This is a genomic window from Streptomyces sp. NPDC037054, from assembly GCF_055606745.1.
Genome location: NZ_JBVJSJ010000015.1, coordinates 56,856 through 111,258, shown reverse-complemented (window position 1 = coordinate 111,258; position 54,403 = coordinate 56,856). Strand labels below are relative to the sequence as shown.

Annotated in this window: 56 protein-coding genes and 1 pseudogene (2 of these 57 only partly in view); 23 read left to right on the top strand and 34 right to left on the bottom strand. The window is 73.3% G+C overall.

Going from position 1 to position 54,403, the window contains the following annotated elements; genetic code table 11:
• Both ACZ7D7_RS29880 and ACZ7D7_RS29875 read left to right on the top strand, forming a co-directional pair.
• Positions 1-610: the 3' portion of an RNA polymerase sigma-70 factor gene (locus tag ACZ7D7_RS29880; protein WP_470828345.1), read on the top strand. Its footprint begins 272 nt before the window's first position; 610 of the gene's 882 nt are visible here — the last part of the coding sequence; its start codon lies beyond the left edge, outside the window; it ends in the stop codon at positions 608-610.
• Between the two features lie 156 nt (positions 611-766).
• Positions 767-1,528 carry a GntR family transcriptional regulator gene (locus tag ACZ7D7_RS29875; RefSeq protein ID WP_470828344.1) on the top strand — a complete coding sequence of 254 codons (762 nt, stop codon included), beginning with the start codon at positions 767-769 and terminating at the stop codon, positions 1,526-1,528.
• 36 nt (positions 1,529-1,564) lie between these two features.
• Here the strand turns inward: ACZ7D7_RS29875 and ACZ7D7_RS29870 are convergent, their stop codons facing one another.
• The 3 genes from ACZ7D7_RS29870 to ACZ7D7_RS29860 all read right to left on the bottom strand — a co-directional run bounded on the left by ACZ7D7_RS29870 (position 1,565) and on the right by ACZ7D7_RS29860 (position 4,651).
• Entirely contained in the window at positions 1,565-2,719 is a 1,155-nt protein-coding gene (locus ACZ7D7_RS29870) for an ROK family transcriptional regulator (RefSeq protein WP_470828342.1), read from the bottom strand.
• Positions 2,720-2,819: 100 nt separating this feature from the next.
• Positions 2,820-3,482, bottom strand: coding sequence for a response regulator (locus ACZ7D7_RS29865; protein ID WP_470828340.1), 663 nt, complete (start codon positions 3,480-3,482; stop codon positions 2,820-2,822).
• Between the two features lie 14 nt (positions 3,483-3,496).
• The gene (locus ACZ7D7_RS29860; RefSeq protein ID WP_470828338.1) at positions 3,497-4,651 is read right to left on the bottom strand and encodes a sensor histidine kinase; all 1,155 of its coding nucleotides are present in this window, start codon (positions 4,649-4,651) and stop codon (positions 3,497-3,499) included.
• A gap of 108 nt (positions 4,652-4,759) precedes the next feature.
• Between ACZ7D7_RS29860 and ACZ7D7_RS29855 the strand changes: the two genes are divergently transcribed.
• The 3 genes from ACZ7D7_RS29855 (at position 4,760) to ACZ7D7_RS29845 (ending at position 6,883) form a co-directional block, all read left to right on the top strand.
• The gene (locus ACZ7D7_RS29855) at positions 4,760-5,680 is read left to right on the top strand and encodes an ABC transporter ATP-binding protein (protein WP_470828336.1); all 921 of its coding nucleotides are present in this window, start codon (positions 4,760-4,762) and stop codon (positions 5,678-5,680) included.
• Positions 5,677-6,396 (top strand): ABC transporter permease, encoded by a 720-nt coding sequence (locus ACZ7D7_RS29850; RefSeq protein ID WP_470828335.1) that lies wholly within the window; start codon positions 5,677-5,679, stop codon positions 6,394-6,396. Before ACZ7D7_RS29855 ends, ACZ7D7_RS29850 begins: the two co-directional genes overlap by 4 nt.
• Positions 6,397-6,475: 79 nt before the next feature.
• Complete coding sequence (locus ACZ7D7_RS29845; RefSeq protein ID WP_470828334.1) at positions 6,476-6,883, top strand: hypothetical protein; 408 nt, start codon at positions 6,476-6,478, stop codon at positions 6,881-6,883.
• A 15-nt stretch (positions 6,884-6,898) separates the two neighbouring features.
• Here ACZ7D7_RS29845 and mug read toward each other — a convergent pair whose 3' ends face one another.
• From mug to bioB, 12 genes and pseudogenes are all read right to left on the bottom strand, one after another.
• Entirely contained in the window at positions 6,899-7,444 is a 546-nt protein-coding gene (mug, locus tag ACZ7D7_RS29840; protein WP_470828333.1) for a G/U mismatch-specific DNA glycosylase, read from the bottom strand.
• 13 nt (positions 7,445-7,457) lie between these two features.
• A complete protein-coding gene (gene purB / locus ACZ7D7_RS29835) occupies positions 7,458-8,900 on the bottom strand; it encodes an adenylosuccinate lyase (protein ID WP_470828332.1) in 1,443 nt (480 codons plus the stop codon).
• Between the two features lie 132 nt (positions 8,901-9,032).
• Positions 9,033-9,839 (bottom strand): SGNH/GDSL hydrolase family protein, encoded by an 807-nt coding sequence (locus ACZ7D7_RS29830; protein WP_470828331.1) that lies wholly within the window; start codon positions 9,837-9,839, stop codon positions 9,033-9,035.
• 79 nt (positions 9,840-9,918) lie between these two features.
• Complete coding sequence (locus ACZ7D7_RS29825) at positions 9,919-10,932, bottom strand: hemolysin family protein (protein ID WP_470828330.1); 1,014 nt, start codon at positions 10,930-10,932, stop codon at positions 9,919-9,921.
• Positions 10,929-12,305: a hemolysin family protein gene (locus ACZ7D7_RS29820; protein WP_470828329.1), complete on the bottom strand. Its 1,377-nt coding sequence runs from the start codon at positions 12,303-12,305 to the stop codon at positions 10,929-10,931. Before ACZ7D7_RS29820 ends, ACZ7D7_RS29825 begins: the two co-directional genes overlap by 4 nt.
• Positions 12,306-12,476: 171 nt before the next feature.
• A complete protein-coding gene (locus tag ACZ7D7_RS29815) occupies positions 12,477-12,902 on the bottom strand; it encodes a GNAT family N-acetyltransferase (protein ID WP_470828327.1) in 426 nt (141 codons plus the stop codon).
• Positions 12,903-13,177: 275 nt separating this feature from the next.
• Positions 13,178-15,744, bottom strand: a pseudogene (locus ACZ7D7_RS29810) (ABC transporter permease).
• A 5-nt stretch (positions 15,745-15,749) separates the two neighbouring features.
• Positions 15,750-16,673 (bottom strand): ABC transporter ATP-binding protein, encoded by a 924-nt coding sequence (locus ACZ7D7_RS29805; RefSeq protein WP_470828326.1) that lies wholly within the window; start codon positions 16,671-16,673, stop codon positions 15,750-15,752.
• A gap of 139 nt (positions 16,674-16,812) precedes the next feature.
• Complete coding sequence (locus ACZ7D7_RS29800) at positions 16,813-17,499, bottom strand: class I SAM-dependent methyltransferase (RefSeq protein WP_470828324.1); 687 nt, start codon at positions 17,497-17,499, stop codon at positions 16,813-16,815.
• A 157-nt stretch (positions 17,500-17,656) separates the two neighbouring features.
• Positions 17,657-18,382, bottom strand: coding sequence for a dethiobiotin synthase (gene bioD, locus ACZ7D7_RS29795; protein ID WP_470828323.1), 726 nt, complete (start codon positions 18,380-18,382; stop codon positions 17,657-17,659).
• A 1-nt stretch (position 18,383) separates the two neighbouring features.
• Complete coding sequence (locus tag ACZ7D7_RS29790; protein WP_470828321.1) at positions 18,384-19,664, bottom strand: adenosylmethionine--8-amino-7-oxononanoate transaminase; 1,281 nt, start codon at positions 19,662-19,664, stop codon at positions 18,384-18,386.
• Entirely contained in the window at positions 19,657-20,853 is a 1,197-nt protein-coding gene (gene bioB / locus ACZ7D7_RS29785) for a biotin synthase BioB (RefSeq protein WP_470828320.1), read from the bottom strand. Before bioB ends, ACZ7D7_RS29790 begins: the two co-directional genes overlap by 8 nt.
• Positions 20,854-21,045: 192 nt before the next feature.
• On the opposite strand from bioB, the gene ACZ7D7_RS29780 reads away from it, so the two are divergent.
• On the top strand, positions 21,046-22,173 hold the full coding sequence (locus ACZ7D7_RS29780; RefSeq protein WP_470828318.1) for an 8-amino-7-oxononanoate synthase: 1,128 nt from the start codon (positions 21,046-21,048) through the stop codon (positions 22,171-22,173).
• A gap of 66 nt (positions 22,174-22,239) precedes the next feature.
• On the opposite strand, the gene ACZ7D7_RS29775 is transcribed toward ACZ7D7_RS29780, so the two are convergent.
• Positions 22,240-22,464, bottom strand: a complete 225-nt coding sequence (locus ACZ7D7_RS29775; RefSeq protein ID WP_470828316.1) for a DUF397 domain-containing protein — start codon at positions 22,462-22,464, stop codon at positions 22,240-22,242.
• A gap of 9 nt (positions 22,465-22,473) precedes the next feature.
• A complete protein-coding gene (locus ACZ7D7_RS29770) occupies positions 22,474-23,334 on the bottom strand; it encodes a helix-turn-helix domain-containing protein (protein WP_470828314.1) in 861 nt (286 codons plus the stop codon).
• Between the two features lie 211 nt (positions 23,335-23,545).
• Between ACZ7D7_RS29770 and ACZ7D7_RS29765 the strand changes: the two genes are divergently transcribed.
• Complete coding sequence (locus ACZ7D7_RS29765; protein WP_470828475.1) at positions 23,546-24,010, top strand: ATP-binding protein; 465 nt, start codon at positions 23,546-23,548, stop codon at positions 24,008-24,010.
• 50 nt (positions 24,011-24,060) lie between these two features.
• Here the strand turns inward: ACZ7D7_RS29765 and ACZ7D7_RS29760 are convergent, their stop codons facing one another.
• The 3 genes from ACZ7D7_RS29760 to ACZ7D7_RS29750 form a co-directional block, all read right to left on the bottom strand.
• Positions 24,061-24,534, bottom strand: a complete 474-nt coding sequence (locus ACZ7D7_RS29760; protein WP_470828313.1) for a C40 family peptidase — start codon at positions 24,532-24,534, stop codon at positions 24,061-24,063.
• Between the two features lie 550 nt (positions 24,535-25,084).
• On the bottom strand, positions 25,085-25,393 hold the full coding sequence (locus ACZ7D7_RS29755; protein ID WP_470828311.1) for a hypothetical protein: 309 nt from the start codon (positions 25,391-25,393) through the stop codon (positions 25,085-25,087).
• A 7-nt stretch (positions 25,394-25,400) separates the two neighbouring features.
• Complete coding sequence (locus ACZ7D7_RS29750) at positions 25,401-26,036, bottom strand: ATP-dependent Clp protease proteolytic subunit (protein ID WP_470828310.1); 636 nt, start codon at positions 26,034-26,036, stop codon at positions 25,401-25,403.
• A 97-nt stretch (positions 26,037-26,133) separates the two neighbouring features.
• Between ACZ7D7_RS29750 and ACZ7D7_RS29745 the strand changes: the two genes are divergently transcribed.
• Positions 26,134-26,412, top strand: coding sequence for a type II toxin-antitoxin system Phd/YefM family antitoxin (locus tag ACZ7D7_RS29745; RefSeq protein WP_470828308.1), 279 nt, complete (start codon positions 26,134-26,136; stop codon positions 26,410-26,412).
• On the opposite strand, the gene ACZ7D7_RS29740 is transcribed toward ACZ7D7_RS29745, so the two are convergent.
• Entirely contained in the window at positions 26,409-27,422 is a 1,014-nt protein-coding gene (locus ACZ7D7_RS29740) for an ABC transporter permease (RefSeq protein WP_470828307.1), read from the bottom strand. The two genes, ACZ7D7_RS29745 and ACZ7D7_RS29740, sit on opposite strands and share 4 nt — an antisense overlap.
• Positions 27,423-27,554: 132 nt before the next feature.
• Between ACZ7D7_RS29740 and ACZ7D7_RS29735 the strand changes: the two genes are divergently transcribed.
• The 8 genes from ACZ7D7_RS29735 to ACZ7D7_RS29700 all read left to right on the top strand — a co-directional run bounded on the left by ACZ7D7_RS29735 (position 27,555) and on the right by ACZ7D7_RS29700 (position 34,724).
• Positions 27,555-28,184: a TetR/AcrR family transcriptional regulator gene (locus ACZ7D7_RS29735; RefSeq protein WP_470828306.1), complete on the top strand. Its 630-nt coding sequence runs from the start codon at positions 27,555-27,557 to the stop codon at positions 28,182-28,184.
• 135 nt (positions 28,185-28,319) lie between these two features.
• The gene (locus tag ACZ7D7_RS29730) at positions 28,320-28,637 is read left to right on the top strand and encodes an urease subunit gamma (protein WP_470828305.1); all 318 of its coding nucleotides are present in this window, start codon (positions 28,320-28,322) and stop codon (positions 28,635-28,637) included.
• Positions 28,634-28,945 (top strand): urease subunit beta, encoded by a 312-nt coding sequence (locus tag ACZ7D7_RS29725; RefSeq protein WP_470828303.1) that lies wholly within the window; start codon positions 28,634-28,636, stop codon positions 28,943-28,945. Before ACZ7D7_RS29730 ends, ACZ7D7_RS29725 begins: the two co-directional genes overlap by 4 nt.
• On the top strand, positions 28,938-30,659 hold the full coding sequence (locus ACZ7D7_RS29720) for an urease subunit alpha (protein WP_470828302.1): 1,722 nt from the start codon (positions 28,938-28,940) through the stop codon (positions 30,657-30,659). The genes ACZ7D7_RS29725 and ACZ7D7_RS29720 overlap by 8 nt, the downstream gene beginning before the upstream one ends.
• A 66-nt stretch (positions 30,660-30,725) precedes the next feature.
• Positions 30,726-31,400, top strand: coding sequence for an urease accessory protein UreF (locus ACZ7D7_RS29715; protein WP_470828301.1), 675 nt, complete (start codon positions 30,726-30,728; stop codon positions 31,398-31,400).
• Positions 31,401-31,539: 139 nt separating this feature from the next.
• Complete coding sequence (gene ureG, locus ACZ7D7_RS29710; protein WP_470828300.1) at positions 31,540-32,217, top strand: urease accessory protein UreG; 678 nt, start codon at positions 31,540-31,542, stop codon at positions 32,215-32,217.
• Positions 32,214-32,972, top strand: a complete 759-nt coding sequence (locus ACZ7D7_RS29705; protein WP_470828298.1) for an urease accessory protein UreD — start codon at positions 32,214-32,216, stop codon at positions 32,970-32,972. Before ureG ends, ACZ7D7_RS29705 begins: the two co-directional genes overlap by 4 nt.
• A 129-nt stretch (positions 32,973-33,101) precedes the next feature.
• Positions 33,102-34,724 (top strand): alpha/beta hydrolase, encoded by a 1,623-nt coding sequence (locus ACZ7D7_RS29700; protein ID WP_470828297.1) that lies wholly within the window; start codon positions 33,102-33,104, stop codon positions 34,722-34,724.
• Positions 34,725-34,841: 117 nt separating this feature from the next.
• Here ACZ7D7_RS29700 and ACZ7D7_RS29695 read toward each other — a convergent pair whose 3' ends face one another.
• Positions 34,842-35,579 carry a lysophospholipid acyltransferase family protein gene (locus ACZ7D7_RS29695; protein ID WP_470828296.1) on the bottom strand — a complete coding sequence of 246 codons (738 nt, stop codon included), beginning with the start codon at positions 35,577-35,579 and terminating at the stop codon, positions 34,842-34,844.
• 167 nt (positions 35,580-35,746) lie between these two features.
• Here ACZ7D7_RS29695 and ACZ7D7_RS29690 point away from each other — a divergent pair, with 167 nt between their 5' ends.
• A complete protein-coding gene (locus tag ACZ7D7_RS29690) occupies positions 35,747-36,205 on the top strand; it encodes an RpiB/LacA/LacB family sugar-phosphate isomerase (RefSeq protein ID WP_470828295.1) in 459 nt (152 codons plus the stop codon).
• 6 nt (positions 36,206-36,211) lie between these two features.
• Here ACZ7D7_RS29690 and ACZ7D7_RS29685 read toward each other — a convergent pair whose 3' ends face one another.
• The 4 genes from ACZ7D7_RS29685 to ACZ7D7_RS29670 form a co-directional block, all read right to left on the bottom strand.
• Positions 36,212-38,671, bottom strand: coding sequence for a SpoIIE family protein phosphatase (locus tag ACZ7D7_RS29685; RefSeq protein WP_470828294.1), 2,460 nt, complete (start codon positions 38,669-38,671; stop codon positions 36,212-36,214).
• Positions 38,672-38,874: 203 nt separating this feature from the next.
• On the bottom strand, positions 38,875-40,098 hold the full coding sequence (gene rocD / locus ACZ7D7_RS29680; RefSeq protein ID WP_470828293.1) for an ornithine--oxo-acid transaminase: 1,224 nt from the start codon (positions 40,096-40,098) through the stop codon (positions 38,875-38,877).
• Positions 40,095-40,925, bottom strand: coding sequence for a dimethylargininase (ddaH, locus tag ACZ7D7_RS29675; protein ID WP_470828291.1), 831 nt, complete (start codon positions 40,923-40,925; stop codon positions 40,095-40,097). The genes rocD and ddaH overlap by 4 nt, the downstream gene beginning before the upstream one ends.
• A 123-nt stretch (positions 40,926-41,048) precedes the next feature.
• Positions 41,049-41,564 (bottom strand): Lrp/AsnC family transcriptional regulator, encoded by a 516-nt coding sequence (locus ACZ7D7_RS29670; protein ID WP_470828290.1) that lies wholly within the window; start codon positions 41,562-41,564, stop codon positions 41,049-41,051.
• Between the two features lie 100 nt (positions 41,565-41,664).
• On the opposite strand from ACZ7D7_RS29670, the gene ACZ7D7_RS29665 reads away from it, so the two are divergent.
• Genes ACZ7D7_RS29665 through ACZ7D7_RS29650 form a run of 4 tightly spaced genes read left to right on the top strand, consistent with a single transcriptional unit; the run spans position 41,665 to position 45,740 of the window.
• Entirely contained in the window at positions 41,665-42,420 is a 756-nt protein-coding gene (locus tag ACZ7D7_RS29665) for a LytR/AlgR family response regulator transcription factor (protein WP_470828288.1), read from the top strand.
• Positions 42,421-42,431: 11 nt separating this feature from the next.
• On the top strand, positions 42,432-42,791 hold the full coding sequence (locus tag ACZ7D7_RS29660) for a hypothetical protein (protein WP_470828286.1): 360 nt from the start codon (positions 42,432-42,434) through the stop codon (positions 42,789-42,791).
• 13 nt (positions 42,792-42,804) lie between these two features.
• Positions 42,805-44,532 (top strand): sodium/solute symporter, encoded by a 1,728-nt coding sequence (locus tag ACZ7D7_RS29655; RefSeq protein WP_470828284.1) that lies wholly within the window; start codon positions 42,805-42,807, stop codon positions 44,530-44,532.
• On the top strand, positions 44,529-45,740 hold the full coding sequence (locus tag ACZ7D7_RS29650; RefSeq protein WP_470828283.1) for a sensor histidine kinase: 1,212 nt from the start codon (positions 44,529-44,531) through the stop codon (positions 45,738-45,740). Before ACZ7D7_RS29655 ends, ACZ7D7_RS29650 begins: the two co-directional genes overlap by 4 nt.
• A gap of 3 nt (positions 45,741-45,743) precedes the next feature.
• Here the strand turns inward: ACZ7D7_RS29650 and ACZ7D7_RS29645 are convergent, their stop codons facing one another.
• The 5 genes from ACZ7D7_RS29645 to ACZ7D7_RS29625 form a co-directional block, all read right to left on the bottom strand.
• A complete protein-coding gene (locus tag ACZ7D7_RS29645; protein ID WP_470828282.1) occupies positions 45,744-45,917 on the bottom strand; it encodes a hypothetical protein in 174 nt (57 codons plus the stop codon).
• Between the two features lie 70 nt (positions 45,918-45,987).
• Positions 45,988-46,938: a cytochrome c oxidase assembly protein gene (locus tag ACZ7D7_RS29640; RefSeq protein WP_470828280.1), complete on the bottom strand. Its 951-nt coding sequence runs from the start codon at positions 46,936-46,938 to the stop codon at positions 45,988-45,990.
• Between the two features lie 90 nt (positions 46,939-47,028).
• Complete coding sequence (locus ACZ7D7_RS29635; RefSeq protein ID WP_470828279.1) at positions 47,029-48,054, bottom strand: 6-phosphofructokinase; 1,026 nt, start codon at positions 48,052-48,054, stop codon at positions 47,029-47,031.
• A gap of 190 nt (positions 48,055-48,244) precedes the next feature.
• Positions 48,245-48,973 carry a type 1 glutamine amidotransferase gene (locus ACZ7D7_RS29630; protein WP_470828277.1) on the bottom strand — a complete coding sequence of 243 codons (729 nt, stop codon included), beginning with the start codon at positions 48,971-48,973 and terminating at the stop codon, positions 48,245-48,247.
• Between the two features lie 60 nt (positions 48,974-49,033).
• Complete coding sequence (locus tag ACZ7D7_RS29625; protein ID WP_470828276.1) at positions 49,034-50,272, bottom strand: DUF1727 domain-containing protein; 1,239 nt, start codon at positions 50,270-50,272, stop codon at positions 49,034-49,036.
• 170 nt (positions 50,273-50,442) lie between these two features.
• On the opposite strand from ACZ7D7_RS29625, the gene def reads away from it, so the two are divergent.
• A complete protein-coding gene (gene def / locus ACZ7D7_RS29620) occupies positions 50,443-50,982 on the top strand; it encodes a peptide deformylase (RefSeq protein WP_470828275.1) in 540 nt (179 codons plus the stop codon).
• A 13-nt stretch (positions 50,983-50,995) separates the two neighbouring features.
• Here def and ACZ7D7_RS29615 read toward each other — a convergent pair whose 3' ends face one another.
• Positions 50,996-51,640, bottom strand: coding sequence for a TetR/AcrR family transcriptional regulator (locus ACZ7D7_RS29615; protein WP_470828273.1), 645 nt, complete (start codon positions 51,638-51,640; stop codon positions 50,996-50,998).
• A 170-nt stretch (positions 51,641-51,810) separates the two neighbouring features.
• On the opposite strand from ACZ7D7_RS29615, the gene ACZ7D7_RS29610 reads away from it, so the two are divergent.
• Positions 51,811-53,037 carry an acyl-CoA dehydrogenase family protein gene (locus ACZ7D7_RS29610; protein ID WP_470828272.1) on the top strand — a complete coding sequence of 409 codons (1,227 nt, stop codon included), beginning with the start codon at positions 51,811-51,813 and terminating at the stop codon, positions 53,035-53,037.
• 28 nt (positions 53,038-53,065) lie between these two features.
• Here the strand turns inward: ACZ7D7_RS29610 and ACZ7D7_RS29605 are convergent, their stop codons facing one another.
• The gene (locus ACZ7D7_RS29605; RefSeq protein ID WP_470828271.1) at positions 53,066-53,587 is read right to left on the bottom strand and encodes a cupin domain-containing protein; all 522 of its coding nucleotides are present in this window, start codon (positions 53,585-53,587) and stop codon (positions 53,066-53,068) included.
• Between the two features lie 7 nt (positions 53,588-53,594).
• On the bottom strand, positions 53,595-54,403 hold the 3' portion of the coding sequence (locus ACZ7D7_RS29600) for a cytochrome P450 (RefSeq protein ID WP_470828270.1). Its footprint extends 403 nt past the window's final position; only the last 809 of its 1,212 coding nucleotides appear in the window; its start codon lies beyond the right edge, outside the window — the gene reads right to left on this strand; its stop codon occupies positions 53,595-53,597.

Below are 54,403 nucleotides of genomic sequence, written 5' to 3'. Positions count from 1 at the left end.
CTTCGCCGACACCGTCGAGGACGTCGAGGAGCGGGCCGTGCTCGCCGACTCCGTGTCCCTCGCGCTGCTCGTCGTCCTGGAGTCGCTGTCGCCGCTGGAGCGCGCGGTGTTCGTCCTGCGGGAGGCGTTCGGATACCCGCACGCCGAGGTCGCCGCCATCCTCGACCGCCGCGAGGACGCCGTGCGCACGCTCGCCACGCGGGCCCGCAAGCACGTCGAGGCCCGCCGCCCGCGCTACGAGGTCGACGACGAACGGCGCCGCGAACTCACCGAGCGGTTCCTCGCCGCGGCCGCCGGCGACGACCTCCAGGGCCTCCTGGCGGTGCTCGCGCCCGACGTCCGCCTCGTCGGCGACAGCGGCGGCAAGGCCAAGGCGCCGCTGCGCGTCCTGGAGAGCGCGGACAAGGTCGGACGCTTCCTCGTCGGCGCGGCCCGCAAGGCCGACCCCGGCCTGACCTACCGCTTCCTGGAGGTCAACGGCGCCCCCGCCGCCGTGGTCATGTCCGGCGACAAGCCCGACAGCGTCTTCCAGGTGGAGATCGCCGACGGACGCATCCAGTCGGTCTACGTGATCCGCAACCCGGACAAGCTGCGCTCTCTGGTCGCCTAGCGGTCATCCCGCGCCCACCCCCCGGACGCCCGGTCGGATCGAGGATTGGTCTTGACCAAGGGTGCGGGCCGCCCTATGGTCGCAGATAAGTGAAACAACCTTTAATAAACAAGGGCGCTGAAACGCCGCCGCTACACGGCGATCGCGGAGGACAGGGTGGGGACCACGCAGCTCGAATCGGTGCCGGAGCCGAAGTACTGGCACCTCAAGACCGTGCTCAGTGAGGCGCTGGACACGGAGTTCACGGTGGGCGAGATCCTGCCGAACGAGCGCGACCTCGCCGCCCGCTTCGGCGTCGCCCGCGCCACACTCCGCCAGGCCCTCGAACAGCTCGAGCTGGAAGGCCGCCTCCAGCGCCGCCGCGGCGTCGGCACGACCGTGGCCCCGCCCCGCGTGGGCGTGTCCGTCGGCACCGAACAGCACGCCTGGCCCGGCGCGGCAGGCGACGCCTGGCAGCCCGTCGACGCCGACCTGAGCGCGCCGCCCGCCGCCGTCGCCCGCATCCTGGGCACCGGCCGGGACGAGCGCGTGCACACCGTGCGCCGCTCCCGCACCACCCACGGCCAGCCGGTCGCCGCCGAACTGCTCTACATCCCGGCCGCCTCCGTGCCCGACCTGACCGCCATCGACGCGCCGTCCGGCCCGGCACGCGTGCGTGCCGTCCTGCGCGAGCTTCAGAGGCTGGACCTGGAACGCCAGGAGAACGCCGTCGAACTCGGCTCGGCCCGCGCGGACGACGCCAAGGAACTCGACCGCCTTCCCGGTGCCCCGGTCCTCGTCGTCACCACGCGCTACGTCACGGCCGACGGCGTCGCCGCCGTCTCCGTCGCGACGTACCGCGCCGACACCTGCCGCCTCACCTTCGGCGAGACCGGCGGAGTGCAGATCCACGAGGACCCGCAGCGCCGCGCGTCCTGACCGGCGGGGCACGGGCCACGCGCGGGCGTCCTCGCGTCAGCGGCCCGTGACCGTGCCCTCCACGGCGAACAACTGCTCCTCCACGTGATCCAGCGCGAGCCGCAGCGCCCCCGTGGCCACCGCGGCCTCACCGAGCAGGGACAGCGCCACCTTCGGCGGACGCAGGCAGTACCGCGCCAACTCCCGCCGCAGCGGCTCCAGCACACCGTCCAGGCCGGCCGCCCAGCCGCCGACGACCACCAACTCGGGATCCAGCGCCAGCACCAGCGCCGCCACGTCGTGCACGAGCCGCTGGATGAACCGGTCGACCGCCGCGCGCGCCCGCTGGTCGCCCTCCCGGGCCTGCGTGAACACCTCGGCGACCGCCTGCTCGTCCAGCGGATGCAGCGGCTCGTCCGTGGTCGACAGCAGCGTCTCCGGCGTCACCTCGCGCCCCAGCAGATGCAGCGCGCCGATCTCGCCCGCCGCGCCGCCGTACCCCCGGTGCAGCCGCCCGCCGATCAGCGAACCGGCGCCCGGGCTCAGCCCGGCCAGCACGAACACCACGTCGTCGGACTCGGTCGCCGACCCCTTCCAGTGCTCGGCGACCGCGGCGGCGTTGGCGTCGTTCTCCACCAGCACCGGACACTTGAAGGAGCGGCTCAGCCGCTCGCCCAGCCGCAGCCCCGTCCACTCCGGCAGGGCCGTGCTGAGCCGCACCGTGCCGTCCGCCTCCACGATCCCCGGCGTCGCCACCCCCACCGCCCGCAGCGAGCCGCGCGCCACACCCGCCCGGCGCAGCAGCTCGGCCACCGCCGTGCGCAGCCGCTCCAGCCGCTCGTCGGCGGAATCGGCCTCGCCGACCGTCTTGGCCTGCGCGCCGATCACCCGCCCGTCCAGGTCGGAGAGGAGCGCCGCGACCCGGTGCGGGCCGATCTCCAGCCCCAGCAGATGCCCGGCCTCGGCCCGGAACCGGAACCGGCGGGCGGGCCGCCCCTGCTTGCGGGCCGCGCCCTCCTCGGCCGCCTTCTCCACCACGAGACCGGCCTCGATCAGCCCTTCGACCACGCCCTCGACGGTCGGCCGGGACAGCCCCGTCACGCGGGTGATCTCGGTCAGCGTCGCGCAGTCCGTGGCACGCAGAGCGTGCAGCACCACCGCGGAATTGATCCTCCGCAACAGCGAGGGATCCCCGCCGGTCAGCCGACCCACCGTCCGTCCTCCCAGCTCGTGCGCACGTTGGCCGGATCGTACTCGGCACCGGACACCCCGGCGACCGGGGGCACCCACCGCCCCGACCCACGTGACCGGCTCACCCCGGCGCCACGAACCCCGACTCGTACGCCGTGATCACCGCCTGGGTCCGGTCCCGCGCCCCCAGCTTCGCCAGCACCGCGCTCACGTGCGACTTCACCGTCTCCGTCCCGACGACCAGCCGCGCGGCGATCTCCGCGTTGGACAGGCCGCGCGCCATCAGCCGCAGCACCTCTGCCTCCCGCTCGGTCAGCCGGGCCCGCTCCAGCACCGCCCGCGCGGCCCGGTTCCCGCCGCCGTCCCCGTACTCGGCGGCCAGCTGCCGCACCGAGGCGGGGAACAGCAGCGACTCGCCCTCCGCGATCAGCCGCACCGCGTGCACGATCTCCGCGGGCCGCGCCCGCTTCAGCAGGAACCCGTCGGCCCCCGCGCGCAGCGCCTCGTACACGTACTCGTCGTTCTCGAACGTCGTCACCACCAGGATCCGCGGCGGCTTCTCCACCGTCCGCAGCAGCGCCCGCGTCGCCTCGATGCCGTCCATCAGCGGCATCCGGACGTCCATGGCGACCACGTCCGGCCGCAGTTGCCGCACCAGCGGAATCACCGCGGCCCCGTCGGCCGCCTCCCCGACGACCTCGATGTCGGACTGCGCCTCCAGCACGGCCCGCAGACCCGCGCGCACGAGCGGTTCATCGTCGACGAGCAGCACAGTGACCGGCATCCGGTCAGCGTAGATCAACGCAACGGCAGCTCCACCCGCACCCGCCAGTCGCCCGCGTCCGGTCCGGTGCGCGCCCGGCCGCCGAGCAGCGCCGCGCGTTCCCGCATGCCGCGCAGCCCGCTGCCCCGGCCCGCGCCCGGCGCGTCGGTGCCGAGGGGATTGCGGACCTCCAGCGCCAGCAGCCCGCCGCCGACGCCGATCCGCACGCGCACGGGTACCGCGCCGGCGTGCCGCAGCACGTTCGTGAGGGCCTCCTGGAGGATGCGGTAACCCTCCCGCGACACGGGGCCCGGCACGGCGTCCAGCGGCCCCGTCACCTCCGCGTCCACCTTCGCCCCCGAGGCGCGCGCCGACTCCAGCAGCGCGTCCGCGTCCGCGAGCGTCGGCCGGGAGCCCACCGGACGCTCCGCCTCGCGCAGCACACCCAGCACCCGCTCCAGGTCCTCCAGTGCCGCCCGCCCCGTCTCCTCGATCGCGCTCAGCGCCCGGTCGGTGAACTCCGCGCTGCCCGCCGCCCGCGCGGCTCCCGCCTGCACGACGGCCACCGTCAGGGCGTGCCCGATGGAGTCGTGCAACTCGCGCGCGATGCGGTTGCGTTCGAGGAGCTGGTCGGTGCGCTCCTCCAGGGCGGCGAGCCGCTCCGCCACCGACGGACCGAGCAGCCTGCGCGCCAAGTAGGTGACGAGTCCGCCCAGTCCGACCACGGCCGCGTACAGCACGACGAGCGGCAACGGCACCATCAGCGCGTACGCCCAGTGCGGCTCCAGGTCGCGCACGACGGGGATGTCCCGGCCGGCGCCGCCGCTCGCGGCGAGGGCCAGTTCGTAGGCCGTGGAGGGCAGCCACACCGTCGCCAGCGCCGTCACGGCGCCGAGCGCCATCCGGGTCTCCAGCCACAGCACGGTCCGCGCGCGGTCCCGCCAGGTCGACGCCGCCGAGACCGCGATGCCCGGGTCGGGCTCACCCGGCGTCAGCAGCAGCCGGGCCTGCACGCCCTCGCCGAGGCGCACGGCCGGGATCAGCCCGATCGGGACCAGTACGAGCGCCGGCACCCACGGAGTCGACATGTCGATGAACATCCACACGGACACCGTGAGGACGGGAACCCACAGATGCAGCAGGCGCGTATAGGTGGCCCCCCGCACCAAGGGCCGCAGCAGGCGGAGCATGGCGTCATCGTGCCAGCCGGCACCCGCGGCCGGCCTCCCTCCCACGGGGGAGACGCTCTCCACCGGCGGGGGAGGCCGGCCGCCCGCCCCGGCGGCCACGCTGGTGCCATGACCAGCATCGACGTCCAGGACCTCACCAAGGAGTACGGCACGCGCCGGGCCGTGGACCGGCTCACCTTCCGCGTCCTGCCCGGCCGCGTCACCGGCTTCCTCGGCCCCAACGGCGCCGGGAAGTCCACCACCATGCGGCTCGTGCTCGGCCTCGACCGCCCCACCTCGGGCACCGCCACGCTCGGCGGGCAGCCGTACGTGGCACTCGGCGAACCCCTGCGCCGGGTGGGCGCCCTCCTCGACGCGCAGGCCGCGCACGGCTCCCGCACGGGACGGGACCACCTGCGCGTCCTCGCGGCGGCCAACCGCATCCCGGACCGCCGCGTCGAGGAGGTGCTGGAGGAGACCGGCATCGCCGCCGCGGCGCGCTGCCGCGTGAAGACCTACTCCCTCGGCATGCGGCAGCGCCTCGGCATCGCCGCCGCCCTCCTCGGCGATCCCGAAGTGGTCATGCTCGACGAGCCGTCCAACGGCCTCGACCCCGAGGGCATCGTGTGGATCCGCCGGCTGTTGCGCCGCCTCGCGGACGAGGGCCGTACGGTGCTGGTCTCCAGCCATCTGATGAACGAGACCGCGTCGTTCGCCGACCACCTCGTCGTCCTCGGCCGGGGCCGCCTGCTGGCCGACACCCCGATGCGGGAGTTCATCCACGCGCGCGTGCGGCCCGCCGTGCGCGTCCGCACCACCGACGCCGCCGCGCTGCACGGCGTCCTGGCCCGGCACGGACACCACGCCGTGCCGCACGAGGACGGCCACTTCACCGTGCCCGACGCGCGCGTGGCCGACATCGGCCGCCTGACCTCCGAGGCCGGCGTCCCCGTCCTCGAACTGGCCGCCGAGGAGGCCACCTTGGAGCAGGCCTACCTCGATCTGACCGCGTCCGAGACCGAGTTCACCGCCCAGGAGGCCCGACGATGACCTTCGCGCCCGTGCTGCACGCCGAGTGGCTCAAGATCCGCACCCTGCGTTCCCTGGCGGGCACGCTGCCCGCCCTGGTCGTGGTGACCGCCCTCTTCTCGGCCCTCGCCGCGTCCGCACCGCCCGAGCCGGAGTCCGACGCGCTGTTCACGGCCCTGTCCGGCGCGCTGCTCGGCCAGATCGCCGCCATGACCTTCGGCGCGCTCGCGGTCTCCTCGGAGTTCCCCGGCGGGCTGCGCCTGTCCCTCGCGGCGGTGCCCCGGCGCGGCCAGTGGTTCGCGGCGAAGGCGGTCGCCGTCGCCGTGCCCGCCCTGGTGGCTGGGCTGGTCGCGGCTGTCGCCGCGCTGGCGGCGGCCCGTTCGGTGTCCGGCTCCGCCGCCGACGGAGTCACCGTCGGCGAACAGGTGCGCGCGGTCGTCGGTTGCGGCGTCTACCTGATGCTGACGGCCCTGCTCGCGGCCGGCCTCACCGCGCTGCTGCGCAGCGGCCTGGCCGCCCTGGCGCTGCTCGTCCCGCTCGTCGTCATGGTCTCCTTCGTGATCGGCGACGCGGCGGGCACGGCCGCCGACTTCCTGCCCGACCGGGCCGGACAGGTCGTCATGCGGCAGACGTACGACGGCACGCTCGGACCCTGGACGGGGCTCGTGGTGACCGGGCTGTGGACGGCCGGCGCGCTGCTCGCCGGCGCGTGGAGCGTGCGCCGCAGGGACGCCTGACGCGGCCGCCCGTCCGCACGCCTCGGTGCGGTGGCTGACGCGGCGCCAATTGTCAGTGGTGGCGGGTTTACTGGGGCATATGGACATCGCACAGGCCCTGGCCAGGATCGAGCTGCTGTGCCGCGAACCCGGCGGACCCGGCGATGGCGTGGCCGAGTTGGTGACCAGCCGCGACTTCTGGGAGGCGGATCTGGCCGAGTGGGAGCGGACGGAGGAGCAGTTCGACGCGTACCGGGACGGGCTGAGCGAGCGGCTGGCCACCCGCTGGGGCCCGCCGGACCTCGTCGGGCTGGCCGGTGTGTTCGAGCGAGCCGAGCGCGGCGAGGACATACCCGAGCCGTGGAGCACGCTCAGCTCGCACGTGCCGGACCTGCACCTGTGGCGCATACCGGACCGGGACCGCTGGATGGCCCTCGGCGTCTCCCAATGGGACAGGGAACTGCCGTTCCAGCTCCTGGCCGTGGTCACGGACGTCGATCCACCGTGACCACGAGCGCGGCCCCTACGCCTCGGCGGCGGCCCTGAGCCGTGCGAACTCCTCGGCCATCGTCGCGGCCGTCCAGTGCGCGTTCAGACCGCTGGGGTTGGGCAGCACCCACACCCGCGTGTCCCCGATCGTCCGCTCCTGCGGCCCGACCCGCGCCTTGCGGTCGTCGAACGCCGCGCGGTACGCCGTCACACCGACCACGGCCAGCCACCGGGGCCGCAGCCGCGCCACCTTCAGCGCCAGCAGCCGCCCGCCCTCCCGGTACTCCTCGGCGGTCAGCTCGTCCGCCCGCGCGGTGGCCCGCGCGACGACGTTCGTGATGCCGAGCCCGTACGTCGGCAACTCGCCCTGCTCCGCGGGCTTCAGCAGCCGCGGAGTGAACCCCGACAGGTGCAGCACCGGCCAGAACCGGTTGCCCGGCCGCGCGAAGTGGTGGCCGGTGGCGGCGGTCATCAGGCCCGGGTTGATGCCGCAGAACAGCACCCGCAGGCCGTCCGCGACGACGTCCGGTACGAGACGGTCGCGGGCGGCCTCCAGCTCGGCGGCGGTGAAGCGCGGCATGCCCGGAAGGGTGTCAGAGGATCGCGCCGGGCGTGTAGCCCGCGGCCTCCGGGTGCTGCTTGACGATCTCCTCGACGCGGCCGACGACGGCGGCGACCTGGTCGCCCGCGGCGCCCGTGAAGGACAGCTTGTCCGCCATCAGCGCCTCGAGCCCGGCGCGGTCCAGCGGGATGCGCTCGTCGGCGGCGAGCTTGTCGAGCAGGTCGTTGCGCTCGGCGCCCCGCTCGCGCATCGCGAGGGCCGTCGCGACCGCGTTCTCCTTGATCGCCTCGTGCGCGACCTCCCGGCCGACGCCCGCGCGCACCGCGCCCATCAGCACCTTGGTGGTGGCGAGGAACGGCAGGTAGCGGTCCAGCTCACGGGCCACGACCGCCGGGAACGCGCCGAACTCGTCCAGCACCGTCAGGAACGTCTCCAGCAGGCCGTCCAGCGCGAAGAACGCGTCCGGCAGCGCGACCCGGCGCACCACCGAGCAGGACACGTCGCCCTCGTTCCACTGGTCGCCCGCCAGCTCGCCCGTCATCGACGCGTAGCCGCGCAGGACGACCATGAGGCCGTTGACGCGCTCGCAGGAGCGGGTGTTCATCTTGTGCGGCATCGCCGAGGAACCGACCTGGCCCGGCTTGAAGCCCTCGGTGACCAGCTCGTGCCCGGCCATCAGCCGGACCGTCTTCGCCAGCGACGACGGGGCCGCCGCCAGCTGCACCAGCGCGGTCACCACCTCGTAGTCCAGCGAGCGCGGGTAGACCTGGCCGACCGACGTGAACGCCTGCGAGAAGCCCAGGTGACCGGCGATCCGCCGCTCCAGTTCGGCGAGCTTCGACGCGTCGCCGCCGAGCAGGTCCAGCATGTCCTGCGCGGTGCCGACGGGGCCCTTGACGCCGCGCAGCGGGTAGCGGCCGAGCAGCTCCTCGACCCGGCCGTACGCCACGAGCAGCTCGTCGGCGGCGGTCGCGAAACGCTTGCCGAGGGTGGTGGCCTGCGCGGCGACGTTGTGGGAGCGGCCGGCCATGACCAGCTCGCCGTACTCGCCGGCCAGCTTGCCGAGGCGGGCCAGCACGGCCACGGTCCGGTCCCTCATCAGCTCCAGCGACAGGCGGACCTGGAGCTGCTCGACGTTCTCCGTGAGGTCGCGGGACGTCATGCCCTTGTGCACCTGCTCGTGCCCGGCGAGGGCGTTGAACTCCTCGATCCGCGCCTTCACGTCGTGCCGCGTGACCTGCTCGCGCTCCGCGATCGAGGCCAGGTCGACCTGGTCGAGGACCCGCTCGTAGGCGGCGAGCGCCTCGTCCGGCACCTCGATGCCGAGGTCCTTCTGGGCGCGCAGCACGGCGAGCCAGAGCCGACGCTCCAGCTTCACCTTCTGCTCGGGCGACCAGAGCGTGGCGAGCTCGGCGGAGGCGTAGCGTCCGGCGAGGACGTTCGGGATGCGGGGCTTGGCGGGAGCGGAAGTCACGTGGACGGATTCTACTGGCGATTCGTGCAGGTCGGCGCCACGGGTCGGTTGGTGGGAACCTATGAGAGCCGCACCGGCCGCCCGCCACGGACCGGCACCGGCCGGCGAGGACCGGCGCCCGGGCCGCGTGACCTACGCCGACGGCCCGTCGTACGGGAGGAGTTCGGGGCCCTCCAGGGGCAGCAGTTCGGGGCGCTTCGGCGGGCGGCCGTCACCGGAGGAGCGGCCCGTCAGGCGGCGGCCGATCCACGGCAGCAGGTGCCTGCGCGCGAACCGGACGTCCGCGACCCGCCGCGCCGCCCAGCCCGGCGGGGGCGTCAGCGCCATCGGCACGTGCCACTCGGCGTCCTCCGGCTCGTACCCGAGGCCCTGCCACACCGCCTCGGCGACCCGGCGGTGGCCCTCCGCCGTCAGGTGCAGCCGGTCCACGTCCCACAGCCGCGGGTCGCCCAGCGACGGCGCGCCGTACAGGTCCACGACCAGCGCGCCGTGCCGCGCCGCGAGGTCGTCCACGCAGGCGAACAGCGCCTCCATGCGCGGCCGGAACCGTTCGAGGACGGGGCCCTGCCGGCCGGGGCTGCGCATCAGCACCAACTGCTTGCAGTTCGGCGCGAGCCGCTCCACCGCCTCGGTCAGCAGATCCCGCACCCGCCCCATGTCGCACTTGGGGCGCAGCGTGTCGTTCAGCCCGCCGACCAGCGTCACGACGTCGGCCCGCATGGCCGCCGCCACGTCGACCTGCTCGTCGACGATCTGCTGGATGAGCTTGCCGCGCACGGCCAGGTTGGCGTACCGGAAACCGGGCGTCCGGGCGGCCATCCGGGCGGCGAGGAGGTCGGCCCAGCCCCGGTAGGTGCCGTCGGGCAGGAGGTCCGACATGCCCTCGGTGAAGGAGTCGCCGACCGCGACCAGGCTGGTGTGGGTGGGGTTCGTCTGCATGGCGACAGAAATGGTAGCGCGTGCACATACCCGACGGTCGGTCCCCTCCCGGGGTGCTCGCGCGCGGTTCCCGGGCCGCTCAGGTGCGCTGCCCGAACAGCTCCCGCAGCACGTCCTCCATCGTCACCAGCCCCGCCAGCCGCCGGTCCGCGCCCAGCACGGCCGCCAGATGCGTACGGCTGCGGCGCATCGCCGTCAGCACGTCGTCCAGCGGTGTGCCCTCCCGCACGCGCGCGATGGACCGCATGTCCGCCAGGCGGAACGGCACGTCGCGCGGCGAGGCGTCCAGCGCGTCCTTCACGTGCAGATAGCCGACGATCCGGCGCCCCTCGTCCACCACCGGGAAGCGGGAGAAGCCCGACTCCGCCGACAGGGCCTCCAACTGCTCGGGCGTGACGCCCACGCGCGCGTACACGACGCGTTCCAGCGGGAGCACCACGTCCCGCACCGGACGCCGGCCCAGCTCCAGGGCGTCGTGCAGCCGCTCCTGGGCACGGTCGTCGATGAGCCCGGCCTCGCTGGAGTCCTTCACGATCCGCGCCAGCTCGGCGTCCGAGAACGTCGCGGTGACCTCCTCCTTCACGTCCACCCGCAGCAGCGTCAGCAGCGCGTTGGCGAACGCGTTGATCGTGAAGATCACCGGCCGCAGCGCCCGGGACAGCGCCACCAGCGGCGGACCGAGCAGCAGCGCGCTGTGCACCGGCTCCGCGAGCGCGATGTTCTTCGGCACCATCTCGCCGAGCAGCATGTGCAGATACGTCGCCAGGGCCAGCGCGATCACGAAGGACGCCGCGTGCCCCGCGCCCGACGGCACGCCCGTCGCGTGGAACACCGGCTCCAGCAGGTGCTCGATGGCGGGCTCCGCGACGACACCGAGGACCAGGGTGCACAGCGTGATGCCGAGCTGCGCGGCGGCCATCAGCGCGGACACGTGCTCCAGTCCCCACAGCACGCTCTTCGCGCGCCGGTCGCCCTCCTCGGCGTACGGCTCGATCTGGCTGCGGCGCACGGAGATCAGCGCGAACTCGGCGCCCACGAAGAAGGCGTTGAGGACCAGCGTGGCCAGACCGATGAGCAGTTGTACGGCGGTCATCGTCCGTCCGCCCCCTTCTCGTGCGTCGCGCGCGTGCCGCGCACCCGGCGCGGTGTGCCCGTCTCGTCGGCGAGCGGCACGCGCATCAGCACGCGGGCCGCGCGGCGCCCCGTGGCGTCCACCACCGTCAGCCGCCAGCCGGCGACGTCCAGGGTGTCGCCGACGGCCGGGATGCGGCCCAGCTCGGCCGCGACGAGCCCGGCGAGCGTCTCGTACGGCCCCTCCGGCGGCCGCATGCCGACCCGGACGAGGTGGTCGACGCGGGCCGCGCCGTCCGCCGAGTACAGGGTGTGCCCGTCCTCGTCGGTGCCGGCCGCGGCGATGTCGGGCGTCTCGTGCGGATCGTGCTCGTCGCGCACCTCCCCGACGACCTCCTCGACGATGTCCTCCAGCGTGGCCACCCCGGCCGTGCCGCCGTACTCGTCGATGACGACGGCCATCGTGCGCCGGCCCGACAGCCGGTCCAGCAGGCGGTCGACGGTCAGCGACTCGGGCACCAGGAGGGGCTCGCGCATCAGCTCGGAGACCGGCACGCGCGGGCGGCGCTCCGCGGGCACCGTCAGCACGTCCTTGATGTGGGCGGTGCCCACGACCGCGTCGAGGCCGCCGCGGTACACCGGGAACCGGGACAGACCGGTGGCCCGCGTCGCGTTCGCCACGTCCTCGCAGGAGGCCTGCGCCTCCAGGGCGACGACCTGCACACGCGGCGTCATGACGTTCTCCGCGGTGAGGTCGGCGAGGTTCAGGGTCCGCACGAACAGCTCGGCGGTGTCGGCCTCCAGGGCGCCCTTGCGGGCGGAGTGCCGGGCAAGAGCGGCGAGTTCCTGCGGCGAGCGCGCGGAGGCCAGTTCCTCGGCGGGCTCCACGCCCAGGCGGCGCACCACGCGGTTCGCGGTGTTGTTGAGGTGCGTGATGAAGGGCCGGAAGACGGCGCTGAACCAGCGTTGCGCGCTGCCCACCCGCTTGGCCACGGCCAGCGGCGAGGAGATCGCCCAGTTCTTCGGCACCAGTTCGCCGACGACCATCAGGAACACGGTCGACAGGGCCGTGCCGATGACCAGCGCGAGCGAGGACGCCGTCGACCGGGAGACGCCCAGGTCCTCCAGGGGCCCCGCGATGAGTGCGGCGATGGACGGCTCGGCGAGCATGCCGACCACCAGGTTGGTGACCGTGATGCCGAGCTGCGCCCCGGAGAGCTGGAAGGTCAGGTTCCGTACGGCCTTCAGGGCGCCGGCCGCGCCGCGCTCGCCGCGTTCGGCCGCGGTCTCCAGCTCGCCGCGCTCGACGGTGGTGAGCGAGAACTCGGCCGCGACGAACGCGCCGCAGGCCAGCGACAGCAGGATCGCCACCAGGAGCAGGAGCAGTTCGGTCATCGGGTCACCTCCGTCCCATGATCGGGCAGGAGGGGGTGGTTCGCGCGGTGTCGTGCACCGGGAGGCTCGCCCATGGGCGGACGCTCACACCTTTCGTCGGGCTCGGGGGTGAAGCTGAAGGGTCGACGTGGTCCGGCAGCGGCGGACGGACCGGACGGAACCGGACCGGTCCTACTCGGTGAGGGGCTTCACCCAGCGCCGCCACTGTTCCTGGGGCGTGTACCCGGCGGCACGCCAGGCATGGTGCGCGGTCTCGTTGCGGGTGAGGACCATCGCGTCGGCCCGGCGCCCGCCGAGCCGTACGAAGCGGTCCTCGGCGGCGGCCAGCAGCGCCGACGCGATCCCCCGCCGACGCCGGCCGGGATGCACCGCGAGCCGGTACAGATGGCAGCGCCAGCCGTCGAAGCCCGCGATCACCGTGCCCACCAGCTCGCCGTCGGCCTCCGCGAGGATCAGCGCCCCGGGGTCCCGGGCGACCAGCCGCTCCACGCCGGACCGGTCGTCGCTGATGCTCGTGCCCTCGGCGGCCGTCTTCCAGAAGGCCAGCACGGTGTCCAGGTCCTCGGGCCCGGCGGCCCGGATACACGGTTCACTCATACGCCGATCCCACCACGCACGTCCCACACCGCCCGCACATTTCCGCGATACGGACGCGAGCCCCACCCCGACCGGGCCGACCCGGCACGGGGCTGCCGCGCTGCCACGGGTGCCGGGGCGCCTGCCCGTCGCGCTGTTGGCCCGCTGGGCCGCCGGGCTGCCGGGCCGTCAGGGCAGCCGCCCCGCTGGGCAGCCGCCGCGCCACCGGGCCCCGCGCCGCCCTGACCACCGGGGCCGCCGTGGCCGCCGGACTGCCGCACCCGCGTTCGGGGCCGTCACTCGTGGGCGATGGCCGTCAGGACGTTCATGCGTGATGCCCGCAGGGCCGGTAGGAGGGCCGCTGCCACGCCGACCAGCGCCGAGCCGATCACCACCGCCACGATCGTCGGCCAGGGGATCGCCAGCGCCCCCATGCCCTGGAGCGCCAGCACCTGCTGCGTGCACACGCCCCACACCAGGCCCAGGGCGAGCCCCAGGACCGCGCCGAACACCGCGATCACGACCGACTCCAGCCGGATCATCCGGCGCAGCTGGCGCCGGGCGAGGCCGATGGCCCGCAGCAGACCGATCTCTCGGGTGCGCTCCACCACCGACAGCGCGAGCGTGTTGACCACGCCGAGCACCGCGATGACGATCGCGAGGCCGAGCAGCGCGTACACGAGGTACAGCAGGACGGCGATCTGGTCGTGCACCAGCTCCTTGTAGTCGGCCTGGTCACGGACCTGGACCTGGGGGTACGAGCCGAGCGTCCGCTCCAGCCGGTCGCGCAGCGCGTCCGCGCCCGTACCGGGGGCCGCGTTGACGTACAGCGCCGCCTCCTGCCCGCCCGGCAGGTACTTCTCGACGGTCGCCATGCCGAAGAACACCCCGCCCCGCATGCCGAAGGCCTCGGCGGAGTCCAGGTCGGTGAGGGCGCGCACGGTCAGATCGGCGCGCCGCCCGGCCGGGAACTCGACCGGCAGCACGCTGCCCACCCGCACGCCGTGCTGCCGCGCGAAGTCGACGTCCATCGCGATCGCGTCCTCGGACAGCGCGGCGGCCGTGTCACCGCTCGCATACGTCACGTGCGCGACGTCGTCCACGCCGTCGTCGTAGCCCGAGCCGGTCGTCTCGACCCGCCCGCCGTCCGGCAGCCGCAGCGCGACCGGCGCGAAGCGCTGCCTGACGACCTGTCCGACGCCCTCCGTGTCGCGGACCTTGCCGGTGATCTCCGGCGTGAAGGGGCGGAAGTTGCTGTTCTGGATCACGAAGTCCGCGCCCAGCGTCCGGTCGATCCGCTGGTCGAAGGACTCCGACATCGAGGCGCTCGCCACCGACATCCCGCCGACCAGCGCCAGACCCACCATCAGGGCCGCCGCCGTGGCACCCGTGCGGCGCGGGTTGCGCAGGGCGTTGCGCTGGCTCATGCGGCCGACCGCGCCGAACACGGCCGGGAAGGCGCCGCCCAGCACCCGGATCACCGGCCGCACCAGCAGCGGGCCCGCGACCACCGTCGCGACGAGGGTCAGGACGACACCGAGCCCCAGCAGCCAGGCCGCCGACGCCGTCTCGGTCGCGGCCACGCAGCCCACGAGTGCCGCCGCGCCGAGCACCCCGACCGCACCGCCCGCCACCCCGCGCGCCCGCAGTGGTCTGCCCACCCCGGCGACCTCGGCGTCCGCCAGCGCCGCCATCGGCGAGACCCCGGCCGCCCGCCGCGCGGGAAGGTAGGCCGCCACGAAGGTCACCCCGACCCCGACGACGTACGCCGTCACCGGGGTGACCCAGCCGACGACCATCTCCGTGGTCCTGAGGTTCATGCCGAACGCGCTCATCAGCCGGATCAGCCCCGCCGCGAGCCCGACGCCGGCCGCCAGGCCCAGTGTGGAGCCGGCCAGACCGAGCAGCACCGCCTCGGTGAGCACCGACCGCCGCACCTGCCGCCGGTCCGCGCCGAGCGCCCTGAGCAGGCCCAGCTCCCGCGTCCGCTGCGCGATCAGCATGGAGAACGTGTTGACGATCAGGAACACGCCGACCAGCACGGCGACCCCGGCGAAGCCCAGCATCACGTACTTGATCACGTCGAGGAACGTGCCGAGCTCGTCGGTGGCCGACGCGGCCTGCTCGGCCGCGGTGCGCACCTCGTAGCGGCCCGGGCCGAGTTCCGCCGCGATCCGGCGTGCCAGTCCGGCGTCGCTCACGCCGGGGGCGGCGTCCACGGAGACGCCCGTGGCCAGGCCGGCCGATCCGAGCAACCTGGTCTGCGCGGTCCGCCGGTCGAGGAAGACCAGGGAGGCGCCGGGGTTCGTGGTGGTGAAGGTGGCGATGCCGACGATCTCGGCCCGGAACGACCCCGGCGGGGCGAGCACGGTCAGGGTGTCGCCGATCCCAGGCGCCTCTTCTCGGCGGTGTCGGCGTCCAGCAGTGCCTCGCCGTCACCGCGCGGCGCACGGCCCGAGGTGAGCGCGACGGGGCTGCGGTCGGTGACGTACCAGTTCGTGACGATGGTGGGGGCGCCGGTCGTCGAACCCACCGGGTCGTTGTGCTCGTCGACGACCGTGACGTACTCGACGGACACGTCCAGGTGCGCCGCCCCGGCCCCGTCGACCCGGGCGACGCGTTCCGCGAGCGAGGCGGGCAGGGTCCGTACGGCACCGGCCGCCTCGGCCGAACCCAGGTCCTCCTTCGGCTCCACCGTCACGTCGGCGGCCGTGGACGCGAACAGCCGGTCGAAGGTGCGGGTCACCGTGTCGGAGAAGATCAGGCTGCCCGCGACGAACGCCACGGACAGCACGACGGCCAGCGCGGACAGCAGCAGCCGCCCCTTGTGCGCGAGGAAACTGCGCAGCGTCGCCTTCAGCACGGGCGTCAGTCCCTCGCGGAGCCGCCGCCGGCCGGCCCACCGGCGTCGACCGGCCCACCGGCGTCGACCGGCCCACCGGCGTCGACCGGCCCACCGTCATCAACCGGCCCATCGGTGTCGACCGGACCACCGTCGTCACCGTCGTCCGCCCGGCCGCGGATCACGTCGAACCGTTTCATCCGCTCCAGCACCGACTCCGCCGTCGGCCCGGTCGTCTCGTCCACGATCCGGCCGTCGGCCAGGAAGAGCACCAGGTCGGAGTGGGCCGCGGCACCGGGGTCGTGGGTGACCATCACGACCGTCTGGCCCAGGTCGTCGACGGCGCTCCGCAGGAAGCCGAGCACCTCCAGGCCGGCGCGCGAGTCCAGGTTGCCGGTCGGCTCGTCGGCGAAGATCAGCTCCGGGCGGGAGGCCAGCGCCCGCGCGCAGGCCACCCGCTGCTGCTGACCGCCGGACAGTTCGGCGGGCCGGTGCCGCAGCCGGTCGCGCAGCCCGAGCGTGTCGATGACCTGGTCGAGCCACGCGCCGTCGGGCTTCCGGCCCGCGATGTCCATGGGCAGGGTGATGTTCTCCAGCGCGTTCAGCGTCGGGATGAGGTTGAACGACTGGAACATGAAGCCGATCCGGTCCCGCCGCAGCCGCGTGAGCTCGCGCTCGCGCAACCCGGTGATCTCCGTGTCGCCGAGCCACACCTGCCCGGCCGAGACCGTGTCGAGGCCCGCCAGGCAGTGCATCAGCGTGGACTTCCCCGAGCCCGAGGGCCCCATCACGGCGGTGAACCGCCCGCGCGCGATGTCCACGTCGACGGAGTCCAGGGCGAGCACCGCGGTCTCGCCCGAGCCGTACGCCTTGGTCAGACCGCGGGCCCGGGCCGCCGTCCCGTCGGGCGACGCGAGGCCGGGCGCGTGCTGTGCGGCGGGTGTGGACAAGGCTGCCTCCTCGGTGGCTCCTCGTGCACGGGCCCACGGCACTCTGCCGAGGCCCAGAGCCCAGTGTGGCCCACCGCACGGCCGAAATCCGGCCTTGGAGCAGACGGCCATGGAGAGCCTGGGACGACCGGCCCGCGCGTCACTCCTCGGGCCCGGGGCGCCGGGCGGTGCCCAGCACGCAGTACGAGGTGGGCAGCGCCGGGCCCTTCTCCGGCATCATCATCCGCCGGTACGGGCCCAGTTCGAACCCGGCCTCGCGCAGCGCGCCCACCGGGTCCCGGGACAGGTGACAGCCGCCGTTCAGCCGGGGCCACAGCGTGCGGTCCAGCGCGCGCTGCGTGAAGGTCATCGCCCGCCCGCCGCCCGCGCCGTGCTCGAAGAACCGCACGACACCGCCCGGCCGCAGCACCCGCCGCACCTCCGCCAGCGCGCGCGGCAGGTCGCGCACGCTGCACAGCACCAGGGAGACGACCGCCGCGTCGAAGGCCTCGCTCTTGACGGGCAGGGCCTCGGCCGCGCCCGGCGCCACGTCGACCGGCACCTCGGCGCGCAGGGCCGCCTCGACCGCCAACTGCCGCAGCACGCGCTCCGGTTCGATCGCGACGACCTCGGAGACGGTGCCCGGATAGTGCGCGAAGTTCAGGCCGTTGCCCGCGCCGATCTCGATCACCCGGCCGGACAACCCGTCGAGCAGTCTGCGCCGCACGTCACCCATGCCCATCCGGGACTCGGCGGCGACGCTGACGCGCGCGTAGTACCGGGCGAACAGCGGATGGTGCACGGCATCACGCGCCCGCCTGCCGGAACCGTCTGACCGCAACGCCATGGGGACCTCCCTGGGGCCTGGCAGCACTGGCCTGGCAGCACTGGCCTCCCGTCGATTCTCCCCCGAACGGGCCGGGACACCCCCGTCGGCGGCGAAGCGACCCGACCGGGGCGGGCCCGGGACGCCGAGGCGCACGTCGGCGGCCCCGGCGCCCCCGTCACATCCTCCCCGGCGCCTCCCGTGTCCGGAACGCCTCCGCGTCCCACGTCCCGCACAGGCGGGGGGCCAGCCAGTCCGCGGCCGTGGTGCGGAACGTCGTCGGGGGCAGGGCCGACGCGGACTCCGGCAGCGCGCCCAGCAGGGGTGCGCCCGCCGCGTCCGGGAGGTCCGCGAGGTTGCAGCGGGACGCCAGGTCCGGTGCGGCGGGCCAGCTGCCGATCACCACGCCCAGCACCTCCAGCCGCCGCGCCCGCACCTCACGTGCCGTCAGCTCCGTCGCGTTCAGCGTGCCGAGCCCGGCCGTCGCCACGATCAGCACCGGCGCCGCCAGCAGCCGCGCCGCGTCGGCGAGCGTCCCGCCCGCCGCGTCGAAGCGCACGAGCAGCCCGCCCGCTCCCTCCACCAGCACCAGGTCGTGCTCGGTGGCCAGTTTGGCCGCCGCCTCGGCGACGTCCTGCGGATGCACGGGCGCCCGCCCGGCCCGCCGCGCCGCCGTCGCCGGCGCCAACGGCTCGGGATAGCGCGCGAGTTCGACCGCCGTGACGTCGCCCGCGAGCCGCGCGACCTCGTCGGCGTCCCCGCGCTCGTCCTCCCGCACGCCCGTCTGCGCCGCCTTGAGCACGGCCACCGAACGGCCCGCCGCCAGCGCCGCCGACGCGACGGCGGCCGTCGCGACCGTCTTGCCGACCTCCGTGCCCGTGCCCGTGATCACCAGTACCGGCATGTCATCCCTCCCGCGCCGCCGCGCACACCGCGCGCGCGATCCGTGCCACGTCCTCGTCGCCCGTGACATACGGCGGCATCGTGTACACCAGATCCCGGAACGGCCGCAACCACACGCCCTCGCGCACCGCGGCCCGGGTGGCCGCCCCCATGTCGACGGCGTGGTCCAGCTGGACCACCCCGATCGCGCCGAGCACGCGCACGTCCCGCACGCCCGGCAGCGCCGCGGCCGGCGCCAGGCCCTCGCGCAGCCCCGCCTCGATCCGCTTCACCCCGGCCCTCCAGTCCTGACCCAGCAGCAGCTCGATCGAGGCGCAGGCCACGGCCGCGGCCAGCGGATTGCCCATGAAGGTGGGGCCGTGCGCGAGCACCGGGACGTCGCCCCGCGAGATCCCGTCGGCCACCCGCGAGGTGCACAGCGTCGCCGCCAGCGTCAGATAGCCGCCGGTCAGCGCCTTGCCGACACACATCACGTCCGGCGTCACCGCCGCGTGCTCCGCCGCGAACAGCGCGCCCGTACGCCCGAACCCGGTCGCGATCTCGTCGAACACCAGGAGCACGTCGTGCGCGTCGCACGCCTCGCGCAGCACCCGCAGGTACGTGGGGGAGTGGAACCGCATCCCGCCCGCGCCCTGCACCACCGGCTCGACGATCACGGCGGCCAGTTCGTCGGCGTGCCGCCCGATCAGCGACCGCAGCTCCTCGGCGTAGTCCTCGTCGTACTCGGCGGGCGGCGCCCCGGCGAACACCTGGCGCGGCAGCACCCCGGTCCACAGGTCGTGCATCCCGCCCTCGGGGTCGCAGACCGACATCGGCTGCCAGGTGTCCCCGTGGTAGCCGCCGCGCCAGGTCAGCAGCCGCCGCTTCTCCGGCCGGCCCAGCGAACGCCAGTACTGCAGGCACATCTTGACCGCGACCTCGACCGACACCGACCCGGAGTCGGCGAGGAACACATGCTCGAGACCGTCCGGCGACAGGTCGACAAGGAGCTTCGCGAGCCGTACGGCGGGCTCGTGGGTGAGCCCGCCGAACATCACGTGACTCATCCGCCCCAACTGCTCGCGCGCGGCCTCGTTCAGCACCGGGTGGTTGTAGCCGTGAATGGCCGACCACCACGACGACATGCCGTCGACGAGTTCCCCGGAGCCGTCCGCGAGGCGCAGCCGCACCCCGCTCGCCGACTCCACCACGAGCGGCTCCTGCCGCCCGGGCATCGGGCCGTACGGATGCCACACGTGCCGCCGGTCGAGGTCGAGCAGCTCGGGCACGCCCAGGTCAGGCATTGGGCGCGAGGTCGGTCCCGGCACCCCGGCGGCGCACGGCGACGAGGTCGGGCCGGGGCTCGTCGGCCGCCGGCACAGCGGCGGGCGCGGACGCCGAACCGCAGGCCGGCGCGGACCCGTCGGCGGACGTGGAGGCGGACTCGGCGGCGGAGCCGCACACCCCGCCGCCGTCGTGGCAGCCGCCAGCGCGGTGCTCGGGCAGCGTCACCTCACCGGCGCCCTCCACCTCGAACCCGGCGTCCGCGATCATGTCGAGGTCGGCCTTGCCGGCCTGGCCCTCGCTCGTGAGGTAGTCGCCGAGGAAGATCGAGTTGGCCAGGTGCAGCGCGAGCGGCTGCATCGACCGCAGGTGGACCTCACGGCCGCCCGCGATGCGCACCTCGACGTCCGGGCACACGAACCGCACCATCGCCAGGATCCGGAGGCAGCGCTGCGGGGTGAGGTTCCACTCCTTGGCGAGCGGCGTGCCCTCGAACGGGATGAGGAAGTTGACCGGCACCGAGTCCGGGTCCAGCTCGCGCAGCGAGAAGACCACGTCCACGAGGTCCTCGTCGCTCTCGCCCATGCCCGCGATCAGACCGGAGCAGGCGGAAAGACCGGCCGCGTGCGCCTTGCGCACGGTGTCGACCCGGTCGGCGTAGGTGTGCGTGCTGGTGATGTCGCCGTACGTGGACTCGGAGGTGTTGAGGTTGTGGTTGTAGGCGTCGGCGCCCGCGTCGCGCAGCCGGTCCGCCTGTCCGTCGGAGAGCAGGCCGAGGCAGGCGCACACCTCGACGCCCTCGTTCTGCTCCTTGATGGTCTTGATGGTCTCGGAGACCCGGTCCACGTCACGGTCGGTCGGGCCCCGGCCGCTGGCCACCAGGCACACCCGCTTGGCGCCGCCGGCCACCCCGGCCGCCGCGGCCTGCGAGGCCTCGTCGGGCTTGAGCCACGTGTACTTGAGGATGTCCGCCTTCGAGCCGAGCCGCTGCGAACAGTAGGAGCAGTCCTCCGGGCACAGACCGGACTTGAGGTTGACGAGATAGTTGAGTTTCACTCGTCGGCCGAACCAGTGCCGGCGCACCTTTCCGGCCGCGGCCACCACATCCAGCAGGTCGTCGTCGGTCGTGGCGAGAACGGCCAGGGCCTCCTCGCGGGTCGGCAGCTCGCGCCGAAGCCCCTTGTCCACCAGCGTGTTCAGCAGGTCCATGAGAGTCGATCCTTACGTACGGAAGCGTGCCGGGCCAAGGAGAGTTCGCACAACCCTCCCCGTTCGGCGTGTGTGGATTGCCACACCGTGGGTGCCTGGTCGTCCGGCTAGTGTCTGTGCACTGCCTACAAAGGGCGGTGCCGTGCGGGGAGGCGTCGCGCGGGCACTGTCCACCACTTCACCGGAGGCGCCATGGGGTTCGGCTGGATCGACGAGCGGGCGGAGCAGCGCCGGCGCGCCGGACTCGTACGGAGCCTGCGGCCCCGGCCGGCCGAGTCGCCGCTGCTGGACCTGGCGAGCAACGACTACCTGGGCCTGGCCCGGCACCCCGAGGTCGTCGAGGGCGCGGCGCGGGCCGCGCGCACGTGGGGCGGCGGGGCGACCGGCTCCCGGCTGGTCACGGGCAGCACCGAGCTGCACGCCGAACTGGAGGGCGAACTGGCCGCCTTCTGCGGCTTCGAGTCGGCCCTCGTCTTCTCCTCGGGGTACGCGGCGAACCTGGCCGCGGTGACGGCGCTGGCGCCGCACGGCTCGCTGATCGTGTCCGACGCGGGCAACCACGCCTCCCTGATCGACGGCTGCCGGCTGGCGCGCGGCACGACCCAGGTCGTCGGGCACGCCGATCCGGACGCGGTCCGCAAGGCGCTCGGCACGCACGACGGCCCGGCCGTCGTGGTGTCCGACACGGTCTTCTCGGTGGACGGCGACGCCGCGCCGCTGGCCGCTCTCGCGGCGGCCGGCCGTGAGCACGGCGCGGGACTGGTCGTGGACGACGCGCACGGCCTGGGCGTCCTCGGGACCGGCGGGCGCGGGGCCGCCGAGGCGGCCGGGCTCGCCGGGGACGACGACGTCGTCGTGACGGTCACGCTGTCCAAGTCGCTCGGCAGCCAGGGCGGCGCCGTGCTCGGCCCCGCCCGGGTGATCGACCATCTGGTGAACGCGGCCCGGACGTTCATCTTCGACACCGGCCTCGCCCCCGCGGCGGCGGGCGCGGCCCTCGCCGCGCTGCGGCTGCTGCGCCGCGAGCCGGGGCGGGCCGGGCGGGCCCGCGAGGTCGCGGCGCACCTGCACGCGCGGCTGACGGCCGCGGGTCTGGAAGCGGTGCGTCCGGACGCCGCGGTCGTCTCCGTGCGCGCGCCGTCCCCGGAGGGGGCCGTGCGCTGGGCGGCCGACTGCCGGGCGGCGGGCCTGGCCGTGGGCTGTTTCCGCCCTCCTTCCGTGCCCGACGGTGTGTCACGGCTCAGGCTGACCGCCCGCGCGGACCTCTCCGGGGAGCAGCTCGAACACGCTGTGCGGGTCATCGGCGAAACGCGGCCATGAGTCGGCGTTGCACGGCCGTGCCTCGTCCGGTGGAACCCGGTCAGTCGCGCCGGGGTGCCCCGCGGCTCACCTGAACGCGACCGTGAACGCCGACCAGCTCTCGGGGGAGAAGAGCAGGGCGGGTCCGGCCGGGTCCTTGGAGTCGCGTACGGCCAGCAGCCCGGCCCGGGGACCGGAGCGCGGACGGGCCGTTTCGACGCAGTTGTTCGCTCCCGTGCTGTAACTGCTGCGCAGCCAGTGCACGTCGTGCAGGTCGTGGCTCGAAGGGACGTTCCGAGGCAGTGCGGACATGGTGCCTCCTTACGTGGCGCCGGTCATACCGGCGATGAATTCCAATGATTCCTCGGGTGAAAGAGCATGTCTTCGGAGGGAGTTGAAGGCCTCTGTGTAGGCCTCTAGGTCTTCTTTCCGTTCGAGATGGTGGCTACTCGTCAAGTGGTCGAGAACAACCACGTCGAGATCAGATGTGTGCGCGAATGAGAAAATAACGAAAGATCCCGTGACACCGATGTGCGCTCCGGCGGCAAACGGCAGTACTTGCAACCGCACTTGCGGCAGAACCGCCGCGGTCATCAGCTTCTCCAGCTGCCTCGACATGACGCCGGGCCCGCCCACTTCCCGGCGCAGCACGGCCTCGTCGAGCACGGCGCTCAGCGCCAGCGGCGGCCGCGCGTGCAGCACGTCCTGCCGGGCGAGGCGCACCTCGACCAGCGCGTCCAGACGTTCTTCGGACAGACCTTCGACCGCCGCGCTGGTGACCGCCCGGGCGTACTCCGGTGTCTGGAGCAGGCCGGGCACGACGGTCGTCTCCAGGGTGCGCATCGCGCTCGCCTGCGACTCCAGACTGATGAAGTCCCGGTAGGTGGGCGGCAGTTCACCGCGATAGGCGTGCCACCAGTGGTTGCGCCCGTCGCCGTCGTGCGAGCCGGCCAGGACGAGCAGCAGCTCCCGCAACTGGTCGTCCGCGACCCCGTAGGCGTCCAGGAGCAGTCGTACGTCGGCCGGTTTCGCGCCACTGGTGCCGGTCTCGATCCGGCTCACCTTCGACTGGTGCCAGCCCACCAGCCCGGCCGCCTCCCCACTGGTGAGGCCCGCCGAGGTGCGCAGCGCGCGCAGTTCGGCGCCCAGTTTGCGGCGGCGTACCGCGGGACCGTGCTGCATGGGCTTCCCCTTACTCCTTCCGAGCCGCCCAAATACGTTCTCGCGTCGCAGAGTTCACCGCTTCGAGCGACAGATATATGCAGATCTTGGTGGATCGCCGTCGTCGACGGTGTGGTGATGGCAGTCTGACGACGAAGCACCAGTCCGGGACCGTACTCCAACCATCCGCTCCGTGTCGGACTCGGTCCCGTGGGAAAGGGACGGCATCGCCATGGCAGACCATTTGGAAGCATCCGTCACTCTGCCGAGCGATCCCGCCTCGGTGTCCGCGTGCCGATCATTTGTCGTGGACACGCTGGCGGAATGGGGCCTGCCCGCGGACGCGGAGGCGTCCGAGACCGTGCGGCTCATCGTGTCCGAACTCGCCACCAACGCGGTACAGCACACCTTCGGCCAGTCACCGACCTTCACGGTGGACCTCGCGCTGCGTCGCGACGGCCACCTGCGCGTCGGGGTGACCGACAGTCACCCGAGGTTCCCGAAGAGGCTGCCCGCCGCCGTCCAGCAGGACAACGGGCGCGGCATGGTGATCGTCCGGTGGCTGGCAGCGGAGTGCGGCGGCAGACTGCGCGTCCGCCCCACGCGCGAGGGCGGCAAGACGGTCTCCATCGAGCTGCCGTGGACCGGCAGGTCCCCGGCCGAGGCGGTGACGGCGGCCGGGCAGCAGGAGCCGTAGAGGGACGACCTCGCGGGCGACGGCGGCCGGGTGCCGTCGCCCGCGCGAGGTCAGCGCACGCGTCCGTAGGTGACGCTGCGGGTCCAGATCCTCTCGAGCTTCACCACGTCGCCGGTCTTCGGGGCGTGCCAGATCCGGTTCCCGCCGGCGTAGATGCCGACGTGGTAGACGTAGCCGCCCGAACGGAAGAACACCAGGTCTCCGGCCTTGCGGCTGGCGGCCGGGATGTGCCGGGTCCTGTTGTACTGCTGGGCGGCCGTACGGGGCAGCTTCTTGCCGGCCTTCTTGTACGAGTACTGCGTCAGCCCCGAGCAGTCGAACCTGCGGGGGCCCGTGGCGCCCCAGCTGTACGGGGCGCCCTTCTTGGAGGCCGCTACCTGGAGCGCCTTCTTGGCCGGGGTGGCGGCGACGGCTTCGGAGCCGGCGCCCGGGATCACGAGGGAGCCGCCCACGGCGGCGATGGTGAGGACCGAGGCCGTGCCGGCCCGGGCCACGAGGGACGGGACACGATTGAGCGCGGTCATGCGCAACCCTTCGTCAGCCGCCTGTGAAGGATGACCTGTCGGATTCGGGCTGGCGAAGTTGCCCGGCCGCGGCTGCGGCTTCACCCCAAGGGCTGCTCGGAACGGCTGTTCGGGCCGGTCCGGCGACCCGTCGTGCTCGGGTCCTCCACTCCTGCCGATCCACTCCTGTCGACCGGACATCCGGGCGGCGGCAGGACTCGGCGTCCGCCCGGATCGCCCCGCCGCGGCGGCGGGGTCTTGTCGTCAGTCAGGGATCTTGACCGATCGATGTCCGAATATCCCAATGGAACAGGGTATTTGTGTTGTTACTCACCAATCGCCCGTTCGGGTGGACAGGGTTGTGTTCGAGGGGCCGTCCAGACCCCCAAGAGCCCCCGGACCAGCGGCGGAACGATCCGCTCCGGCCTCGCGCCGCGCGCCCTGCGCAACTTCGGCGGGCCCGAAAAAGGAGGTGTGTCTACGCCGACAGGGGGTACGTCGTTCGGGCCGTTTCAACTCGGGTCCGGACGCGCCGCCCCGACGCCACGGCGTCCGGACATCTGGGGCCGCGTCAACTCTCGGGCCGCGGCGGCAGGGTGACCCGGGACGTGCGCCGCTCGCCGTCCAGCACCCGCAACGCCCGCGCCAGCGTCGCGGCGTGCAGTTCGGTCTCGCCCCGCTGGTGCATGAGCGTCAGCGCGTCACGCAGGGCCGCGGCCTTGCCGACCAGCGCCTGTGCGGCACGCAGCCCGCGATAGGTGTCGCCGTCCTGCGCGGGGTTGATGCGGCCCAGCAGGTCCACGACGTCGAGGTAACGGTCGATCAGCTCGGCCTCGGCCCGCGTCAGGGCGGGCAGGGGCGGCAGTTCGGGCGGCAGCACCGGCGGATCACCTCGCGCCGGGTGCGGACGGCGTGGCCCCGCGGTTCGGGATGATCCGGTCCACCAGGCCGTACTCCAGCGCCTGCCGCGCGTCCAGGACCCGCTCCCGCTCGATGTCCTGCCGGACCTGCTCCGCCGTGCGGCCGGTGTGCAGCGCGAGGAGTTCCTCCATGCGCGTGCGAACGCGCGTCAGTTCGTCCGCCTGGACGGCGAGATCGCTCGCCTGGCCCTCCACCGGTTCCGGCAGGGCGGGCTGACGGAGCACCATGCGCGCGCCCGGCAGCACGTACCGCTTTCCGGGCGTGCCGGCGGCCAGCAGTACCGAGGCCGCCGAACCGGCCCGGCCGAGGCAGATCGTCTCCACGTCGCAGGTGACGAAGCGCAGCGTGTCGTAGATCGCCGACATCGCGCTGAAGGAGCCGCCGGGGGAGTTGACATAGAGCGAGACGTCCCGGTCCGGGTCGCGGTGCTCCAGGTACATGAGCTGCGCCATCACGTCGTTCGCCGACGTGTCGTCGATCGGCGTCCCGAGGAACACGATCCGCTCCTGGAGCAGCTTGGAGTACGGATCGAGGGTGCGCGTCCCCGCGCTCGTGCGTTCGGTGAACTCGGGCAGGACGTAGCGGGCGGATGGTCGGTTCATGGCACACCCCTCCTGAAGGCAACGCCGTCCGCGACGGAGCCGGTCCCGCCGCTTCTGTAAAAAATGTACAGGACGTACGTGCCGTTATGATGGGGGTATGGCCTACGAGATTCCGGTGACGCAAGCCAGGGCTGAGCTCGCCGACCTGATCAACCGCGTCGTGTACGGCGGTGAGCGCGTCGTCGTCACACGGCACGGAAAGCCCCTCGTCGCCCTCGTCTCCGCCGCCGACCTCGAACGACTCGAGCAGCTCCAGGACCCCGCCGACGACCAGGTGATCAGCGCGGTCTCCGCCGTCCGCGACGTCGCCTCCGCCCCCCGCGAACCCCGGCGCTTCGGCATCGCGGCCGAGCACCGGGGGCCCGGCGCCTCCTAGGACGCGCTCTCCGGCTCGCGCCGTACGGGAGGCGCGCTCTCCCGCTCGCGCTCCACGGGTGCCTCCTTCCCGGGCCGCGCCCGCAGCGCCGCGCCCAGCAGTACGGCGCCCAGGCCGAGCGCGGCCCACCAGGTCAGGGTGAGGGCCGGTCCCGTCGCCGCGGCGCCGTCGAAGTACGACACCGACCGCAGCAGCGTCGTCCCCGCGCCCGGCGGCAGCCACCCGCCGATCGCGCCCGCCGGCTCCGGCAGCATCTCCGGTGCCGAGGAAGCCCCCGAGAACGGGTTGCCGGCCAGCATCACCACCGCCGCCACGATCCCGGCCCCGGCGATGCCGACCAGGGCCGCGAGTCCGGCCACCGCCCCGCTCACCGCCAGCGTCGACAGGGCCAGCACCCCGGCCTCCGCCCACCAGTCGCCGGTGAGCAGGCCGAGCAGACTGTGCGCGATGCCCGCCCCGGCCAGGCCGACGAGCGCGGCGGAACCGGCCAGCGCGGCCACCGCGGACAGGCCCCGCAGCCCCAGCACGGTCACGGCCGAACCCGCCGCGATCCCGGCCAGCGCCAGCGGCAGCACGCTCGCGCCGAGTCCCGCGCCGCGCGGGTCGTTCTCCGGCGCCGCCACCACGTCCACCGTCCGCGCCCGCAGGCCCTGCGCAGCGGCCTGCTCGGTCACCGCCCGCTGGAGCAGCTGCGCCACGGCCGGCCCCGCCGCCGACGCCGTGGGGTTGCGCCCGGTGACGACGATCGCGCCGTACACCTGCCGTTCCTCGACCGCATCCCGGGCGGCGGCCTCGTCCGGATACCGGTGAATCTCGAACGCGCCCTCCTTTCGAGTGAGCCCCTGGGCCACCTGCTCCGCGGCGGCGGCCGGTCCCGCCACGCCGACGGGCAGTTCGCGCGGGGCGGTGCGGGCGGCCGGCCAGGCGAAGGCCCACAGCGCCAGTGCCGCGAGCAGCGGCACGAGGACGACGGCCGCGACGACGCGGCGCGCTTGCACGGGTGCGGACATGGGTTCCCTGCTTTCCCTCGGGACGGTTCTCTGGCGATCTCAAAAAGAAGGATCGTTCGTTTTACTGATGCCATCACCGTGCGCCCGCTGTCGCGGCTTGTCAAGAAAGAATGTTCGTTCTACGTTGTGGGCATGGCCCGCGTGACCCAGGAACACCTCGACGCCCGCCGCCGGCAGATCCTCGACGGCGCCGCGCTCTGCTTCGCCCGCAACGGCTTCCACGCCACCTCCATGCAGGACATCCTCAAAGAGGCCGACCTGTCGGCCGGCGCCGTCTACCGCTACTTCTCCGGCAAGGACGAGCTGATCACCGCGATCGTCGGCGAGGTCCTCGGCGAGGTCCGGGCCGCTTTCGAGGAGGCCGCCCGGCAGAGCCCGCCCCCGCCGCCGGACCGCCTCGTCGGCGAGCTGCTGGGCCGCACCCTCCAGGCCCGCGCCTCCCTCACCGTCGACGGGGAGCCCGCCTTCCCCCGCCTGGTCCTCCAGGTCTGGGCGGAGACGCTGCGCAACCCCGAGCTGGCCGCCGCCCTCCACGAGGGCTACGGCGCCGTCCTCGACACCTGGGCCCGGATCGTCGAGGGCTACCAGAAGGCCGGGATGATGGCGGTGGACGTGCCCGCGCAGGACGTGGCGCGCACGATGGTCGCCGTCGTGCAGGGCTTCCTCGCCCAGCAGCCGCTGTTCGGCTCCGCCCCGGTCGAGGTGCTCCAGAACGGGCTGCGCGGACTGATGAGCCATCGCCGACCGGATGCCGCCGAGTGAGTGGATCCCGGCGCGCGCTTAACGTGCCCGAAACGCCGTCCAACTAGCCTGCCCGTCCACGCCACCAGCCACTTTGCCGGTGGCCGCGGCACCCGGGCCCCGCACGGTCCCGGAGCGAGGACTGTGAGGTGGGACGTGCAACTGACCCCGCACGAGCAAGAGAGGCTGCTGATCCACGTGGCGGCCGACGTCGCCGAGAAGCGCCGGGCCCGCGGGCTCAAGCTCAATCACCCGGAGGCGGTCGCCCTCATCACCTCCCACGTCCTCGAAGGCGCGCGCGACGGCCGCACCGTCGCCGAACTCATGGCCTCGGGACGCGAGTTGCTCACCCGCGACGACGTCATGACGGGCGTGCCCGAGATGATCCACGACGTCCAGGTCGAGGCGACCTTCCCGGACGGCACCAAGCTCGTCACCGTCCACGACCCGATCGTCCGACGGGGGCGCGCGTGATTCCCGGAGAGATCCTGTTCGCCGACGACCCGATCGTCTGCAACGCAGGCCGTGAGGTCACCCGGCTGACCGTCCTCAACGCCGCCGACCGGCCCGTCCAGGTCGGCTCCCACTACCACTTCGCCGAGGCCAACCCCGGCCTCGACTTCGACCGCGCCGCCGCCCGCGGCAAGCGGCTCGACATCCCCGCCGGCACCGCCGTGCGCTTCGAGCCGGGCATCCCCGTCGACGTCGCCCTCGTCCCGCTGGCCGGCGCCCGCGTCGTGCCCGGCCTGCGCGGCGAGACCGGAGGTGCCCTCGATGCCTGAGATCTCCCGCGCCGCGTACGCCGACCTGTTCGGGCCGACCACCGGCGACCGGATCCGCCTCGCCGACACCGACCTGCTGATCGAGATCGAGGAGGACCGCTGTGGCGGGCCCGGACGCGCCGGTGACGAGGCGGTGTTCGGCGGCGGCAAAGTCATCCGGGAGTCCATGGGCCAGTCCCGCGCCACTCGCGCCGAAGGCACCCCGGACACCGTGATCACCGGTGCCGTCGTCGTCGACCACTGGGGCGTCGTCAAGGCCGACATCGGCATCCGCGACGGCCGGATCACCGGCATCGGCAAGGCCGGCAACCCCGACACCATGGACGGCGTCCACCCCGACCTGGTCATCGGCCCCGAGACCGAGATCATCGCCGGGAACGGGCGGATTCTGACCGCCGGCGCCATCGACGCGCACGTCCACTTCATCTGCCCGCAGATCGCCGACGAGGCGCTGTCCGCCGGGATCACCACCCTCGTCGGCGGCGGCACCGGACCGGCCGAGGGCTCGAAGGCCACCACCGTCACGCCCGGGCCCTGGCACCTCGCCCGGATGCTGGAGGCGATGGAGGCGTACCCCCTCAACATCGGCTTCCTCGGCAAGGGCAACACCGTCTCCCACGAGGCGATGCTGTCGCAGATCCGGGGCGGTGCCCTCGGCCTGAAGCTGCACGAGGACTGGGGCTCGACGCCCGCCGTCATCGACGCCGCCCTGACCGTCGCCGAGCGGACCGGCATCCAGGTCGCCATCCACACGGACACCCTCAACGAGGCCGGATTCGTGGGCGACACCCTGGCGGCGATCGCCGGGCGCGGCATCCACGCGTACCACACGGAGGGCGCGGGCGGCGGGCACGCCCCCGACATCATGACCGTCGTCTCGGAGCCGCACGTGCTGCCGAGCTCGACCAACCCGACGCGGCCGTTCACCGTCAACACCGCCGAGGAACACCTCGACATGCTGATGGTGTGCCACCACCTCAACCCGGCGGTGCCCGAGGACCTGGCCTTCGCCGAGTCGCGCATCCGGCCGTCCACGATCGGCGCCGAGGACATCCTGCACGACCTCGGCGCCATCTCGATCATCTCCTCCGACTCCCAGGCCATGGGCCGGGTCGGCGAGGTCGTCCTGCGGACCTGGCAGACGGCCCACGTGATGAAGAGGCGGCGCGGCGCGCTGCCGGGCGACGGCCGGGCCGACAACAGGCGGGTGCGGCGGTACGTGGCCAAGTACACGATCAACCCCGCCCTCGCGCAGGGTCTGGCCCGGGAGATCGGCTCCGTGGAGACCGGCAAGCTCGCCGACCTCGTGCTGTGGGAACCGGCGTTCTTCGGCGTCAAGCCCCACCTCGTCATCAAGGGCGGGCAGATCGCGTACGCGCAGATGGGCGACGCCAACGCCTCCATCCCGACGCCGCAGCCGATCCTGCCCCGGCCGATGTACGGGGCGATCGGACGGGCCCCGGCCGCCAACTCGGTCACCTTCGTCGCCCCGCTCGCGATCGAGGACGGGCTGCCGGAGCGGCTCGGGCTCGGCAAGCGGTTCGTCGCCATCGAGTCGACGCGCGGCGTCACCAAGGCCGACATGCGGGAGAACGACGCCCGGCCCGACGTGCGGATCGATCCGGACAGCTTCGCCGTGCACATCGACGGCGAACTCGTCGAGGCGACGCCGGCCGCCGAACTGCCCATGGCCCAGCGCTACTTCCTCTTCTGACGGCGAGGTTCCGATGTCTCCTGACGATGAGGTCCCGACGCCTGCCGTGCCGAAGGTGCGCCGCTGATGTCCCGCGCGGCGCTGCTCGTCCTCGCCGACGGCCGCTTCCCCGCGGGCGGTCACGCGCACTCCGGGGGCGCCGAGGCGGCCGTCAAGGCCGGCCGGGTGACCGGGGCCGCGAGCCTGGCCGACTTCTGCCGGGGGCGGCTGCACACGACCGGCCTCGTCTCGGCGGCGCTGGCCGCCGCGGCGGCGCTCGGCGTCGACCCCGGGGCCCTGGACTCGGCCGCGGACGCCCGGACGCCGTCGCCCGCCCTGCGGGGCGCCTCGCGGCGGCTCGGGCGACAGCTGACGCGGGCCGCTCGCGCGACCTGGCCGTGCGAGGAACTCGACGCGCTGGCACGGGAGTTCCCCAAGGGCGCCCACCAGCCGGTGGTGCTCGGGCTCGCGGCGCGGGCGGCGGGGCTGGAGGCCGTCGACGCGGCGTACTGCGCGGCGTACGAGTGCGTGAGCGGGCCCGCCGCGGCGACGGTGCGGCTGCTGAGTCTCGACCCCTTCGACGCGACGGGGGTGCTGGCGGGGCTGGCGCCGGAGATGGACCGCGTGGCCGGGCGGGCGGTGGGCGCCGCGGCGGAGGCGGTGTCGGGCGGCGTCGACGTGCTGCCCTCGGTGTCCGCGCCGTTGCTGGAGATCGGGGCGGAGGCGCATGCCGCTTGGGCTGTGCGGTTGTTCGCGTCCTAGAGGGTTTCCTCGCCCCCGCCGCCCCTTCCCGTCCCGTCCCCGGGGGCTCCGCCCCCGGACCCCCCTTCGGCCTGAACGGCCTCGTCCTCGAGCGCCGGACGGGCTGAAGAAGCCTTGCCGAGTTGAAAAGGAGCCCTTTGTGCATCTCGACCACGATCATCCCCAACCCCTCGCCGTGAGCGCCGACACCCGGCGGGCCGACGGGCGGCGGCGGGCGCTGCGGGTCGGGCTCGGGGGGCCCGTGGGGTCCGGGAAGACCGCGACCGTGGCCGCGCTGTGCCGGGCCCTGCGGGACGAGTTGTCGCTCGCCGTCGTCACCAACGACATCTACACCCGCGAGGACGCCGAGTTCCTGCTCCGCGAGGCCGTGCTGCCGCCCGAGCGGATCACCGCCGTGGAGACCGGCGCCTGTCCGCACACCGCCATCCGGGACGACATCTCCGCCAACCTCGAAGCGGTCGAGGACCTGGAGGACGAGGTCGGGCCGCTGGACCTGATCCTCGTGGAGTCCGGCGGGGACAATCTCACCGCGACGTTCTCCAAAGGGCTCGTGGACGCGCAGATCTTCGTGATCGACGTCGCCGGCGGGGACGACATCCCGCGCAAGGGAGGGCCCGGCGTGACGACCGCCGATCTGCTCGTCGTCAACAAGACCGACCTCGCGCCGTACGTCGGCTCGGACCTGGCGCGCATGGCGGCCGACGCCAAGGACCAGCGGGCCGAACTGCCGGTCGTGTTCCAGTCGTTGCGGAGTGAGAGCGGGGTGCGGGACGTCGCCGCCTGGGTGCGGGAGCGGATCGCCGCGTGGCGGGCGTGAGCGGGTCCGGGGTGCGCGCCCTGGCGCGGATCGCCGCCCGCGACGACGGCCGGGGCGGCACCTGTCTGCCCGTACTGCAGGGCGAGGGCCCGCTCGCGCCGCGGCGCACCCGGGGCACGGCCGACGAGGCACGGGTCCTGCTGGTCGGCGCCATGAGCGGACCCCTCGGCGGTGACCGCTTCGCCGTGGAGGCCGAGGTGGGGGAGGGGGCCCGGCTGCGCGTGGGATCGGCCGCCGCCACCCTCGCGCTGCCGGGACAGGTCAAGGGCGAGGCCCGCTACGACGTCCGGCTCAGCGTCGGCGAGCGGGCGGAACTGCGCTGGCTGCCCGAGCAGTTGATCTCCGCCCGGGGCAGCGAGCTCGTCGTCACCACCCGGGTCGACCTGGCCGCGACGGCCCGGCTCGTGCTCCGCGAGGAACAGGTATTGGGCCGGGCGCGGGAGGAACCCGGGAGGCTCCGCAGCCGTCTTGTGGTGCGGGTGGCCGGACGGTGCGTGCTGGACCAGGAACTGGCCTGCGGTCCCGGCGCGCCGGGCGGCTGGGACGGGCCCGCCGTGCTCGCCGGACACCGGGCCGTCGGCCAACTCGTGGTTGCTCGGCCCGAGTTCGCCGAGCGGCCGGTCGCGGCCCGGATGCTTGGGGAGAACGCCGCCGTGGTGCCGCTCGCCGGACCCGCCGCGCTCGTGACGGCCGTGGCGCCCGACGCCCTGCGGCTGCGCCGGCTGCTGGACGAGGCTTTGGCGTCCCTGGCCTGACGCCCCTTCCCCTCACTGGAGTTCCGGCGAACGGACATTCCGACCCGTTTATCGGATTGGCAAAGAAGTCACGCCACCCCTGTCCCCGGAGATCGCACAGCCGCGAGGATCCCCGTACCGACCGAAAGAATGTACGGGGAGGCCCACTTGAGGAAGAGAAGACTGAACCGGCGGACGACCGCCATCGGTTCGGCCGGCGTGCTCGTCACCGCCACACTGCTGGCCGGCGCCGTCACGGCGCCCACGGCGAGCGCGAGCCCGACCACCGCCGGCCACGGCCAGGACCGCGAGGCACGCGGCGTCGCCCTCGCGGCGGCACGCGCGGCGAAGACCGGCATCGACTGGCGGGACTGCCCCGCCGACTGGGGCCTGGAGAAGCCCATCCAGTGCGGCTGGGTCACCGTCCCGCTCGACTACGCCAAGCCCCACGGCAAGCAGATCAAGATCGCCGTCGACCGCGTCGGCCACACCGGCACCGAGGCCGAGCGCCAGGGCGCCCTCATCTACAACCCGGGCGGACCGGGCGGCTCCGGCCTGCGCTTCCCGCGCCGGGTCACCACCAAGAGCCCGCTGTGGGCCAACACGGCCAAGGCCTACGACTTCGTCGGCTTCGACCCGCGCGGCGTCGGCAAGTCGGCGCCCATCTCCTGCGTCGACCCGCAGGAGTTCGTCAAGGCGCCCAAGGCCGACCCGGTGCCCGACACCGAGGCCGACAAGCTCGCCCAGCGCAAGCTGGCCCGCGAGTACGCCGAGGGCTGCTACGAGCGCAGCGGCGAGATGCTGCCGCACATGACCACGCCGAACACCGCGCGCGACCTCGACGTCATCCGCGCCGCGCTCGGCGAGAAGAAGCTCAACTTCCTGGGCGTCTCCTACGGCACCTACCTGGGCGCCGTCTACGGCACGCTGTTCCCGGGCCACGTGCGCCGCATGGTCGCCGACAGCGTCGTCAACCCGTCGCGCGAGAAGATCTGGTACCAGGCCAACCTCGACCAGGACGTCGCCTTCGAGGGCCGCTGGAAGGACTGGCAGGACTGGGTCGCGGCCCACGACGCCACGTTCCACCTCGGCGACACCCGCGCCGAGGTCCAGGAGCACTGGCTCGAACTGCGGGCCACGGCCAAGAAGGAGCCCATCGGCGGGGTCGTCGGCCCGGCCGAGCTCATCTCCTTCTTCCAGAGCGCCCCGTACTACGACTCCGCGTGGGTGCCGGTCGCCACCGTCTTCAGCAAGTACGTCGCCGGGGACACCCAGGCGCTCGTCGACGCCGCCGCCCCCGACATGTCCGACACCGCGGGCAACGCGTCCGCGGAGAACGGCAACGCCGTCTACACGGCCGTCGAGTGCGCCGACGCCAAGTGGCCCACCAACTGGCAGCGGTGGGACCGCGACAACACCCGGCTGCACGAGGACCACCCGTTCATGACGTGGGCCAACGCCTGGATGAACCTGCCGTGCGCCACCTGGCCGGTCAAGCAGCAGACCCCGCTGGACGTGAAGACCGGCAAGGGACTCCCGCCGGTCCTCATCGTGCAGGCCGAGCGCGACGCCGCCACCCCGTACGGCGGCGCCCTCGAACTGCACAAGCGGTTCAAGGGCTCCCGCCTCGTCACCGAGAAGGACGCGGGCTCCCACGGCGTCACCGGCCTGGTCAACCCGTGCGTCAACGAGCGGGTGGACGCCTACCTGCTCCGCGGCGAGCTGGACGACGCCGACGTGACCTGCGCGCCGCACGCCACGCCCAAGCCGTAACCGACGGCAGCGGCACGCGAGGGGCGGCGGGGGATCACACCCCGCCGCCCCTTCCCGCTGTCCGCGAACCCCCGCACCCGTGGTCCCGCCGCCCGGCCCGGGCGTCCCCGGCCCGGGTCACCTCCGCGGCACGCGCGGGAACCTGCGGCCCTTCTCGGCCTGCGCCGCCTTCTCCGCGGCGGCCTCCTCCGCCTTCACGACGGCCGCGTACTGGTCGACGTACTCCTGCTCGGACAGCGACAGGATCGCGTACATGATCTCGTCGGTGATCGCGCGCAGGATCGCCTTCTCGCCCTCCATGCCCTCGTAGCGGGAGAAGTCCAGGGGCTTGCCGAAGCGGATCACCACCGGGTGGATGCGCGGCACCACCTTGCCGGGCGGCTGCGCCTCGAACGTGCCGATCATCGCGCATGGAATCACCGGCACCCCCGCCTTCAGCGCCATCACCGCGACACCGACCTTGCCCTTGTAGAGCCGGCCGTCGTGCGAGCGGGTGCCCTCCGGGTAGATGCCGAGCAACTCGTCCTTGGCCAGCACCCCGAGGCCCTCGCGGATCGCCGCCTGCCCCGCGTCCTTGCCCGACCGGTCCACCGGGATCTGCCCCGCGCTGTGGAAGAACGCCGCCGTCAGCCTGCCCTTGAGCCCGGGACCCGTGAAGTACTCGGCCTTCGCCAGGAACGTGATGCGCCGCTTGAGGATCGCCGGCATCAGGAAGTGGTCCGAGAACGACAGGTGGTTGCCCGCGACGATGGCCGCACCCGACGCCGGCACGTTCTCCAGGCCCTCGATGCGGGGCCGGAAGACCAGGCGCAGCAGCGGGCCCAGCAGCACGTACTTGAGCAGGTAGTAGAACAAGGGGTCGCTCCTCACTCGGCGATCGGCTCAACCGCCTCGTTCTGGCTGGTCAACCGGCACAACGTGGTGTGTCAGTCTAGGCGCGGGCACGGTCGCCCGGAACCGGCCGCGCACATGGCCCGCCGTCCGCCCGCCGTGTTCCGGCCGATCTGAGTAGGCTCGCCCGTATGCGGATCTCCGTTTCCTCCGACATGGACGAACCCGTGGCCCGGCGGCTCGTCGACGAGTTGCGCGAGCGCGGCCACGAGGTGCTGACGCACGGGGCGTTGCGGCCCGGCGCCGACAGCCGGTGGGCCGTGTGCTCCGAGGCCGCGGCCCGTGACGTCGCCGAGGGGACCGCCGACCAGGCGGTGGTCTGCTGCTGGACCGGCACGGGCGCCTCCATCGCCGCGAACAAGGTCCCCGGGGTCCGTGCCGCCCTGTGCGCCGACGCGTACACCGCGGACGGGGCGCGCCGCTGGAACGACGCCAACGTGCTGGCGCTCAGCCTGCGGCTGACGTCCGCTCCGCTGCTCACGGAGATCCTGGACGCCTGGTTCGCGAGCGAGGGCGGACAGGACGCCGACGACCGGCTGAACGTGGCCCACGTGGAGGCGCTCGACCGGGCCCGGCCCGCGGCTCCCTGAGCGGCGTCAGGGCAGCGGGCCCGTCAGCGGCTGCTCCGCCCAGATGATCTTCCCGTCCGGCACGAAGCGGGTGCCCCACCGCTGGCTGACCTGCGAGACCAGCAGCAGCCCGCGCCCGCCCTCGTCGGTGGTCCGCGGATGCCGCAGATGGGGCGCGGTGGCGCCGCCGTCGAACACCTCGCAGATCAGGGCGCGTTCCCGGATCAGCCGCAGCCGGATGGGGCCCTCGGAGTAGCGGATCGCGTTGGTGACCAGCTCGCTGACGACCAGTTCGGTCGTGAACGCCAGTTCCTCCAGGCCCCACACCGCCAGCTGCCGGGCCGCCCTGCGGCGCGCCTCCGCCACGACCGCCGGGTCCGCCGACAGGTCCCACGCCGCGACCTGCCCGTCGCCGAGCCGTCTGGTACGGGCCATCAGCAGCGCCACGTCGTCGTGCGGGCGGGCCGGCACGAGCGCGTCGACCAGCGAGCGGCAGCACAGGTCGAGCGGTGTGTCCGCCCGCTCCAGGGCCTCGCGCAGCCGGTTCCGGTCGGCGTCCACCGACCAGGCGCCGCCGCGCGCCAGCAGCCCGTCGGTGTACAGGACGAGCGTGCTGCCCTCCTCCAGCGGCACCTCGACCGACTCGAACGGCGGCCCGCCCGCGCCGAGCGGCGGCCCCTGCGGCAGCTCGACCAGCGTGACCGCGCCGTCGGGCGCGACGACCACCGGCGAGGGATGCCCGGCGGCGGCCATGGCACACCGGCCCTCGACGGGGTCGTAGACCACGTACACGCACCCGGAGCCGATGGCCATCGTGCTGTCGCCGCCCGCGGAGTACATCTCGATGCCCTCCTCGTGCGCCGACCGGGCCACCAGGTCGTCCAGGTGGGCGAGGACCTCCTCGGGCGGCAGGTCCAGCGCGGCGAGCGTCCGCACGGCGGTCCGCAGCCGGCCCATCGCGGCGGCGGCCCCGATGCCGTGACCGGGCACCTCGCCCACGACGAGGGCGACCCGCGCGCCGGACAGCGGGACCAGGTCGTACCAGTCGCCGCCGAGTCCGGTCAGCTCGTCGGCCGGGCGGTAGCAGGCGGCCACCTCGACGCCGTCCTGCTCGGGCAGCCGGTGCGGGAGCAGGCTGCGCTGGAGGACGAGGGCGGCGTCCCGCTCGCGGCTGTAGCGGCGGGCGTTGTCGACGCAGACGGCGGCGCGCGAGACGAGGTCCTCGGCCAGTTGCAGGTCGTCCTCGTCGAAGGGCTCCTGGCCGCGGCGCCGGAAGAACGTGGTGACGCCGAGGGTCGTGCCGCGGGCCCGCAGCGGCACCAGCATCACGCTGAGCGGGCCCGGCTCCGGGGGCGTGCCCCGGCCGGGCGGCGCGTGCGTGGTCCAGCCGTGGGCGAGCGGGTCGAGCCGCTCCCGGCGCCAGGACAGTCCCGTGGCCAGGCAGCGCACCGGCGGCGATCCCGCCGGGTAGGACGCCGGCCCGCCCGACCCCACGAGCGCCCAGGGGCCGTCGCCGTCCGCCGACTGCTGCTGACCCGCGCGCCGCAGCCGGACGGCGTCGGTGGCCGCGACCGGCGCCGACGCGAGTTCGGCGCCGCGCAGCACCGGGTCCAGCAGGTCCACGGCGACGAAGTCGGCGAGCTCCGGCACGGCCACGTCGGCCAGTTCCTGCGCGGTCCGGGTGATGTCCAGGCTGCGGCCGATGTGCCGGCCGGCGCGGTCGAGGAGGGCGAGCCGGTGCCGGGCGCGATGGCGTTCGGTGACGTCGACGACCGTGTAGTACACGCCCATCGGGTGGCCCTCGTCGTCCTCCAGGCGGATGAACGACATCATGTGCGCCGTCTCGCGGTGCGGGGTGGACCGGACGCGGCCGATGTGTTCGTAGCCGACGAGCGGCTCGCCGGTGGTCAGCACGTGCCGCATCTGCGTCTCGATCGCCTCGGAGTCCACGCCCGGCTGGATGTCGGCGAGGCGCTGCCCGAGGCGGCTGTGGGCCGGGCCGCCCCCGAACTGCTCCAGGGCGGCGTTGGACCACACGAAGCGCAGGTCCGCGTCGACGATCGCGATCCCCACCGGGGAGCCCGCGACCATCTGCTCCAGCATCGTGCGGCTCATGTCCCAGCCGGGGGCGTCCGCCAGCTCCGACATCAGCACCAGCCAGCACGGGCGGCCGCTGTCGCCCAGGGCCGAGGTGATCCGGGCCATGACCCTGACCGGCCGGCCGTCACCGCGGCGCGCGGTGAGCAGTCCGGCCCAGCCGCCGTCCCTGCGGCAGTGCTCCAGGAGGCCCGGCACCCGGCGGGCGTCCGCCTCGGTCAGCAGGGCGGCCAGCTCGGTTCCGACCGCCTCGGAGGCGGAGTACGCCAGCAGCGCCTCGGCGTTCCTGGTCCAGCTCGTGACCACGCCCCGGGCGTCGAGCATCAGGGGCGCGGCATCGGCCACGTCGAACCGCTGCCGGGCCACCTCGCGCTCCTCGTCTGCGCCCACGGCCGACCTCTCTGTCGCGGAGAGTGGTCTACCACCACTTGTCCCCATCTTGACCCATACCGCCACGGCGGGCCGGGCTGGACGGGGCAGGTCGGGGGAGGAGGCCCGGGGACCCGGGCCCCCGGGAACGACGGCGGGCCGGGGCCCGGGAGCGGTCGCGTTCACCACTCCGGGCCCCGGCCCGCGTGCGCGGGGCGCCGGTGTCAGCCCTGGGACAGGACCTTGCCGAGCGTTCCCAGGGCGCCCTCCAGGTCCTCCGCCGTGATGGTCAGCGGCGGCGCCAGGCGGATGGTGGAGCCGTGGGTGTCCTTGACCAGGATCCCCTCCCGCATCAGGCGCTCGCTGACCTCGCGGCCCGTGCCGATGGCCGGGTCGACGTCGACGCCCGCCCACAGGCCCCGCGAGCGGAAGCCGATGACGCCCTTGCCGACCAGGCCGGACAGCCCGTCGCGCAGCAGCACGCCCAGCTCGTCGGCCCGGCGCTGGAACTCGCCGGTCTCCAGCAGGGCCACCACCGCCGTGCCCACGGCCGCGGCCAGCGGGTTGCCGCCGAACGTCGAGCCGTGCTCGCCCGGCCGCAGCACCCCGAGCACGTCCCGGCGCCCGACCACCGCCGACACCGGCACGATGCCGCCGCCCAGCGCCTTGCCGAGCAGCACCACGTCCGGGACCACCGACTCGTGCTCGACGGCCAGCGTGCGCCCCGTGCGGCCGAGGCCCGACTGGATCTCGTCCGCGATGAACAGGCAGCCCGCCCGGCGCGTGACCTCGCGCACCCCGGCCAGATAGCCGTCGTCCGGGATCAGCACGCCCGCCTCGCCCTGGATGGGCTCGATCAGCACGGCCGCCGTCGTCTCGTCGATCGCCGCCTCCAGCGCGGCCAGGTCGTTGTACGGCACGATCCGGAAGCCCGGCGTGAACGGCCCGAAGCCCGCCCGCGCCGTCTCGTCCGTGGAGAAGCTGACGATCGTCGTCGTCCGGCCGTGGAAGTTGTCCGCCGCGACCACGATCGTCGCCCGGTCGGCGGGGACGCCCTTGACCTCGTAGGCCCACTTGCGGGCCACCTTGACGGCACTCTCCACGGCCTCGGCGCCGGTGTTCATGGGCAGCACCATCTCGGTGCCGGTCAGCGCCGTGAGCCGCTCGGCGAACTCGGCCAGCCGGTCGTTGTGGAAGGCACGCGAGGTGAGCGTCAGCCGGTCGAGCTGGCGGTGCGCGGCCTCGACCAGCGCCGGGTTGCCGTGCCCGAAGTTGAGCGCCGAGTAACCGGCCAGCATGTCCAGGTACCGGCGGCCCTCGACGTCCCGCACCCAGGCGCCCTCGGCGCTGGCCACCACCACGGGCAGCGGGTGGTAGTTGTGCGCCAGGACCGGCTCCTCGGCCCGGATCAGGTCGTCGGACGAACGCGAACGGACGGGAGCGGTCATGAGCGGATCTCCTGGGTGCAGCACTTGATGCCGCCGCCTGCCTTCTGGAACTCGGACAGGTCGACGGGGACCGGAACGTAGCCGCGCTCGGCGAGCTCGGCGATGAGGGCGGTCGCCCCCGGTGAGATGAAGACGTGACGCCCGTCGGAGACGGAGTTGAGGCCGAACGCCATCGCGTCCTCGCGGGTGGCGAGCACCGCGTCCGGATAGAGCCGCTCCAGCACCTCGCGGCTGCCGGGCGAGAACGCCTCCGGGTAGTACACGATGTTCCCGTCCCCGCCGTCCGCTCCGTCGTCGAGGACGAACAGCGCGGTGTCGAGGTGGTAGAAGTACGGGTCCACCAGCGTCAGGCCGGTCACCGGGACGCCGAAGAACTCCTGCACCTCGCGATGCGCCTCACGGGTGGTGCGGAAGCCGGTGCCGGCCAGGATCCACCGGCCGACCGGGACGAGGTCGCCCTCGCCCTCGCACACGGATTCGGGGTGGTAGACGTCGAAGCCCGCCGCCTTGAACCACGCCTCGTACGGCACGGACTCGGGGCGGCGCTCGGGCGCGTGGAAGAGGGAGCCGAAGACACGGCCGCCGACGACGACCGCGGCGTTCGCGGCGAAGACCATGTCGGGGAGACCGGGGACGGGCGCCACGGTCTCCACGCTGTGTCCGTGGTCGCGGTAGACGTCGGTCAGCGTCCGCCACTGGGCCTGGGCGCGGCCCACGTCGACGGGGGCGTCGGGATGCATCCAGGGGTTGATCGCGTACTGCACGGCGAAGTGTCTGGGTTCGCAGACCAGGTAGCGCCGCCGGCGCGGCACACGGGAATCGGTCACAGAGGGGTTCCTCCGCTTCCTGGGTGTCGAGTCAGGGTTGACACCACGGTAGAAACTGAGCCCGATGGGCGACAAGCAAGAAAAGCTGCGCGTCCACGCAGGATCGCTGCGAAATTCTTGCGGTCAACGCACGTTCGCTGCGTCACCTGACGACTCGTCCGGCGCCGGATGGCTGGCACCCGCCTCCGGACTGTCCGGGATCAGATGGGACAGCACCATCACGCTGATCGTCTTGCGGATGAACGGCTCCGCACGGATCCGCTCCAGCACCTCCTCGAAGTGCTCCACGTCCCGCGCCCGCACGTGCAGCAACGCGTCCGCGCCGCCCGTCACCGTCATCGCCGCGGTGATCTCCGGATGGTTGCGCACCACCTCCGCCAGCCGCCGCGGCGGCGCCGCGCCCTCGCAGTACACCTCGACGTACGCCTCCGTGCGCCAGCCCAGCGCCGACGGCTCCACCGTCGCCGTGAACCCGGTGATCACACCCGTCTCGCGCAGCCGGTCCACCCGGCGCTTCACCGCCGTCGACGACAGCCCCACCGAGGCGCCGATCTCGGCGAAGCTCGTCCTGGCGTTCGCCATCAGCGCGGTGATGATCTTCCGGTCCAGTTCGTCGAACGGCGTGGGCCCACTGTTCATGGCCGCACTGTATCCAGCATCGCCCCGGACGCCGTATCCAGCGAAAACGCCCATGCCGGACCGTGTCCAGACGTCCGGATAACACCTACACTCCACGTTCATGCTGCGCGCCCTCGCTGTCGACGACGAACGCCCCTCGCTGGAGGAACTGCTCTACCTGCTCAACGCCGATCCCCGCGTCGACAGCGCGGAGGGCGCCGGCGACGCCACCGAGGCGCTGCGCCGCATCAACCGCGCCCTGGAGTCCGGGCCCGACGGCCCCGAGGCCATCGACGTCGTCTTCCTCGACATCCAGATGCCCGGCCTCGACGGCCTCGACCTGGCCCGCCTCCTGAGCGGCTTCGCCCAGCCCCCGCTCGTCGTGTTCGTCACCGCCCACGAGGACTTCGCCGTGCAGGCCTTCGACCTCAAGGCCGTCGACTACGTCCTGAAACCGGTCCGCAAGGAACGCCTCGCCGAAGCCGTGCGCCGCGCCGCCGAACAGCGCGGCGCCGCCCCGCGCATCCCCGTCCACGAGCCCGACCCCGACCACATGCCCGTCGAACTCGGCGGCGTCACCCGCTTCGTCCCCGTCGACGAGATCACCCACGTCGAGGCGCAGGGCGACTACGCCAGGCTCTACACCGACAAGGGCAGCCACCTCGTGCGCATCCCGCTGTCCACCCTGGAGGAGCGCTGGCGCTCACGCGGCTTCGTCCGCATCCACCGCCGCCATCTCGTCGCCCTGCGCCACATCGGCGAACTCCGCCTCGACGCCGGCTCCGTCAGCGTCGTCGTCGGTTCCGAGGAACTCCAGGTCAGCCGACGGCACGCGCGGGAACTGCGCGACCTGCTGATGCGCCGCACCACCGGCTAGGGAAACGCGCCATGCCCCAGGACCCCACCGAACGCCGCGTCGTCGTCACCGGCCCGCCCCGCCGCGCCCGCCGCACCTCCGGCTACTACCGGCCGCGCACCGAGATCGACGAGCAGACCACCCTCGGCCACACCTACGTGCGCTCCCTGATGCGCACCCAGCTGCGCGCCGCCCTCGGCGTGCTCGCCGTGCTCATGCTGCTCGTCGGACCCCTGCCGCTGGTGTTCGCCGCGACCCCCGACGCGCGCCGCCTGGAATGGGCCGTCCTCGGCTTCGGCCTGTACGCGCCCCTGGTCCTGCTCGCCCGCTGGTACGTGCGGCGCGCCGAACGCAACGAACGCGACCTCGTCCGCCTGGTCGAGGACCGCTGAGCCCGCGACCGCCATGAACTCCAGCTACGCCGTCCCCGCCGTCGCCCTCGTCGTCGTCGCCACCGTCCTCGTCGGCGCCTTCGGCCTGCGCATCTCCCGCACCACCTCCGACTTCTACGTCGCCTCCCGCACCGTCGGCCCCCGCCTCAACGCCGCCGCCATCAGCGGCGAGTACCTCTCCGCCGCCTCCTTCCTCGGCATCGCCGGACTCGTCCTCGTCCAGGGCCCCGACATGCTCTGGTACCCGGTCGGATACACCGCCGGATACCTCCTGCTGCTGCTGTTCGTCGCCGCCCCGCTGCGCCGCTCCGGCGCCTACACGCTGCCCGACTTCGCGGAGGCGCGGCTCGCCTCCCAGGCCGTGCGGCGGCTCGCCGGCGCCTTCGTCGTCGGCGTCGGCTGGCTCTACCTGCTGCCGCAGCTCCAGGGCGCCGGACTGACCCTGGCGGTGCTGACCGGGGCGCCCGACTCGCTCGGCGGGGTGATCGTCGCCGCCGTCGTCACCGCCACGGTCGCCGCCGGCGGCATGCGCAGCATCACCTTCGTGCAGGCTTTCCAGTACTGGCTCAAGCTCACCGCCCTGCTGGTCCCCGCCCTCTTCCTCGTCCTCGCCTGGCAGGCCGACGGCGCCCCCCGCAACGCCTTCGACGAACCGGCGACCCTCCGCGAACAGCGCGTCGTCCGCGTCGAGGACAGCCTGGAGATGAGGCTCGACGCGCCGCTCACCGTCACCGTGACCGGAACCGTCGACGGCCGCACCCACGACGGCACCCGCGTCCGCCTCCCCGCCGGCACCCACAGCATCGACGGCGGCACCCGGCTGACCTTCGCCAAGGGCGCCACCGTCCCCGAGACCCGCCGCGGCGCCGACGACGCCCTGTCCCCGTCACGCGCCGAGAGCCGCACCGAACGCCCCCTGTACGCCACGTACGGGCTGATCCTCGCCACGTTCCTCGGCACCATGGGCCTGCCGCACGTCGTCGTCCGCTTCTACACCAGCCCGCACGGCGTCGCCGCCCGCCGCACCACCGTCGCCGTCCTCGGTCTGATCGGCGCGTTCTACCTGCTTCCGCCCCTCTACGGCGCCCTCGGCCGCCTCTACGCGCCCGAGCTGACCCTCACCGGCGACGCCGACGCCGCCGTCCTGCTGCTGCCCGACCGGGTGATCGGCGGACTCGGCGGCGACCTGCTCGGCGCCCTGGTGGCCGGCGGCGCCTTCGCCGCGTTCCTGTCCACCGCCTCCGGGCTGACCATGGCCGTCGCCGGCGTCCTCACCCAGGACGTCCTGCCCTCCTGGGGCGTGCGGCACTTCCACGTCCGCCACTTCCGGCTGGGCACGGTCCTCGCCATGGCCGTGCCGCTCGCCGCGAGCGTCATCGTCGGCGGGCTGCCCGTCGCCGACGCCGTCGGACTCGCCTTCGCCGTGTCCGCCTCGTCGTTCTGCCCGCTCCTCGTGCTCGGCATCTGGTGGCGCCGCCTCACCCCGCCCGGCGCCGCCGCCGGAATGCTGGTGGGCGGCGGATCCGCGCTCCTCGCCGTCGCCGCGACCATGGCCGGGCTGCCCGGCGGCGGCACCCTGCACGCCCTGCTGGCCTGGCCGGCGCTGTGGTCGGTGCCGCTCGGCTTCCTCACCATGGTGCTGGTGTCACTCGCCACCCCCGGCCGGGTCCCGACCGGCACGGAATCGATCCTCGCGCGGTTCCACCTGCCCGAGGAACTGCGGACGGAGGTGTCGCCGTGAGCGGATTCCTGGCCGGCCTGTGCGTGGCCGTGCTGCCGCTGCTGGCCGCCGGATTCTGGCTGGGCCGGCGCACCGCACGCCCGCCGAGCCTCGCCGGGCTCGGCGGCCCCGTCGAGCACGCCACGTTCCAGACCCTGCACACCGCCTCCCTCGCCGCGCCCCCGCTGCGCGCCGGACTGACGGAGGAGACGGCCCGCAAGGCGGCCCGGAAGCTGCGCTCACTGCTCGGCACGGACGCGCTGTGCCTGACCGACCTCGAAGAGGTCCTGGTCTGGGACGGGGCCGGCGCCCACCACCGCTCCGAGATCATGGAGCGGCTCGCCGGCCCCCTGGAGACCGGCCGGGGCGAGGCCTTCCCGCTGACCTGCGACACCCCCGACTGCTCGGTGCGCTGGGCGGTGGTCGCGCCGCTCACCGTGGACGACCGGGTGCACGGCGCCCTCGTCGCCTGCGCGCCCCGCGAGTCCGCCGTCCTCGTCCGCGCCGCCGGGGAGGTCGCCCGCTGGGTGTCCGTGCAGCTCGAACTGGCCGACCTCGACCAGTCCCGCACCCGCCTCATCGAGGCCGAGATCAAGGCACTGCGCGCCCAGATCTCCCCGCACTTCATCTTCAACTCGCTCGCGGTCATCGCGTCCTTCGTGCGCACCGACCCCGAGCGCGCCCGCGAGCTGCTGCTGGAGTTCGCCGACTTCACCCGCTACTCGTTCCGCAGGCACGGCGACTTCACCACCCTCGCCGACGAACTGCACGCCATCGACCACTACCTGGCGCTGGTGCGGGCACGCTTCGGCGACCGCCTCGCCGTCACCCTCCAGATCGCGCCGGAGGTGCTGCCGGTCACGCTGCCGTTCCTGTGTCTGCAGCCGCTGGTGGAGAACGCCGTCAAGCACGGTCTGGAGGGCAAGGCCGTGCCCTCGGGCAAGTGCCACATCCAGATCACCGCGCAGGACGCGGGCGCCGAGGCCCTCGTCGTCATCGAGGACGACGGCGCCGGAATGGACCCCGGCCTGCTGCGCCGCATCCTCGCCGGGGAGATCAGCCCGTCCGGCGGGATCGGCCTGTCCAACGTCGACGACCGGCTCCGGCAGGTCTACGGCGACGACCACGGCCTCGTCATCGAGACCGCGGTCGGAGCGGGCATGAAGATCACGATCCGCCTGCCGAAGTACCAGCCGGGCGTCCACTCGGCGGGTCGGCTCGCCCCGTGAGCCTCACCTGTCGCTGAGGATCATGCCGAGGGTGAGCAGCCCGAGGACCACCCAGCCGAACCACAGCCATCCGTTGCTGCCGAGAGCCACCGTGTAGGCGGTCACCATCACGAGGCCGCCGATCGTGAGCATCCCCATCGTCCTCGTGGAACCGTCCGTGGAACGTGAACCGGGCATCGCCACACCCTCCTGAAGGTCCGATCCCTCCATGGTGCCCCGGTTCCGCCGGAAAGGCGGGACAACTGCGTCAGTTGCCCCGGGCATTCAGCGAGGCCAGATAGGCGTTGTACGCCTCCAGCTCCTGGTCCCCGTCGCGGTCCGCGGCGCGGTCCTTGCGCCGCGCCTGCCGCTGGTCGGAGGCGTACCACTGGAACATCAGGGCGATGAGCACCAGCACGGACGGGATCTCACTGAACGCCCAGGCGATGCCGCCCGCCGCGTTCTGGTCGGACAGCGCGTCGATGCCCAGCGAGGCCGGCGGGTCCCGGAACGTCTCCACCATGGGCGTCGAGGCCATCATCAGGGCGATGCCGAAGAACGCGTGGAAGGGCATCCCGGCGAACAGCTCCAGCATCCGCATCAGGTGACCCGGCCGGTTCGGACCCGGGTCCACGCCCATGATCGGCCAGAAGAAGACCAGGCCGACGGCGAGGAAGTGCACCATCATCGCCACGTGGCCCGTCTTCGAGCCCATCAGGAAATCGAACAGCGGCGTGAAGTACAGGGCGTACAGGCTCGCGATGAACAGCGGGATCGTGAACACCGGGTGCGTGACGATCTTCATGTAGCGGCTGTGCAGCAGCATCAGCAGCACCTCGCGCGGCCCCTTGCGACCGCGGGCGGCGGGCGGCAGTGCCCGCAGCGCCAGCGTGATCGGGGCGCCGAGGAGGATCAGGATCGGCGACAGCATGCTGATGACCATGTGCTGCACCATGTGCACGCTGAACATGACCATGCCGTAGTCGTTCAGCCCGGTGCACATCACCAGGGCGACGGACAGCACACCGGCGACGTACGCCACGCTCCGCCCGACCGGCCACTTGTCGCCGCGCCGCGTCAGCCGGACGACGCCCCAGCCGTACAGCGCCAGCCCCAGCAGACAGGCGACCAGGAAGAACGGGTCCGCCGACCACTGAAGTCCGCGCCCCAGCGTGAACGGCGGCAGATCCATGACCATGCCGTGCCCGCTGTGCTCCATCCGCCGGCTCCTGATTCGTGGGGGTGTGTCCGAACCAGGGTAGGACTGCCCTCGGCGCGGAACGTCACCGGGGGCAGTACGAGCGCCCTCCTACAGCACGCACTCCGCCTCGGCGTACCGATCGACGGGCACCGTCTTCAGCGTCTCCACGGCCTCCGCCAACGGCACCATCACGATCTCCGTCCCGCGCAGGGCCGTCATCCGCCCGAACTCACCACGGTGCACCGCCTCCACCGCGTGCCATCCGAACCGCGTCGCCAGCACCCGGTCGTACGCCGTCGGCGTGCCGCCCCGCTGCACGTGGCCGAGGATCACCGGCCGGGCCTCCTTGCCGAGGCGCCCCTCCAGCTCGATGGAGAGCTGCCGCGCTATCCCGGCGAACCGCTCGTGGCCGTAGATGTCCTTGCCGCCCTCGTCGAAGGCCATGGTGCCGGCCTTCGGCTTGGCGCCCTCCGCGGCCACCACGATCGCGAACCGCTTGCCCGCCGAGAACCGCTCACCGACCTTGGCGGTCAACTCGTCGATGTCGAAGGGACGTTCCGGAACGACCACGGCGTGCGCGCCGGCCGCCATGCCGGAGTGCAGCGCGATCCAGCCGGTGTGGCGGCCCATGACCTCCACGATCAGCACGCGCTGGTGGGACTCGGCGGTGGTCTTCAGCCGGTCCAGGGCCTCGGTCGCGACGGTGACCGCCGTGTCGAAGCCGAAGGTCACGTCCGTGCCCGCGATGTCGTTGTCGATGGTCTTCGGCACGCCGACGATGGGCAGGCCGCTGTCGGAGAGCAGCCGTGCCGCCTTCAGCGTGCCCTCGCCGCCGATCGGGATGATCGCGTCGAGGCCGAGCTCGTCCACGTACCCCTTGGCGCGCTCCACGCCGTCCCGCAGGTGCTCGGGGCGCACCCGGGAGGAGCCGAGGATCGTGCCGCCGCGGGCCAGGATGCCGCCCACGGCGTCGAGGTCGAGCTTGAGGTAGTCGCACTCCAGGAGGCCTTTCCAGCCGTCCCGGAAGCCGATGACCTCGTCGCCGTGGTCGACGACGGCACGGTGCACGACGGACCGGATGACGGCGTTCAGGCCGGGGCAGTCGCCGCCGGACGTGAGGACACCAATGCGCATAGCCCGAATTACCTTCTCGACGTGGGCCGGATCCGGACCACGTTGTCCGGCTCGAATCCCCGCCACCCTAGCGGCATCGGGGGGCGGGGCCGAAGCGTGCGTCCGCCTGCTGGACGGCCCCGCTCACCTGTGCGGAAGGGGCGTCAGACGGGCCGGTGTCCGGGGCCTGCACGGGCGGTGTGCGCGGGGCTCAGGCGGACTGCTGGGCCGCGGCGATGCGCTCGTTGCGCAGCGCCTCGTACCAGGTGTCGTCGACCGGCGGCAGCGCGTTCACGTCGAGCGCCAGCTTCAGCAGCAGGTCCGCGATCAGCGGGTTGCGGGCCAGCACCGGGCCGTGCATGTACGTGCCGAAGACCGTGTCGTTGTACGCGCCCTCCGTGCCGTCGCCCGTGCCGTTGCCGTTGCCGAACCGCACCCGCGCGAGCGGGCGGGCCGACGGGCCGAGGTGGGTGACGCCCTGGTGGTTCTCGAAGCCGGTCAGCGGGGGCAGGCCGAGACGCGGGTCGATGTCGCCGAGGACGTCACCGACGCAGCGGGCGCCCTCGCCGCGTGTGGAGACCACGTCGAGGAGGCCGAGGCCGGGTTCGCGCTGCCCGAGGTCGTTGATGAACTCGTGGCCGAGGATCTGGTAGCCGGCGCACACGGAGAAGACGATCGCGCCGTTCTCCACCGCCCGGTACAGACCGCCGTCCCGGCGCAGCCGCTCGGCCGCGAGCCGCTGCGGCCGGTCCTCGCCGCCGCCGATCAGGTAGATGTCGCCGGACGTCGGGATGGGCTGGTCGCTGCGCACGTCGAGGCGGGCCACGTCGAGTCCGCGCTGCCGGGCCCGGCGCTCCACGACGAGGGCGTTGCCCTGGTCGCCGTAGGTGCTGAGCAGGTCCGGGTAGATCCAGACGAGCCGCAGGCTGTTGTCGCTCATGAAGTCAGTGTCCTCTGGGTCCTCAGGGTCTTCCGGGGCCTTGGCGTCCTGTGGGGGCGCTCAGTTGCCGACGCGGCGGCGCAGGTCCTGGAAGGCGGTGTAGTTGGCGATGACCTCGATCCGGCCCGGCGGGGACATCTGCACCGCCTGGTCGAGGTCCTCGCACACCTGGAAGTGCTGGTTCGCGACCTCCAGGCGCACCGCGAGGTCCAGTTTCCGGTCGCCGATCACGAAGATCGGGTGTCCCGTCAGACGGGTGTAGTCGACGTCCCACAGCCAGGAGGTGTCGGTGCCGTCGGCGGAGCGCGCGTTGACCGACAGGACCACCGGGGTGGGCGGCGGGTCGATCAGGGAGAAGGTCTCCAGCCAGCCGGCCGGGTTCTTCGCGAGCAGCAGCCTCAGGTCGCGGCCCTGGAACTGGACGACGTCGTAGCGGCCGGCGACCGCCTGCACCTGGTACATGCGCTCCAGGGCGACCTGCGGCGGCACCCCGAAGACGGCGGCGACGGCGGCCGAGGACGTGGCGTTGGCCTTGTTGGCGCGGCCCGGCAGCTGGAGGTGGATCGGCCAGGCCGAGCCGTGCGGGTCGAGGACGTGGTCGCCGGACAGCGCCCAGGTCGGGGTGGGCCGGCGGAAACCGCACTCGCCGCAGAACCAGTCGTCGCCGGGGCGCTGCATCACACCGCCGCAGGACGGGCAGGACCAGGCGTCGTCCTTCCACATCTGCCCGGCGGCGACCCAGATCACGTTGGGGGAGGAGGACGCGGCCCACACCACGAGCGGGTCGTCGCAGTTGGCGACGACGACGGCCTTCGAACCGGCCAGTCCCTCGCGCCAGTTCTCGGCGAGCATGCGGGTCTCGGCGGCGCGGTCGAGCTGGTCGCGGGAGAGGTTCAGCAGGGCGATGCACTTCGGGTCGGTGTCCCGGGCGACGCCCGCCAGGTACTTCTCGTCGACCTCGATGACGCCGTACCGGGCGTCGGAGTTGCCGGCGAGCGCCGAGGTGATGCCCGCGGGCATGTTCGCGCCGAGCGCGTTGGAGACGACCGGGCCCGCCGCGCGCAGGGCCTCGGCGATGAGCCGGGTGGTGGTGGTCTTGCCGTTGGTCGCCGAGACCAGGACGACGTCCAGGTTCTGGGCGAGCCGGGCGAGGAGGTCGGGGTCGAGCTTGAGGGCCACACGGCCGCCGATCACCGAACCGCTGCCGCGTCCCGCGGCGCGTGACGCCGCTGCGACCGCCTTGCCCGCGGTCACGGCCAGCTTGGCCCGCGGCGTGAGCGGGTCCGAGTTGCCTGCCATCAGTTCTCGATCCTCCTTGCGTACGCGCCGCGCCTGTGGCCTGACGGCAACGTGGTGGTGGAGCTCAGCCTATCGAGATCCATTCGCACTCCCGAATCATGGCACCGCGCGGGCGTCCGCGGGGGAGGCGAGGCCGGGGGCATTCGGGTGCGGACCGTACCCTTGCCGCCATGCCACACGCCTCCATCCCGGGCGCCCGCGGGCGCGTCCGGCCGCTCACCCTGCTCGGCGACCCGGTGCTGCACGCGCCGTGCGCGGACGTCACCGACTTCGGCCCCGAACTCGCCCGCCTCGTCGAGGACTTGTTCGCGACCATGTACGCGGCGCAGGGCGTCGGCCTCGCCGCGAACCAGGTCGGCGAGCCGCTGCGCGTGTTCGTGTACGACTGCCCGGACGACGATGACGTACGTCACGTCGGTCATGTCGTGAACCCCCGGCTGGTCGAGGCGGACGGCCTGGTGCTGCGCGGCCCGGAGGGCTGCCTGTCCCTGCCGGGCCTGGAGGCGGGCACCGAGCGCCACGACCACGCGGTGGTCGAGGGCCTGACGGTGACGGGCGAACCGGTCACCGTGCACGGTACGGGCTTCTTCGCCCGCTGCCTCCAGCACGAGACGGACCACCTGGACGGCCGGATCTACGCCGACCACCTCACGGGGTGGCGCAGACGGCGCCTGCTGAGGCAGGCGGCCCGGGCGTCCTGGTCCCGGTGAACCGGCGGAACCGTCAGAAGCCGGGGCCCCCGGTCCGGTCGCCGGCCGAGGCCAGCCGGCCCCACAGCAGGTCGGCCAGGCAGGTCACCAACTCGGCCCGGGAGCAGGGCCGTTCGCCCAGCCACCAGTCCCCGGCGGCGTGCATCATGCCGACGATGCCGTGTCCCCACACCCGTGCCAGCTGCTGGCTGCCGGGACCGAGATCGAGGCGTTCCTCGATGACCTGGGCCAGTTCCTCGCCCATCCGCCGCAGCACCGGCGCCGAGTTCCTGCCGAGGTCGAAACCGGGCTCGCCCGCCTGGCTGCCCTCCGCCGGATGCATCAGGAAGCGGTAGACCTGGGGACGGGCCTCGATCGCCGCGAGGTAGGTGTCGAGGGTGGCCTCCACGCGCTTGCGCCGCTCCGCCGGGGCGTCCAGTGCCGCGCGCAGCGAGTCGAGGAGCGCGTCCGTGTGGCGTTTGGCGAGGGCCGCGTAGAGTCCGCCCTTGTCGCCGAAGTGGCGGTAGAGGATCGGCTTGGTGATGCCGGCCTCCGCGGCGATGGCGTTCATCGATGCCTGCGGGCCGTCGCGCAGCACCACTCGGTCGGCGGCTTCCAGCAGCTCGCGCCGTCTGCGGTCGGCGGACCGCTGCTGCTCGGTCCGCTGCGTGGTGTTCATGTGCTCTCCCCACCCGTGCTGATTCGGTGACGCCTGCGCAAACTAACACTCAACCGGCCCGGGAGATCGAACGGGCAGCCGAGCGGGGGTCGGGAGTTGACTTTTCCTACCCGTGGGTAACAGACTCGGTGTTACCGTAAGTAACACGCACGTGCGCCGCTGGAGGGGACATGGCCGAGTTCACCATGGAGCTCAACGACGAACAGAAGGAAGTCCGGGACTGGCTCCATGGCTTCGCCGCCGACGTGATCCGCCCCGCGGCCGCCGAGTGGGACGAGCGCGAGGAGACCCCCTGGCCCGTCATCCAGGAGGCCGCCAAGGTCGGCATCTACTCCCTCGACTTCTACGCCCAGCAGTACTTCGACCCCACCGGCCTCGGCATCCCGATGGCGATGGAGGAGCTGTTCTGGGGCGACGCCGGCATCGCCCTGTCCATCGTCGGCACCGGCCTCGCCGCCGTCGGCGTCCTCGCCAACGGCACCGACGAGCAGATCGGCACCTGGATCCCCCAGATGTACGGCGACGCGAGTGACGTGAAGGTCGCCGCGTTCTGCTCCTCCGAACCCGACGCCGGCTCCGACGTGGCCGCCATGCGCACGCGTGCCGTGTACGACGAGGCCGAGGACGAGTGGGTCCTCAACGGCACCAAGACCTGGGCGACCAACGGCGGCATCGCCAACGTCCACGTGGTCGTCGCGTCCGTCGAGCCCGAGCTGGGCTCCAAGGGCCACGCCTCCTTCATCGTCCCGCCGAACACGCCCGGCCTGTCGCAGGGCCAGAAGTTCAAGAAGCACGGCATCCGCGCCTCGCACACCGCCGAGGTCATCCTGGACAACGTGCGCGTGCCCGGCTCGTGCCTGCTCGGCGGCAAGGAGAAGCTGGACGAGCGGCTCGCCCGCGCCCGCGAGAAGGCCAAGCAGGGCGGCGAACGCGTGAAGAACGCCGCCATGGCCACCTTCGAGGCGTCCCGCCCGGCCGTCGGCGCGATGGCCGTCGGCACCGCACGCGCCGCGTACGAGGTCGCCCTCGACTACGCCAGGACGCGCGAGCAGTTCGGCCGGCCCATCATCGACAACCAGGGCGTCGCCTTCCAGCTCGCCGACATGCGGACCTCCATCGACGCCGCGCGCCTGCTGGTGTGGCGGGCCTCCTGGATGGCCGTCAACGGCAAGCCGTTCACGGCGGCCGAGGGCTCGATGTCCAAGCTGTTCGCCAGCGAGACCGCGAAGAAGGTCACCGCCCAGGCCGTGCAGATCCTCGGCGGCAACGGCTACACCCGCGAGTACCCGGTGGAGCGCATGCACCGCGACTCCGCCATCTACACCATCTTCGAGGGCACGAGCGAGATCCAGCGCCTGGTCATCGCCCGCACCCTGGCCGGCATGCCGATCCGGTAGTCCCGGCACGGCCCGGGGCGGACCCGGCTCAACGATGCCGCAGCGGCGTCAGCTGCTCGATGTCGTACCGCGTCCGCAGGGCCTCGACGGCCTCCTGGTCCGGCGGACCCCCGTCCCCCAGGATCTCGAGCAACTCCTCGAAGTAGCGCTCGTGGTCCGGGGGCGGGGACGCCTGGAAGAACATCTTCGCGGGCTTCCCCGTCGGGTTCGCGAACGCGTGCGGGCAGCCCGGCGGCACGACGACCACCGTGCCGGGGGTCGCCCGCACCACGCGACGGCCCGACACCGACTCCCAGTGCCGCCAGTTGTCGGGCGTGCGCACGCGCGGCTCGAAGGCCAGCACGTCCAGCTCGCCCTCCAGGACGTAGAACAACTCCTCGCTGCGCGCGTGCACATGGGCGCCCACGTCGAAGCCCGGCGGCACCACCACCTCGAAGGTGGACGCCGACCGCGAGTGCGAGCCGGTCACCTTGAACGTCACGTGCTGCGCCGGCGCCGCCACGACCCGGCCCCGGCCCGGCGGCACCAGCAGCCCCTCCGTCTCCGTCATCCCGCCCTCACCACGTCACCGGCAGTGCCTCGGGGCCGCGGATCAGCGCGCCCTTCCTGAACGGCACGTCCTCGGGCGCCACCGCGAGCCGCAGTCCCGGCACCCGGTCGAGGAGCGTGCCGACCAGCAGCTCGGACTCCAGCCGCGCCAGCATCGCGCCCGGGCAGTAGTGCGGGCCGAAACCGAAGGACACGTGCGGGTTCGGGCTGCGCGAGAAGTCGAGCGCGTCCGGGTCCGCGAAGACCTCCGGGTCGCGGTTCGCCGCCAGGTACGACACGTACACCGCGTCGCCCGCCCGGATCCGCGCGCCCCTGATCTCCACGTCCTCCAGGGCGATCCGCGACAGGCCGACCGCGTTGCGGTGCGGGATCCAGCGCAGCAGCTCGTCCACGGCCCGCGGCCGGATCTCCGGCTCGCGGCGCAGCCGTTCGGCCAGCTCCGGACGCGTCAGCAGCACGTGGAACATCTGGCCGCTGTTGTTGGTGACCGCCTCGCCGCCGATCTGCAGCAGCACCGCGAGCCCCACCGCCTCGTCGAGGGTGACCTCGCCGCGCCCCACGGCGGCGCCCAGCAGCGAGGCGACGTCCGCACCGCCGCCTTCCCGCAGTCCGATCAGATCGGCGAAGTACGCGCCCATCTCCCGCTTGGCCCGCTCGCTGACGTCGGCGCCGTGCGCGGACGACAGGATCAGCTGCGTCCAGGTGTGCATGGCCTCCCGGTCGGCGGCCGGCACGCCCATCAGCTCGCAGATCACGGCGATGGGGAAGGGGGCCAGCACGGCCGCGGTGAGGTCGGCGGGCGGGCCCTGCGACAGCA

Bases quoted from the DNA above. Each gene is read 5' to 3' on its own strand.
- ACZ7D7_RS29865 (WP_470828340.1), bottom strand. From the start codon at position 3,482: ATGCCGGTCACTGTGCTGCTCGTCGACGATGAACCGCTCGTGCGCGCG.
- ACZ7D7_RS29860 (WP_470828338.1), bottom strand. From the start codon at position 4,651: ATGCTCCGCCTGCTGCGGCCCTTGGTGCGGGGGGCCACCTATACGCGC.
- ACZ7D7_RS29855 (WP_470828336.1), top strand. From the start codon at position 4,760: ATGACCAGCATCGACGTCCAGGACCTCACCAAGGAGTACGGCACGCGC.
- ACZ7D7_RS29850 (WP_470828335.1), top strand. From the start codon at position 5,677: ATGACCTTCGCGCCCGTGCTGCACGCCGAGTGGCTCAAGATCCGCACC.
- ACZ7D7_RS29845 (WP_470828334.1), top strand. From the start codon at position 6,476: ATGGACATCGCACAGGCCCTGGCCAGGATCGAGCTGCTGTGCCGCGAA.
- mug (WP_470828333.1), bottom strand. From the start codon at position 7,444: ATGCCGCGCTTCACCGCCGCCGAGCTGGAGGCCGCCCGCGACCGTCTC.
- ACZ7D7_RS29830 (WP_470828331.1), bottom strand. From the start codon at position 9,839: ATGCAGACGAACCCCACCCACACCAGCCTGGTCGCGGTCGGCGACTCC.
- ACZ7D7_RS29825 (WP_470828330.1), bottom strand. From the start codon at position 10,932: ATGACCGCCGTACAACTGCTCATCGGTCTGGCCACGCTGGTCCTCAAC.
- ACZ7D7_RS29820 (WP_470828329.1), bottom strand. From the start codon at position 12,305: ATGACCGAACTGCTCCTGCTCCTGGTGGCGATCCTGCTGTCGCTGGCC.
- ACZ7D7_RS29815 (WP_470828327.1), bottom strand. From the start codon at position 12,902: ATGAGTGAACCGTGTATCCGGGCCGCCGGGCCCGAGGACCTGGACACC.
- ACZ7D7_RS29800 (WP_470828324.1), bottom strand. From the start codon at position 17,499: ATGGCGTTGCGGTCAGACGGTTCCGGCAGGCGGGCGCGTGATGCCGTG.
- bioD (WP_470828323.1), bottom strand. From the start codon at position 18,382: ATGCCGGTACTGGTGATCACGGGCACGGGCACGGAGGTCGGCAAGACG.
- ACZ7D7_RS29790 (WP_470828321.1), bottom strand. From the start codon at position 19,664: ATGCCTGACCTGGGCGTGCCCGAGCTGCTCGACCTCGACCGGCGGCAC.
- bioB (WP_470828320.1), bottom strand. From the start codon at position 20,853: ATGGACCTGCTGAACACGCTGGTGGACAAGGGGCTTCGGCGCGAGCTG.
- ACZ7D7_RS29780 (WP_470828318.1), top strand. From the start codon at position 21,046: ATGGGGTTCGGCTGGATCGACGAGCGGGCGGAGCAGCGCCGGCGCGCC.
- ACZ7D7_RS29775 (WP_470828316.1), bottom strand. From the start codon at position 22,464: ATGTCCGCACTGCCTCGGAACGTCCCTTCGAGCCACGACCTGCACGAC.
- ACZ7D7_RS29770 (WP_470828314.1), bottom strand. From the start codon at position 23,334: ATGCAGCACGGTCCCGCGGTACGCCGCCGCAAACTGGGCGCCGAACTG.
- ACZ7D7_RS29765 (WP_470828475.1), top strand. From the start codon at position 23,546: ATGGCAGACCATTTGGAAGCATCCGTCACTCTGCCGAGCGATCCCGCC.
- ACZ7D7_RS29760 (WP_470828313.1), bottom strand. From the start codon at position 24,534: ATGACCGCGCTCAATCGTGTCCCGTCCCTCGTGGCCCGGGCCGGCACG.
- ACZ7D7_RS29750 (WP_470828310.1), bottom strand. From the start codon at position 26,036: ATGAACCGACCATCCGCCCGCTACGTCCTGCCCGAGTTCACCGAACGC.
- ACZ7D7_RS29745 (WP_470828308.1), top strand. From the start codon at position 26,134: ATGGCCTACGAGATTCCGGTGACGCAAGCCAGGGCTGAGCTCGCCGAC.
- ACZ7D7_RS29740 (WP_470828307.1), bottom strand. From the start codon at position 27,422: ATGTCCGCACCCGTGCAAGCGCGCCGCGTCGTCGCGGCCGTCGTCCTC.
- ACZ7D7_RS29735 (WP_470828306.1), top strand. From the start codon at position 27,555: ATGGCCCGCGTGACCCAGGAACACCTCGACGCCCGCCGCCGGCAGATC.
- ACZ7D7_RS29720 (WP_470828302.1), top strand. From the start codon at position 28,938: ATGCCTGAGATCTCCCGCGCCGCGTACGCCGACCTGTTCGGGCCGACC.
- ACZ7D7_RS29715 (WP_470828301.1), top strand. From the start codon at position 30,726: ATGTCCCGCGCGGCGCTGCTCGTCCTCGCCGACGGCCGCTTCCCCGCG.
- ACZ7D7_RS29700 (WP_470828297.1), top strand. From the start codon at position 33,102: ATGTACGGGGAGGCCCACTTGAGGAAGAGAAGACTGAACCGGCGGACG.
- ACZ7D7_RS29690 (WP_470828295.1), top strand. From the start codon at position 35,747: ATGCGGATCTCCGTTTCCTCCGACATGGACGAACCCGTGGCCCGGCGG.
- rocD (WP_470828293.1), bottom strand. From the start codon at position 40,098: ATGACCGCTCCCGTCCGTTCGCGTTCGTCCGACGACCTGATCCGGGCC.
- ACZ7D7_RS29670 (WP_470828290.1), bottom strand. From the start codon at position 41,564: ATGAACAGTGGGCCCACGCCGTTCGACGAACTGGACCGGAAGATCATC.
- ACZ7D7_RS29665 (WP_470828288.1), top strand. From the start codon at position 41,665: ATGCTGCGCGCCCTCGCTGTCGACGACGAACGCCCCTCGCTGGAGGAA.
- ACZ7D7_RS29660 (WP_470828286.1), top strand. From the start codon at position 42,432: ATGCCCCAGGACCCCACCGAACGCCGCGTCGTCGTCACCGGCCCGCCC.
- ACZ7D7_RS29655 (WP_470828284.1), top strand. From the start codon at position 42,805: ATGAACTCCAGCTACGCCGTCCCCGCCGTCGCCCTCGTCGTCGTCGCC.
- ACZ7D7_RS29645 (WP_470828282.1), bottom strand. From the start codon at position 45,917: ATGCCCGGTTCACGTTCCACGGACGGTTCCACGAGGACGATGGGGATG.
- ACZ7D7_RS29640 (WP_470828280.1), bottom strand. From the start codon at position 46,938: ATGGAGCACAGCGGGCACGGCATGGTCATGGATCTGCCGCCGTTCACG.
- ACZ7D7_RS29635 (WP_470828279.1), bottom strand. From the start codon at position 48,054: ATGCGCATTGGTGTCCTCACGTCCGGCGGCGACTGCCCCGGCCTGAAC.
- ACZ7D7_RS29630 (WP_470828277.1), bottom strand. From the start codon at position 48,973: ATGAGCGACAACAGCCTGCGGCTCGTCTGGATCTACCCGGACCTGCTC.
- ACZ7D7_RS29625 (WP_470828276.1), bottom strand. From the start codon at position 50,272: ATGGCAGGCAACTCGGACCCGCTCACGCCGCGGGCCAAGCTGGCCGTG.
- def (WP_470828275.1), top strand. From the start codon at position 50,443: ATGCCACACGCCTCCATCCCGGGCGCCCGCGGGCGCGTCCGGCCGCTC.
- ACZ7D7_RS29615 (WP_470828273.1), bottom strand. From the start codon at position 51,640: ATGAACACCACGCAGCGGACCGAGCAGCAGCGGTCCGCCGACCGCAGA.
- ACZ7D7_RS29610 (WP_470828272.1), top strand. From the start codon at position 51,811: ATGGCCGAGTTCACCATGGAGCTCAACGACGAACAGAAGGAAGTCCGG.
- ACZ7D7_RS29605 (WP_470828271.1), bottom strand. From the start codon at position 53,587: ATGACGGAGACGGAGGGGCTGCTGGTGCCGCCGGGCCGGGGCCGGGTC.